Genomic DNA, 45,912 nt, shown 5'->3' with positions numbered 1-45,912 from the left:
GCCGGACAGAACAACTTGAGGACAGCCCAGCAGGGCGTCAGTCAGTGGCTGAGCCACGACCACCGGAACCTGAGTATCAGCATCAATGTCAGTGGTGTGTGCAAGGGTCGGTCCAGGTCGGCGGGGAGCCCGTCGGCCGTCGGCCGGGGATCGACGAGGGGATGGTGCCATGGGGAGCAGGGCGAGCGGGTCGTTCGAGCTGACGGCGTTCGAACCGGTGGAGACGGAGCAGCACGAGGGCGCGTCCTTCGGGCGGCTCCGGATCGCCAAGACCTTCACGGGCGGGCTGACGGGGCACGGCGAGGTGCGGATGCTGTCGGTCGGCGACGCCTCCGGCGGCCCGGCCTCGTACGTCGCGGTGGAGCACGTGACGGGTGAACTGGACGGGCGCAAGGGCTCGTTCGTGCTCCAGCACGCGGCCTGGGACTCGACCGGGGTGGCGATACGCGTGGTGCCGGGCACCGGGGCGGGCGAGCTGGCCGGGATCACCGGGGAGTTCCAGCTGACCATCGACGAGTCCGGCACCCACACCTACGTGCTGGAGTACCGCTTGGGCTGACCGGGCCACGGAACGGGCTGAGGGCCAGGACGACCCCGGCGTCATGGATCGCGCACCCTGGCATCAGGCGTCAGAGGGCGGGCCGGGCGGCCTCCAGCCGCTGGATCCCGGTCCGGACTGCGGTCGTGCAGCTCCAGAACAGCGGCAGGGTGCTGGCCGCCCGCTCGGCGCGGGTGTTCCGGCCCGGGGCGAACATCGCGGACCGCAGCTCGGCGGTCAGTTCCAGTTGGGCGCCCACCCCGAGCAGGCCGCGGTTGCCGATGTTCTCCGGGGAGGTGCCCGCGATCTCCTCCTCGCCGGAGGCCGCCACGGCCCGGATGCCCGCGGCCGCCAGTTCCTCCATCAGGTACTGGCGGAAGGCCTGGTCGAGGCCGCCGACCAGCACGGCCTGGGCACCGGCTTCCAGGCCCGCCTGGGCGGTGGTGCAGCCGTGCAGCGCCAGCACGTTGGTGCTGCCGCCGCACATCGCCCGGGCCACGCCGTCGTCGCAGTGGGTCGAGGTGACGTGCAGCTCGCCGTTGTTGACGGGGCGCAGGCCCTCGAACATCCAGAAGTCGTGCACCGGGCCGGTGGCAGGGGTCGGGGCGAGGTCGGCCGGGTGGTAGCCCGCGACGGCCAGGCACAGTTCGGAGGTGCCGCCCTCGATGCCGCCGCCGTGCGGGGCGATGACGGTGGTCCGGGCGAACGGCACGCGGGCCCGGGGGCTCTGGTGGTCGATCAGGTGCCGGCGGTAGCGGAGGCCGTAGTCCACGCCCTCCACCAGCGCCGGGTCGGCGTAGAGGGCGGTGTTGGAGGGGTACCGGTCGGCGGCGGCGCTCGCGGTGGTGCTCCCCACCGCGGCACCGAGGGTGCCGAGGGCCGGGGCCGAAGCGAGGGCGGCGATCAGGGTGCGGCGGTTGATCATGACCACAGATCATGACAGCAGGTGATGAATCGGACAATAGGATCAAAATACTCCGAGCGAGGATGCCAGCGCCCCGGCTTCGCTCCCGGCCGGGATCAGCCTGATCGTGTGACACCGGCTCGGCGGACGTGCACCGCGCACGCCGGATACCGGTCCGCGCTGCCACGATGATGCGATCAATGCGCGATCGGCATCGGAGGGCGGCACATGCCCGGCACGGCGGTGGATCGTACGAAGGCGGCGAGCGCACGGGCGGCGGGCGCGGACCCGGCGCTCGCGAAGGCGGCGACGCTCACGGACCTGGCACACGCGAAGGCGGCGGGCGCGGACCTGGCGCTCGCGAAAGCGGCGGGCACGAGGGCGGCCACGGTCGGCCAAGTGGTGGGCCGGCTACGGGAGATCGGGGCGCTGCTGCCCCCGGCGGACGGGGTGGCGGTCTTCAACCGGCTCTACCTCACCGTGACGGCGGCGGTCCGCGACCGGCTGCGCGGCGGGTACTTCGGCGATCCGCCCGCGGTGGCCGAACTGGACGTGGTGTTCGCCGGGCGGTACCTGCGGGCCGTGGCCGCCGACGCGGCCGGGCACCGGCCGCCCGCGTGCTGGCGGCCGCTGTTCGCGCTGCGCGCCCACCCGGGCGTGCACCCGCTCCAGTTCGCGCTGGCCGGGATGAACGCCCACATCCAGCACGACCTGCCGCTCGCCGTCGTGGACACCTGCCGCCGTCGGTGCTGCGAGCCGGCCGACCTCCGGGCGGACTACCACCGGATCAACGGGGTGCTCTCCCGGGTGGAGGCGGCCGCCCGGGAGCAACTGCTGCCCGGGGCCGACCTGCTGGAGCTCGCCGAGCCGCTCACCCATCTCCTCGGCGCCTGGTCGGTCGAGGCCGCCCGCGAGGGCGCCTGGGACGCCGTCGAGGCCCTGTGGGAGCTGCGGCACCTGCCGCGCGCCGCCCGGACCTTCGCCACCGCGCTGGACGGCTCGGTCGCACTGCTCGGCCGGGCCCTGCTGATCCCGCTCGGGCCCTACGGCGAGCCGCCCGCCCCCGCCCAGACCACGGCCGCCCAGACCACGGCCGTCCGGCTCCCCGAGGCGAGGAGCCGGACGGCCGGCACGCCCGACCCGACCGGCACGGCAACCACGACCGGCACGGCAACCGCGACCGCCCCGACAGCCTCGGCCGACCCGGCAACCGCGCCCGACGCCGCAGCCTCGGCCGACACCGACGCCGCAGCCGCGACCGACGCAGCGGCCGGGAGCGCCGCCGCAGCCCCCGGCGATCAGGCCCAGCTGGAGTGCAGCGGCTTCCCCTCCGCGTAGCCGGCCGCGCTCTGGACGCCCACGATCGCCTTCTCGTGGAACTCCTCCAGGGTGCTGGCACCCGCGTACGTGCAGGAGCTGCGCACCCCGGCGATGATCGAGTCGATCAGGTCCTCGACGCCCGGGCGCGCCGGGTCCAGGAACATCCGGGAGTGCGAGATGCCCTCCTCGAACAGCGCCTTGCGGGCCCGGTCGTACGAGGAGTCCTGGGCGGTGCGGTTGCTCACCGCGCGGGCCGAGGCCATGCCGAAGCTCTCCTTGTACTGGCGGCCGTCGGCGTCGGTCTGGAGGTCGCCCGGGGACTCGTACGTCCCCGCGAACCAGGAGCCGATCATCACGTTGGAGGCACCGGCGGCCAGCGCCATCGCGACGTCGCGCGGGTGGCGCACCCCGCCGTCCGCCCAGACGTGCTTGCCGAGCCGGCGCGCCTCGGCGGCGCACTCCAGCACGGCGGAGAACTGCGGGCGGCCGACGCCGGTCATCATCCGGGTGGTGCACATCGCGCCCGGTCCGACGCCGACCTTGAGGATGTCGGCGCCGGCCTCGACGAGGTCGCGGACACCGGCGGCGGAGACCACGTTGCCGGCCACGACCGGGATCTTCGGGTCCAGGCCGCGCACCGCGCGCAGCGCGCTGATCATGGACTCCTGGTGGCCGTGCGCGGTGTCCACCACGAGGACGTCGGCACCGGCCTCGATCAGCGCCGCGGCCTTGCCCGCGACGTCGCCGTTGATGCCGACGGTGGCGGCGATCCGCAGCTTGCCGTCCGCGTCCACGGCCGGGGTGTACAGGGTGGCGCGCAGCGCGCCCTTGCGGGTGAGCAGGCCGACCAGCCGGCCCTCGCCGTCCACCACCGGGGCGAGCTTGAAGTGCGCCTCGGTGAGCTTGTCGAAGGCGGCCCGCGGGTCGATGTCCTCGTCGAGCACGAGCAGTTCACGGGACATGATGTCGGCGAGGCTGGTGAAGCGGTCCACGCCGTGGCAGTCGGACTCGGTGACCACGCCGACCGGCTTGCCGTCCTCGACCACCACGAGGGCGCCGTGCGCGCGCTTGGGCAGCAGCGACAGCGCCTCGGCCACGGTGGCGCCCGGGGCGAGGGTGATCGGGGTGTCGAACACCAGGTGGCGCTGCTTGACCCAGGAGACGACCTCGGCGATGACCTCGGTGGGGATGTCCTGCGGGATGGCGACCAGGCCGCCGCGGCGGGCCACGGTCTCGGCCATCCGGCGCCCGGCGATGGCGGTCATGTTGGCCACGACCAGCGGGATGGTGGTGCCGGTGCCGTCCTGCGAGGAGAGGTCGACGCCCTGCCGGGAGCCCACGGCGGAACGGCTGGGGACCATGAAGACGTCGTCGTACGTCAGGTCGTACGAGGGCTTGAGGTCGTTCAGGAAACGCATGAAGGGGCTCTCTGGCTGGGAGGAAGTACACCTCGGGTGCGGTTGCGGCGAGGCCGTCGGAGCGCACTCGGGCGCCCGGCACCCAGCGTTCGATTCTCCGCGAGGGCAGGGGCAAAAGCCAGTTCGAAGAGCATTGCTGGGGCTGTCCACAAACCGTGATCAATGCTCCACGCGTAGACCTGGACGATCCTCCAAAGACCCCCTCCGACGTCCGGTTTTCGCCCTGGTCGGGACCGCTCCCGTAGCATTCACGCGGTAACGGGCACGGCTTCACGCGGTAACGGGCGTGGCGGACGGGAAAGCGACAGCAAGCGTGGGCATCGGGCAGACGGACATCCAGCACGGCCAGGACGAGGGCACCGAGGAGGAGGTCGACTACGGTCCCGGCCTCGACCCCGAGCGGCTGCGGCTCTGCCTGGAGGTGCTCGCCGAACTGGACGGGCTGCACGTGGACCACCCGGACGCGATCACCGTCCGCAAGGCCGTCGGCGGCATATTCCGGACCCTCAAGCAGCGCCGCCGCCAGGAGACCCGGGCCCGCAAGACCGCCAACGACCGCGAGGTCACCGCCCGCACGGCGACCGGCGCGCCCACCCGGATCGACGACGAGACGGCCGGCGCCTTCGGCCTGACCACCGTCACCACCACCGAGATCGCCGGCATCCTGGAGCGCCCCCGCTCCTGCTACACGTGCAAGAAGCGGTACGTCGAGGTCGACGCCTTCTACCACAACCTCTGCCAGGACTGCGCCGTCAAGAACCGCGCCCGCCGGGACGCCCGCACCGACCTCACCGGCAAGCGCGCGCTGCTCACCGGCGGCCGGGCCAAGATCGGGATGTACATCGCGCTGATGCTGCTGCGCGACGGCGCCCACACCACCATCACCACCCGCTTCCCCAACGACGCGATCCGCCGCTTCAAGGCGATGCCGGACAGCGCCGAGTGGATCCACCGCCTCAAGATCGTCGGCATCGACCTGCGCGACCCGGCCCAGGTGATGGCACTGGCCGACGAGGTCGCCGCCGACGGCCCGCTGGACATCCTGATCAACAACGCCGCGCAGACCGTGCGCCGCCCGCCGGAGTCCTACCGCGAGCTGGTCGCCGCCGAGTCCGCGCCGCTGCCGGCCGGCGAACTGCCGCAGGCCACCACGATCGGCCGCTTCGGCAGCGGCAGCGTCGACCTGCCCGCCCTCCCCCACCAGGCGGGCGGCGAGGCGCGGCGGATCGCCGCCGAGGACGTCACCTCGCTCGCGCTGGTCACCGGCTCCGCCACCCCGGCCCGGATCGCGGCCGGCACCGCGATCGACGCCGGCGGCCTGGTGCCCGACCTCGCCGACACCAACAGCTGGGTGCAGACCGTCTCCGAGGTCGGCCCGATGGAGCTGCTGGAGGTCCAGCTCTGCAACTCCACCGCGCCGTTCATCCTGATCAGCCGGCTGCGCCCGGCGATGGCCGCCTCCGCGTCCCGCCGCAAGTACGTCGTCAACGTCTCCGCGATGGAGGGCGTCTTCTCCCGCGGCTACAAGGGCGCCGGCCACCCGCACACCAACATGGCCAAGGCCGCGCTCAACATGCTCACCCGCACCAGCGCGCAGGAGATGTTCCAGACCGACGGCATCCTGATGACCGCCGTCGACACCGGCTGGATCACCGACGAGCGCCCGCACCCCGACAAGATGCGCCTCGCCGACGAGGGCTTCCACGCCCCGCTCGACCTGGTCGATGGCGCGGCCAGGGTGTACGACCCGATCGTGCGCGGCGAGGCCGGCGAGGACCTGTACGGCTGCTTCCTCAAGGACTACGAGCGCGCCAACTGGTGACCCCCAGGGAGAGGCGAGTTGGGCCCGACTGAAGGAGACGGCGAGTTGACCGCGACATCCACCGCAGCAGCCACCCCGGCACCGGCCGCACCCCTGCTCGGCGCGGGGGTCATCGTGCCCACCGGGGACGGCCGGGTGCTGGTCGGCCGCCGCATCACGGCGGGCGAGCCGCCCACCTGGAGCCTGCCCGGCGGCAAGGTCGACCTCGGCGAGTCCTTCGAGCGGACGGCCGCCCGCGAACTCGCCGAGGAGACCGGGATCGTGCTGCCCGCCGAGCGGATGCGGGTGCTCGCCGTCCACCTCGACCACGAGCTCGGCCGGCCGCGGCTGACCGCCGCCGTGCTGGCGCCGCCGAGCCTCGCCGAGGCGCTCGTCACCGAGCCGCATGCCTGCGCCGGCTGGGAGCGCTTCCCGGTGGACGCGCTGCCGGAGCCGATGTTCTACCCGTCCGCGCTGGTGCTCGGCAGCTGGCTGCCGGAGCTGGACGTACGGCGGGCGGCCGGGACGCACGGCTACCCCGTCGCCCGCTGAGGCGGACGGCGGGGCGGCGGCGGGCGCTCAGCCGTTGCGGGCCGCCTCCGGCCCGGTGATCCGCCGCAGCAGCGGCAGGGTCGAGGCGATGATCCCGAGCGAGGCGGCCAGCCCGAAGCCGACCAGCCCGTAGTACGTCAGGTCGGGCGAGACCAGGTCGTACCCCAGCTGCGCCCTGAGGAACATCGCCGCTGCGGCGAAGCCCGTCCCGATCGCGAGCGCCGACACCACCAGCAGCGGCAGCGCGCTCTCCAGCCCGACCACCCGCTGGAGCAGCCGCAGCGGCGCCCCGGTCAGCCGCAGCATCGCGAACGGCCGCCGGCGGTCGGAGAGCCCGGCCACCACGCTGACCGCGAGGCTGCACCCGGCGACCGGCAGGGTGGTCAGCAGCACCGCGTTCGCCAGCTGCCGCCAGCCCTGGAGCTTCTTCTGCGCGGCGGAGGACCAGTCCTCGGCCAACCGGGCCTCGTAGTGCGGGAACTCCCGGGTGAACAGGGTTCGCAGCCGCTCCTTGGCCGTCGTGGAGCCGTCGGTGGTCGCGTAGATCATCCGCACCGGGAGCCCGGCCACCTCCGCCGCCGGCACCGGTGCGGCCGGCCACTCCTGGTCGGCGGCGTCCACCAGCGAGACCAGGTGGATCGGGTCGACCACCGCGACCTCGGCGCCGGGCGCGCAGTGGCCGATCACCGGGGTCTGCGCGAGTTCCGCGCAGCTCACCAGCGCGGGCACCAGCCCGGGCTTGCCGAGCTCCGGCACGCCGATGCCGGCCGGGTTGTCGTGCACCAGGGCGATCCCCCTGAACCCGGGAACGGCCCGGGCCCGCGCCAGCACGCCGTCGGGCACCGACGGCAGCACCTCCTCGTGCGGCCCGCTCCCGAACGAGGTGTCCACGACCGCCTTGCGCACCTCGGGGGCGCCGTTCAGCATGCCCTGGTTGGCGTTGATGGTGCTCATGATGGCCAGCGTCCCGGTGGTCACGAACAGCGCCAGCACCAGGCCCGCGACCGAACGGAAGCCCGCTCGCGGGTCGTCCGCCAGCCGGCGCATCGCGATCAGCGAGGCCGGCCTGCTGGTCCGCCGGGCCACCGCCCGGGCACTCGCCATGGTGAGCCACGGACCGCCGACCACCAGGCCGAGCATCACCAGCACGAAGCCGGTCAGGTACACCAGGGCCTGCGCGTTGACGGACGCCGGGCGCCGGCCGATGACGTAGCCGAGTTCGGCGAGGCCGACCACCAGCGGCGCCAGCCGCCAGGCGCTCGGCGGCTTCGGGGTGACCCGGCGGGCGACCCCGAGCGGCGAGACGGTGACCCGGCGCAGCGCGAACCGGGCGGCGAGGGCGGCCGCCACCGGCACGCCCAGCACCACCCCGGCCACCTGCGTCAGGTGCAGGCCCAGGTCGGCGGCGAAGAAGCGGTCGCCGGTGAACGGCACGTCGGCCACCACCGGCTTCAGCGCGACGTACAGGCCGAAGCCGACGGCCGTGCCCACCACCGCGGCCAGGGTGGACTCCACCGCCGAGATCACCGACACCTGGCCGGGTGTCGCGCCCACCAGGCGCATCGCGGCGTAGCGCTGCTCCCGGGTGGCGGCGGACAGGCGGGTCGCGGTGCCGATGAAGACGAGCACCGGGAAGATCAGCGCGGCGGCCACCACGGTGAGCACCAGCACCATCCGGTCCCCGTGCACGCCCACGCCGTAGCAGTCCTCGTCGCACGTGCGGGGCAGCGCGTCGGCGACGCGGGTGACGGCGACGGCCCTCGGCAGCGCCTTGACCTCGTCCGCGGTGCGGCCGACGACCACCGCGAGGGTGTCCGGCGAGGGCAGCCCGGCGTCGGCGAGGGTGCCGGCTAACCGGCCGGGGAAACGGTCGCCGAGCTCGGCGGCCGGGGCCTCGGCCAGCAGCTTCGCCAGGGCGGGCGAGGCGTAGTACTCGCCGGGGGCGGGCGGCCGGCTCAGGCCGGGCGGCAGCGGGGAGGTGGGCCCGGTCGGGGCGAGGTCGGCCCGGAAGACGGTCCTGCCCCGGTAGTAGTCCATCCGGGCGCCCCACCAGAGCGGGTCCACCGGGGCCGTCGCGGTCGCGCCCCGGACGCCGGTGTTCATCCAGAGCTGCCGCTCGTTGGCGCGGTCCAGGGCGTTCAGGGTGGCGAAGGTGGACAGCAGCAGCCCCACCCCGACCGCGACCGCCGCCGCGATCATCAGCAGCCGGGCCACCGCCTCCCGACCGCCGCTGACGGCCAGCCGGAGCGAGAAGGGGATCACGAGGCCACCGCTCCGGCGGACAGGGCGCGGGCCCGGCCGTCGCGGACGACCGCCTCGCGGTCCGCGTAGGCCGCGACCCGGGCCTCGTGGGTCACCAGCACGACGGTGGTGCCCTGTTCCTTGGCCGAGGCGACCATCAGCTCCATCACCTGTTCGCCGGTCAGCGAGTCCAGCGCGCCGGTCGGCTCGTCGGCGAACAGCACCTTCGGACGGGCCACCAGTCCTCGGGCCAGCGCGACCCGCTGGGCCTGACCGCCCGACAGCTCGCCGGAGCGGCGCTTCTCCAGGCCGTCCAGGCCGAGCCGGGCGAACCAGGGCCGGGCCTCGGCCAGCGCGGCGGCGCGGCGCACGCCGTTCAGCAGCAGCGGCAGGGCGACGTTCTCCTCCGCCGTCAGCTCCGGCACCAGCTGGCCGAACTGGAACACGAAGCCGAAGCGGTCCCGGCGCAGGGCGCTGCGCCGGGCCTCCGGCAGGGTGTCCAGGCGCTGCCCCTCGAACAGCACCTGCCCGGCGTCGGGCACCAGGATGCCGGCCAGGCAGTGCAGCAACGTCGACTTGCCCGAGCCGCTGGGGCCCATGACGGCGAGCACCTCGCCGGCCTGGACGGACAGGCTCGCCCCGCGCAGGGCCGGGGTCTCGCCGAAGGCGAGGGCGACGTCGCGGGCCTCGATCACCGCTGTCATGCCGTCACCTCCGCGGCGAGGGCGTCCAGCCGGGCGGCGGTCAGGACGGAGATCGGGAGGACCGGTGCGGGGCAGGCAGGGGGTGGCCCCCACGACCACCCCCTGCCCCGCACCTCGGCCCGGCGCCCCCACGGTCGAACCGGACCACGGCGACGCCCAGGCACGGGGGCGCCGCCGGTCCCCAGCCTGCCGCAGCGGAGCGCGGCTGCCGAGGGCCGAACGTCCCGGCTCCGGGCCCGAGCGGCCCTGGCGGTGCCAGGGCCCGCCCCACCCGGCCGGAGCCGCCGACACGAAGGACCCTACGAGCGCGCACGACTCTTGTGCGCGGGGGGCCGACGGGTGGACATTGGGGGCGGAACCGCAGTGTGTCCCCCCGCCCCTGAGGAGTCCTCACCGTGTCCAGCACCCCCCGTCCGGCCAGGCCCGCGTCGCTCCCGCGCCGCGCCGGCCGTCAGCTGCGGCGGACCTTCGGCGCCCGGCACGAACCGCTCGCCCGCCCCGTCGACCGCTCCCGGGCCCGGGCCTGGCTCGCCGCCGTGCTCGGCACGGTGCTCGCCGTCGCGCTGTCCGCGGGCGGCGCCCTGCTGCTCTACCGCTCCACCGCGCCCCGGGCCGACGCCGACCGCGGACGGCTGGCCCAGGTCGACGCCGTGGTCCGCAGCACCCCGGAGCACCTGGCCGTCACCGGCAGCCGCTTCTCCGGCGGCTACAACAGCCGGATCGACGTCGACGCCGTCTGGACCACCCCCGACGGCACCGAGCACCTCGGCACCGTCCCGGCTCCCCGGTCCGCCGTCACCGGCAGTCACATCCCGCTCTGGATCGACCAGGACGGCGAGGTCTCCGCTCCCCCGGCCGGCCGGACGGCCCTCGCCGTCTCCGCCGCCTGCACCGGCGCCGGCGCCCTGCTGACCCTGCTGGCCCTCCTCGCCCTGGGCGTCCGGTTGCGCCTCCACACCCTCGACCGCCGCGCCGAGGCCGCCTGGACCGAGGACTGGGCCCGCCTCGAACCCCTCTGGAGCGGGCGCGCCGGCCACCGCCAGGAGGACTGATCCGGGACGGCCGCCCCGTCAGCCGCCGGTGACACCCCCGGGGAATGGACGCCTTCGGGGGCGCCGTGGGCGACCGTGCGCCCCGTGGGCGACCGTGCGGCGTCCAGGCCCGGCCGGAGATCCCCGCCCGGTGGACGACCGCCGACCGCCGGCACGACGGCGCGGGGCCCTGGCACGCGGTCAGAGCGGCCTGGTCCAGGCCGGAGCCGGGACGGCCCTGGCCGCGCGGTGGGTGAGGGCGGCGACGGCGACGAGCAGGGCGAGGGCCAGCGCGAGCGCCACCGGAACACCGGCGTGGAGGACCAGGAGGGCGCCGAGGAGCGCGCCGGCGAACATCCAGACGGCGGAGGCCAGGCGGCGGGAGCCGGTGCGGTCGGCGGCGAGGGCGGTGATCGTCATGGTGAGCACGGTGGTGGTGAGGTCGGGCACCTTCAGCGCGCGGACCACCGCGTTCTGGCCGCCCATCGCGAAGCCGAGCAGCCCGATCAGGGTGTAGCGGGCCGGGTCGGAGGTGTGGCCGACCGCCGCCGCCAGGGCCGTGGCCACCGCGACCAGCACTGACTGGGCGGCGACGGCGGCGGTCAGCAGGCGCCCTCGGTGGCCCGGCAGCCGGCGGGCGAGGTGGCCGCCGACCAGGGCGCCGAGCACGAAGGCGGCGAGGGCGGCCAGTGAGGCGGTGGCCGAGAGGTTGGCCGCGCCGGCCAGCGCGAAGCCGAGGAACACCACGTTCCCGGTCATGTTGGCGACGAAGACGTGGCCGAGTTCGAGGTAGCTGACGGCGTCCACCACTCCGGTGACCACGGTCAGCACCAGCAGCATCGGCACCAGCGGCCCGTGCTTCGGGTCGGGGGTCGGCATCGCTCCTCCAGACGGTTCGGGTGACGGGCCTTCCGTTCTACTCCTTCAGGCGAGCGCCCGATTGCCCGGGTCCTCCGGTTCGTCCTCCAGGTGCCAGTGCAGGTCCCGCACGCCGGGCTCCAACGACAGCCGGGTGACGACCTGTTCGAGCGCGGGGGCGACCTGCCCGGTGATCGCGACGGTGGCCCGCAGGCTGGCGGCGTCACCGTCGTCGGCGCGGCGGGCGCGCAGCCCGGTCGGGGCGAGCCCGGAGGCGGCGAGCGCCTGGAGCAGCAGGGCCCGGATGTGGGTCTCGGACTTGCGGTCGCACACCAGGTGGACGGTGGCGCGGCTGGTGGAGTCCGGGTCGCTGCCGGACTGCGGGGCACGATCGAGCAGTCGCCCGGCCGGGCGCAGCACCAGGTGGACGGCGAGCACGGCGATCGTCCCGAGGACGGCGAACTCCAGCTTGCCGGAGGCGGCCAGCACCCCGACGGCGGCCGAACACCACAGCGTGGCCGCCGTGTTGAGGCCGCGTACGCCGGCGCCGTCGCGCAGGATGACGCCGCCGCCGAGGAAGCCGATGCCGGAGACGACGTACGAGGCGACCCGGGTGGGGCTGCCGGTGTCGACGACGGCCTCGCTGTACAGGACGAACAGGGTGGCCCCGGCGGCGACCAGGGCGTTGGTGCGCAGGCCGGCCATCCGGGCCCGCCACTGGCGTTCGACGCCGATCAGCGCGCCGCAGGCGACGCCGGTGGCGAGCCGGACCAGGAAGTCGACGGTGCTCAGGGTGTGCACGACGGCACCTCCTTCACGGGAGGAGGGGGGACGGGCGGGGACGGGCGGTGACGCGCGGTCGGCGGTCCGGTCGAGCTCGATGATGACCAGCGCCGTCGCGCCCGCCGGGTAGGCGCGCAGGACGACGGTTCCCGGTCGCCGTACCGCGCCGGGCTCCGGCCGGATCCTGGCCACCGTTCGTGAACCGAGGTGGCCGATAGCGCGTCTTCCGGTATATACAGTTCACCGACATATGCAGTCGAGCAACTCACGAGGGGGAAGTGTGTCCCACACCGATCCGGCCCGCCCCGCGCCCGTCCTGCGGCTGGCCAACGTCACCCGGGTGCACGGGCGGGGCGCCGCCGAGGTGCACGCCCTGCGCGGCATCGACCTGGCTGTCCACCCGGGCGAGTTCGTCGCCGTCATGGGCCCGTCCGGCTCCGGGAAGTCCACCCTGCTGACCCTGGCCGGCGGGCTGGACCAGCCCAGTGACGGCGAGGTCCTGGTGGAGGGGGTCGCGCTCGGCGGCCTCGGCCGCGGCAAGCTCGCCGACCTGCGGCGGCGCTCGATCGGGTACGTCTTCCAGGACTACAACCTGATCCCGGCGCTCACCGCCGCCGAGAACATCGCCCTGCCGCGCGAGCTCGACGGCGTCCCGGGGCGCCGGGCCCGCCGGGAGGCGCTGGCCGCGCTGGAGGAGCTGGGCATCGGCGAACTCGCCGACCGCTTCCCGGACGACATGTCCGGCGGTCAGCAGCAGCGCGTGGCGATCGCCCGCGCCCTGATCGGCGAGCGCCGGCTGGTGCTCGCCGACGAGCCCACCGGCGCCCTCGACTCGGCCACCGGCGAGGCGGTGCTCGCCGTGCTGCGCGCCCGCTGCGACGCCGGAGCCGCCGCGATGATGGTCACCCACGAGGCAGCGCACGCCAGTTGGGCGGACCGGGTGGTCCACCTGCGGGACGGCGCGGTCTCCTCGGAGGCCCCCGGCCGCCGCTCCTCCGCCCGCCTCGCCGAGGTGCGCACGTTCGGCGAGGTGGCGCGTTGAGGCTCGGAGCCTGGCGGGTCGCCCTGCGGATCGCCCGCCGTGACGCCCTGCGGGCCAAGGGCCGCAGCGCGCTGATCGTCGCCATGATCGCGCTGCCCGTGCTCGGCGTCACCGGCGCCGACGTGGTCCACCGCAGCGGGCAGCTGACCCCGGCCGAGCGGGTGGAGCGGGTGGTGGGCGGCGCGGACGCGCTGGTCACCTCGCTCGACCCGGGCCGCACGGTCGAGCAGGCCCCGATCGCCGAGGACGGCGCCTTCTCCGTCCCGCCCCGCCCGGACCAGCCGCCGACGGAGGAGCAGCGCAAGGGCGCGGGCACCGACCCGGTCGCCCTGATCGGCTCGTTGCTGCCGCCCGGCAGCGCGCTCACCCCGGCCCGGCCCGGTCCGGAGGCCGGCGCGACCTCCCCCGAGGGCCTGGTCCGCGCCCTCACCACCGAGGCCGACCTCGGCGATCCGATCTGGCGCGGCCGGCTGGACCTGGTCGAGGGCCGCGCCCCGAGCGCCCCGCACGAAGTGGCCGCCACCCGGGCCTTCCTGGACCGCTCGGGCCTCGGCCTCGGCGCCACCACCACTCTCCAGGGCCTGGAGCGCACCAGCTACACCATCACCGGTGTGGTGGAGCACCCGAGCGAGCTGGGACGGGTCGAACTCGTCGCCCGGCCCGGCGAGTTGATCGACCCGCTGAACGCCGCCCCGGCCGCCGGCGGCCCCACCGCGGAGAAGCCCCCGGCGACCCGCTCCGGATGGCTGGTCCGGCTGCCGTCCGGCGCCGTCCTCGACTGGGCCAAGGTCCAGCAGTTCAACGCCCACGGCTACACCCTGACCGCGCGCTCGGTGGCCCTCGATCCGCCGCCCGAGCGGGCCGTCCCCTACTACCGCGACTCGTACCGCTACAGCGACCCGACGCCCGAGCGGAACACCAGGATTGTCGTCGCCACCGTGAGCGGCCTGGCGCTGCTGGAGGTCGCCCTGCTCGCCGGGCCCGCCTTCGCGGTGGGCGCCAGCCGCTCGCGCCGCCAGCTCGCCCTGCTCGGCGCGGCCGGCGGCAGCCGTGCCCACGTCGGCGCGGTGGTGCTCGGCGGCGGGGCGGTCCTGGGCAGCGTCGGCGCCGTGCTCGGTGTGGTGCTCGGGACGGCGGTGGTGTCGGTGCTGCGGCCGGTGATCGAGCAGGTCGGCGGCGTGCGCTTCGGGCACCTCGCGGTGCGCCCGCTGGACCTGGTCGCGATCGCCGGTATCGGCCTGTTCACCGCGCTGCTCGCGGCCGCGCTGCCCGCGTTCCAGGCTGCCCGGCGCAGTGTCACCGCCGGGCTCACCGGCCGGGACACCGTCCGCGGGCCCAGCCGCTGGGTCACCGTCGCCGGTGTGGCGCTGGTCGTCCTCGGTGCCGGGCTCGCGCTGTACGGCGCGAGCGCCGTCAAGCGCGACCAGCCGGGCGCGGGCGGCTACGACACCCGGGTGCTGACCGTGCTCGGCGGTTCGGTGAGCGCCGAACTCGGCCTGCTGCTGTGCACCCCGATGCTGGTCGCGCTGGTCGGCCGGGCCGCCGGCCGGCTCCCGCTCGGCCCCCGGCTCGCGCTGCGCGACTCCGCCCGGCACCGCTCGCGCACCGCTCCGGCGGTGGCCGCCGTGATGGCCGCGGTGGCCGGCGCCGTCGCCATCGGCGTCTACACCACCAGCACCGACGCCGAGAACCGGCGCGACTACGAGCCGGAGGCCCCGTACGGCGCCGTCCAGCTGATCAGCCACCAGGACGGACCGCGGCTCGCCGAGGAGCGCGCCGAGCTGGAGAAGCAGCTGGCCGGGCTCGGCCCGCGCGGCGACCTCGGCGAGGTGGAGTACCGCTTCTGCGACAACTGCTCCAGCACCGTCCAGCTCAGGGGCCAGGAGGTGCGGCACGGCCTGGTCGCCCCGCCGCACCTGGCCGCCGGTGACGTGAACGTGCTGCACAACCTGTTCGGTGTCCACGATCCGGCCGCCGAACGGGCGCTGGCGGCGGGCAAGTTGCTCGTCTTCGACCGGAGCGCGGTGGACGCCGACGGCAAGGCCGTGCTGCTGCTGCGCGGCGGTGGCGTCCCGGTGCGGCCGGGTGAGGTGCCCAAGCCCGACCTGCGGGAGGTCCCGGTGGACGTGGTGCTGGTCGACGACCCGGCCGCCGCCAAGCTGGCCCAGGGCCTGGTGGCGCCCTCGGCGCTGCCCGCGCTCGGGCTCGACCTCGCCGCCCGCCCGACCGGCTCGGTCTGGCTGCCCGCCACCCCGCCCGACCGCAAGGCGCAGCAGCGCGCCGAGGCGGCCGCCGTCCAGCTGGACCGCCTCGCCAAGCTGCGGGTGGAGCGCGGGTACCAGCCGAAGAGCGACGCGCTGACCCTGGCGCTCACCGGCTTCGCCGGGCTGGTCGTGCTCGGCGCGGCCGGGATCGCCACCGGGCTGGCGGCCGCCGACTCCCGGCAGGACCAGGCCACCCTGGCCGCGGTCGGCGCTCCGCCGCGGATCCGGCGGACCATGGCGGGCCTCCAGTGCGCGCTGATCGCGCTGCTGGGCGCGCTGCTCGGGGCCGTCAACGGCTTCGTACCGGCGGTGGGGCTGCTGAAGTCCCGTGGCGGCGGTTTCGGCGCCGGTCCGACGCTGGTCACCGCGCCCTGGGCCGAGCTGCTGCTGATCGTGCTGGTGCTGCCGGTGGCCGCGGGGCTGGTCGCGGCGGCGTTCACCCGCTCCCGCATCCCGCTCGGGCGGCGGCTGTCCTGAGCCGAGGCCGTCGAGCCGGTCGGGCCGAGTGCGCCGAGCGGGGCCGTCGGGCCGGCTGAGCCGGCTCCCCCGGTCACCGGGGTCGGACACGGCTTCGACACGCACTGAGCACCGCCCGGCCACCACCCGGAGCCCGCCGGGCGCCCGTTCCCCTCACCGCGGGGCGGGCGCCCGGCCCTCGCCGTACCATGGGGCCGCGTTCCGGCGGGCTACGGCCCCCGGGCGCCGGGCGCCGGTGGTCGGTGGCCCGGCTCGGCGAGGGAGACTGAGGGCGGTGCTACGGGGCTTCGGCGATCTGGAGGCCGAGATCATGGACCGGCTCTGGTCCTGGCACCGGCCCGCCACGGTGCGCGAGGTGGTGGACGACCTCCAGCAGGGGCGGGCGGTCGCGTACACCACCGTCACCACGGTCGCGGACATCCTGCACACCAAGGGCTGGCTGCGCCGCGACAAGGTCGGCCGCGCCTGGCTGTACGAACCGACCTGCACCCGCGAGGAGTACACCGCCCGGCTGATGCACCAGGCGCTGGAGACCAGCCCCGACCGGGCGGGCGCGCTGCTCCACTTCGTCGACCGGATCAGCGGAGCCGAGGCCTCGGTCCTGCTCGACGCCCTCGAACGGGTGAGGTCGCGGGCGGCGGGCTGACACCCCGTACGGTTGCGCCCCGCGCGCCGCGCCCCGCCCCGGGCACACCCCCGCGGGCCCGTCGGCGGGCGGGGGCCGACGGGCCCGGGGTGGGGGTCCGTGAGATTTGCCGCTAGTTTGACCCGCGCGTGTGAACCTCCGGGCGGTCCGGCTCCACGCCTGAACCTCCGCGCGTTCCGGCTCCGGCTACCGGTGCCGCAGGTACGCCCCCGCGCTCTCGCGCAGGCGCTCGTGCACCCCGTCGTAGGCGCGGGCCCGGCCGAGCAGGCTCTTCGGCAGCTTGGCGACCATCGTGTAGTTGGTGTCGCAGACGTTCGCCGCCGGCGCCAGCCCGGCCTGGCTGACCAGCTGGTAGGCGTCGAGCTGGTCCAGGCCGAGCAGTTCGCCGGTCCAGCCGACCAGGTCGTGCTGGCTGATCCGGAACGCGTCCTCCAGCGGACGGGCGGAGCCGGTGCTGATCAGGAAGTCGTCGTTCTCCAGCCGGGGCCAGGCCGGGCCGCCGCCCTTGACCAGGTCGACGATCACGGTGGTGCGCATCGCCGCCTCCACCGCCGTGCCGCACACCTCGCCCTCGCCCTGGCGGGCGTGGCCGTCGCCGATCGCCAGCAGGCCGCCCTCGACGTTGACCCCGAAGTAGGCGGTCGTGCCGGCCCGCATCTCGGGGGTGTCCAGGTTGCCGCCGTGCGCGCCGGGGGTGATCGAGGCCAGCACCTCCCCGGCCGCCGGGGCGACGCCGACCGTGCCGTGCATCGGGTCGAGCGGCAGGTCCACCGTGAACTCGCTGTTGCGGGCCCGGAACCGGCAGAGCCCGGCCTTGACGTCCAGGTCGTAGATCCAGACCCGCTCCTCCAGCGCCGGGTGCAGCATCGCGGTGCTGTGGGTCGCGGTCAGCGCGCCGAAGTGCGGGAAGGTGCTGGAGATGCCGTGGTCCCGGGCCGGGGTGATCTCCACGAAGTGCACGGCGAGGACGTCCCCGGGCTCGGCGCCCGCCACCGCGACCGGGCCGGTGACCGGGTTGAGGTAGGGGAAGACGCACACCTGGCTGGGCAGGTCGCCGGTGCCGCGCACCTTGCCGCCGAAGCAGTCCTCGGTGGTCAGTTCGATGACGGAGCCGGGCTGGACGGTGACCAGCGGGGCGCGGCCGCCGAAGGTGTAGGAGTAGTCCTCCGGGGTCGGGGACAGCTTGACGATCTCGGGCAGGCTCACTGCTTCTCCTTGGCGCTGGCGGTGCCGTTCGTGGCGGCGGTGTTCACGGTAGTGGCGTCGGCTTCGGCGTCCGCATCGGCGTGGACGCCGACGGCGGTGTCGGCCTCGGTGACGGCCAGTCGGGGCTTGCGTCCGGTGGCCATCAGCCCGGCGAGCACGATCCCGCCGACCAGCAGCCAGACGAAGCCGAGCCGCTGGGCCGCGATGTTCGCGTTGACCACCACGTACGCGAGGATCGCGAAGCCGATCGCCGGGGCGATCAGGTGCCGCCAGTAGTCCTTGCTGCGCTTGCGAACCAGGTAGTGGACGACCACGGCGACGTGCAGCACCAGGAAGGTCGTCAGCGCACCGAAGTTGACCAGGGTGCTCAGCAGAGTGATGCCGTCCTCGCGCGAGGCCATGTAGAGGCCGAGCACCAGCGAGATCCCGGCGGTCAGCAGGGTCGCGTTGACCGGCACCCGGCGGGTGGGGTGGATCCTGGCGAGGAAGGAGGGCAGCTGGCGGTCGCGGGCCATCGCGAACAGCAGCCGCGAGGTGGCCGCCTGGGCGACCAGGGAGTTGGCGAAGCCCCAGGCCACGGCGGTGGAGGCGGCGGTGAGCGTGGCGAGCCAGCCGCCGGCGGCGGTGCGGGCCGCGTCGTAGAAGGCGGTGCCGTTCGGATCGCCGTCCCGGATCAGCGCGTCGGGATCGGCGACCAGCAGCGAGGCGACCCAGGTCTGGACGATGAACAGGGTGCCCGCGAGCAGCAGCGCGGCGACCATCGAGCGGCCGATGGCCTTGGCGGAGTCCCGGTTCTCCTCCGAGAGGGTGGAGATGCCGTCGAAGCCGAGGAAGCTCAGCACCGCGATCGAGACCGCGCCGAAGGCCAGGCTCCAGGAGAAGGTGTGCGAGTTGTACAGCGGGGTGAAGTCGAAGCCCCGGCCCTTGCCGTCGGCCAGGGCGATGACGCCGACCACCACGAACAGCGCCAGCACGACCAGTTCGCCGATCAGCATCGCCTTGTTGACCCTGTTGGTGGTCTCGATGCCGAGGTAGTTGACCACGGTGTTGAGCAGCACGAAGCCGATCAGCCAGAGCCAGACCGGGATCGACGGCACCAGCGAGTTCATCGCGACGCCGGCGATCAGGTAGAGCAGTCCGGGCACCAGCACGTAGTCGAGCAGGATCATCCAGCCGGACAGGAAGCCGACCGGGGCGGCGATGCCGCGGCCCGCGTAGGTGTAGACCGAGCCGGCCATCGGGAAGGCCCGGGACATCTGGGCGTACGACAGCGCGGTGAACATCATCGCCACCATGCCGAGCACGTAGGCCAGGGCGACCATGCCGCCGGCGCCCTGGAAGACGCCGCCGAAGATGCCGAACGGTGCGATCGGCACCATGAACACCAGCCCGTAGACGAGCAGGTCGGTGAAGCCGAGCGAGCGGCGCAGCTCTTGCTGGTAGCCGTAGCTCTCGATGCCCTGGGGAGCGGGTGTGTCGGCCATGGTGTTCTCTCTCCGTGACGACCCTGGGGGTGGTGGGGAGAGACTGTAGAGGCAGCTATTTCCAAATGGAAGGGTTTTGTTCCGACGTTTCACCTGGCGAGAAGGGAGCGCCTCCGAGGAGGCGGTGGGAGCCGGGGCCGCGCGAGGACGGCTACGCGCGGCGACTACGCGAGGACGGTGAAGCCGAGGCCCTCGGCCCGGGCGAGGTGGATCGGCGCCCGGCCCGCGCCCTCGCGGCGCAGCAGCCGGCCCGCGGCCGCCACCAGGCCGTCCGGGGCCAGCGCCCGCCGGGCCGCCAGGCCGGCGAGCAGGTGGAGGCCCTCGTACAGGCCCACCGCGTACGCGTCCAGGACGGGCGCCCACGGCCCGCACAGCGCCCGGTGCCGCTCGGCGAGGCTCTGCCGGCGCTCCTCGGCCAGCGTCGCGAAGGAGGGCATCGCCGCGTACAGCGTGCCGGTGTCGTCGCCGCCGAGGGCGAGCAGCCCGTTCTCCTCCAGGGCACCGGAGAGGCGCACCAGCCGGCGGTCCAGTCCGCTGCGCCGCAGCGCCCGGTTGAAGTGCACCAGGTCGCGCCCGATCAGGCTGAGCAGCAGGGCGTCCGCGCGGGCGGCGCGCAGCTCGTCCAGCAGCGGTTCGAGCAGCCCCTCCACGGCCCCGAAGGGGATCCGCCGCTCCAGCACCACCCGGGCGCCGGCCCGCCCGGCGAGCCGCTCGGCGGCCCGGTGGACGGAGCGCGGCCAGATGTAGTCGTTGCCGATCAGCGCCCATCGGGCGATCCGGTGACGTTCCGTCAGCTCCCTTACGGCCGGGCCGAGTTGGCGTGACGGATCGATGCCGGTGCAGAGCACTCCGGGCAGCCGGGAGCCGCCCTCGTGCGGCGGGGTGAAGACGTACGCGGTACGGCCGGCGGCGACCGTCTCGACGGCCCGGTGCACGTCGCTGGTGTGGCACCCGGCGAGCGCGTCCAGTGCCCCCGCGTCCAGCAGCCGCCGCACCTCGGCGGCGACCGGCTCCGGGGCGCCGCCGCCGTCCACCAGCACCAGCTCCAGCGGGCGCCCGAGGACGCCGCCGCCCGCGTTGACCTCGTGCGCGGCGAGCAGCGCGCCGTCCAGCGCGGACGGCCCGGTGAGCCCGAGCGGGCCGGACTGCGGCACGACGAGGCCCACCCGAAACGCCGCTTCCTCCCGTGCCGAGTGCAGCGCATCGAGCGGATCGATCATCCTCACCTCGACGCTCACAGTGCGAGTATCGTCGTACCGCTGATATCGGCAAAGGCCGGGAAGGGGAGGGGTTCGATGACCGCAGCTGGTGTCGCGCCGGAGATCGAGGGCCGCGGCCCCGACACCGCCGCGGGTTCGCCCGCCCCGGAGCCGCTGCTGGTCGAGCTGGTCACCCTGGCCCACCGCAGGCTCTCCGGCGGCCTCGCCGCCGCCCTGGCCGAGGAGGGCTGCACCGTCGACCAGTGGCGGCTGCTGCGCGCCCTCGCCGACGGCCGGGGGCACGCGATGGGCGAACTCGCCCAGTCCCTGCTGATCCCCCAGGCCAGCCTGAGCCGGCTGGTGGACTCGCTGGCCGACTCCGGGTGGGCCTACCGGCGCCAGGGCGACCAGGACCGCCGCCGGATCACCGCCCACCTCTCCCGCCAGGGCCGCGCCCGGCTGACCCGCCTCGACGCGCTCGCCGCCGCCCATGACGCCGCCGTCCGCCAGGCCTGCGGCCTGACCGACCCGGCCCACCTGCTGCGGCGCCTCGCCGCCCTCTGAGGGGCCGTCCGCGCTCCGACGACGGTGGCCCGCTCCCGCTGCGGCGGGAGCGGGCCACCGGACGCCGGGGCGTGCTGGGTCAGGCCGGACGCACGGCGCCCATGTAGGGCATCGCGGAGATCGGCAGCACCTCGATGTTCTTGCCCGTGCGCGGGGCGTGGATCATCTTGCCGTCGCCGATGTACAGGCCGACGTGGTGGATGTCGTTGTAGAAGAAGACCAGGTCACCGGGCTGGAGGTTGGCGCGGTCGACGTGCGGGCCGTCGTTCCACTGGTCCTGGGACATCCGGGAGATGGTGACGCCCGCCGCGCGGTAGGCCTGGCTGGTGAGGCCGGAGCAGTCGAAGCTGGCGGGGCCGCTCTTGCCCCAGCCGTAGGGCTTGCCGAGCTGGGCCTGGGCGAAGGCGATGATGGTGGCGGCCCGGCCGCTGGCGGCCGGCACCGGGGCGTTCATGTCCGGGCGGTCGGCGCCGCGCGAGGCGCGGGCCTTGGCGTCCGAGGCGGCGGCGGAGGCGGCCTGCTGGGCCTCGGCCTTGGCCTTCTCGGCGCTCTGCTGGGCGTTGATCTTGGCGCGGTCCTCGGCGCTGAGCTTGTTCAGCATCGCCTGGGCGTCGGCCAGCTTGGTCTGGATGTCCTTCTTCTGCTCCGCCAGCTGGGTGCCCACCGAGTCGAGCGCCGCCAGGGTGGCGGTGGCCTCGGCGCGGTCCTGGTCGAGCCTGCGCTGCTCGTCCTGGGCCTGCTTGAGCAGGCTCGCCTGGGAGTCGGACACCTGGTTCTGCACCGCGGCGCGCTCCAGGTAGGCGGACGGGTCGGAGTCGAGCATCAGCTGGACCGACGGGTCGATGCCGTTGGTGCGGTACTGGTCGGCGGCGACCGCGCCGAGCCGCGTGCGCAGCTCGTTCATCGCCTCCTGGCCGCGGGCGACCTTCTCCTGGATCTGGTTGGCCTCGCCCTGGAGCTTCTGCTGCTTCTCCTGGAAGCCGTTGTACTTCTCGATGGCCTGCTCGGCCTGCTCGTTGAGCTGGTCGACCTGTTCCTTGACGGAGGCGAGGCTCGGGGTCGGTTCGGCGTGGGCGGTACCGGACGCGAGGACCGCACCACCGGCCGCCATGGCCGTGGTGAGGACGGCCATGCGGGCCCTGCTCGGGGGGCTGGGCTTGCGGCGCTTTCCCATGGAGCTCGGCTCTCCTTCGGGGGAATCGGGGGACGACGAAGGCGGGCAGGACGAGCAACGGGGGGGTACTGCCCCGCCCACCTTCTTCGAAGTAACTTAATAGATGAGGACCCGGGTTCCGCAATCCCCCTGATCATGAAGCATCGGGAACATGACGGGACATCGATCGCTTTCCGTCCCATCGGCGTTGACGCCCGGACAGGACCGGACATGACCGGACACGCCCGGGCGTCCTCGGGCCCGTCCCGCCCCCCGTCGTGACACCCCTATCCACCCCTGGTGTCAGCCGCCCCGCGCACCCCTGGCACTCCCCACCTGGGAGAGTGCTCCGACCGGCCCGACCGAGGGAAAGGTCACACGGAATTCCCCTCCTGCGGCCCCGCGAACGGGCGCTAACCTGCGCACATGAAGGTCCCGCCCGAAGGGCTCCCCCTCGCAGCCGAGTTCCCGGCCGCGCACCGTGAGCAGTGGCAGCAGCTCGTCCAGGGCGTGCTGCGCAAGTCCGGTGCCCAGCCCGAGGACGGCCCCGCCGCCGAGCAGGCGCTCACCACCCGGCTCCAGGACGGGCTGAGCGCCCGCCCGCTCTACACCGCCGAGGACACCGCCGCGGACCCGGGCTACCCCGGTTTCCCGCCGTTCGTCCGCGGCGGCCGGCCGCAGGGCTCGGCGGTCGCCGGGTGGGACGTGCGCCAGCGCCACGCCGACCCCGACCGCCGGCGCGCCAACGAGGCCGTGCTGGCCGACCTGGAGCACGGCGTCGGCTCGCTCTGGCTGGAACTGGGCGGCGCCGGCCTGCCGGTGGACGCCCTGCCCGAGGCGCTGGCCGGGGTGTACCTGGACCTGGCCTCCGTGGCGCTCGACGCCGGACCCGAATTCACCGCCGCCGCCGAGCGGTTGTTCGCCCTGTACGAGGAGCGCGAGGTCTCCCCCGGCGCCGCCGCCGGCAACCTCGGCGCCGACCCGCTCGGCCTCCAGGCCCGGACCGGCTCCATGGACCGGACCGACGCCCTGCTCACCGAGGCCACCGCGCTGGCCGCCCGCTGCGCCGCCGGGTACCCGGGCCTGCGGGCGCTCACCGTCGACGCCCTGCCCTACCACGAGGCCGGCGCCTCCCCCGCCCAGGAGCTGGGCTGCTCGCTGGCCACCGGCGTCGCCTACCTGCGCGCGCTGACCGCCGCCGGGCTCTCCGTGGACGCCGCGCTCGGCCAGCTGGAGTTCCGCTACGCGGCGGACGCCGACCAGTTCCTGACCATCGCCAAGTTCCGTGCCGCGCGCCGCCTCTGGGCCCGCGTCGCCGAGGTGTCCGGCGCCTCCCCCGAGGCCTCGGCCCAGCGTCAGCACGCCGTCACCTCCCGGGTGATGATGACCGCCCGCGACCCGTGGGTGAACATGCTGCGCACCACCGTCGCCTGCCTGGCCGCCGGGGTCGGCGGCGCCGACGCCGTCACCGTGCTGCCCTTCGACAGCGCCCTCGGCCTCCCCGACGCCTTCGCCCGCAGGATCGCCCGCAACACCCAGGCGATCCTGCTGGAGGAGTCCCACCTGGCCCGGGTGATCGACCCGGCCGGCGGCTCCTGGTACGTCGAGCGGCTGAGCGAGGAGCTGGCCCGGGCCGCCTGGGCCTGGTTCCAGGAGATCGAGCGGGCCGGCGGCCTGCGGGCCGCGCTGGAGTCCGGCCTCGTCGAGGAGCGGATCGCCGCCACCTGGGCGGAGCGCTCCGTCCGCCTCGCCAGGCGGCGCGAACCGATCACCGGCGTCAGCGAGTTCCCGCACCTGGACGAGCAGCCGCTGGTCCGCGAGCCGGCCCCGGCCGGGCTCGGCGGCGGGCTGCCGCAGGTGCGCCGCGCCGAGGCCTACGAGGCGCTGCGGGACCGCTCGGACGCCCTGCTGGCCGCGAACGGCGCCCGCCCCGCCCTCTTCCTCGCCTCGATCGGCACCGCCTCCGCGCACACCGCGCGCACCACCTTCGCCGCCAACCTGTTCCGGGCCGGCGGCATCGCGACCGTCCCGTTCGAGTCCGTCGACCCGGCGGCCTTCGCCGAGGCGTTCCGGGCCTCCGGCGCCACCGTCGCCTGCCTCTGCTCCAGCGACGCCCTGTACGCCGAGCACGCCGCCGAGGTGGCCGAGGCCCTGAAGGCCGCCGGCGCCGCCCGGGTGCTGCTGGCCGGGCGGCTCGCCGAACCGCCCGCCGGAGTGGACGAGTTCATCCACGCGGGCGGGGACGCGGTCGCCGTCCTCACCTCCCTGCTGGACCAGATCGGAGCGGACCGATGATCCCCGACTTCACCGGAATCGGGCTGGACGGCGCCGCCGCCGACGGCTCCGACGCCCAGTGGCGCTCCGCCTGGCGGCAGTCCACCGGCAAGGACGTCGACGAGCTGCTCTGGGACACCCCCGAGGGAATCGGCGTCAAGCCGCTGTACACCGGCGCCGACCTGGCCGGGCTCGACTTCCTGGAGACCTACCCCGGCATCGCCCCGTACCTGCGCGGGCCGTACCCGACCATGTACGTCAACCAGCCGTGGACCGTCCGCCAGTACGCGGGCTTCTCCACCGCCGAGGAGTCCAACGCCTTCTACCGCCGCAACCTCGCGGCCGGCCAGAAGGGCCTGTCGGTCGCCTTCGACCTGCCGACCCACCGCGGCTACGACAGCGACCACCCGCGCGTCACCGGTGACGTCGGCATGGCGGGCGTGGCGATCGACTCGATCTACGACATGCGCCAGCTGTTCGACGGCATCCCGCTGGACAAGATGTCGGTGTCGATGACCATGAACGGCGCCGTGCTGCCGATCCTCGCGCTGTACATCGTCGCGGCCGAGGAGCAGGGCGTGCCGCCCGAGAAGCTGGCAGGGACCATCCAGAACGACATCCTCAAGGAGTTCATGGTCCGCAACACCTACATCTACCCGCCGCAGCCGTCGATGCGGATCATCTCGGACATCTTCGCGTACACCTCGCAGAAGATGCCCCGGTACAACTCGATCTCCATCTCCGGCTACCACATCCAGGAGGCGGGTGCGACGGCCGACCTGGAGCTGGCCTACACCCTGGCCGACGGGGTGGAGTACCTGCGCGCGGGCCTGGACGTGGGGCTGGACGTGGACGCCTTCGCGCCGCGGCTGTCGTTCTTCTGGGCGATCGGCATGAACTTCTTCATGGAGATCGCCAAGCTGCGCGCCGCCCGGCTGCTGTGGGCCAAGCTGGTCAAGCAGTTCGACCCGAAGAACCCCAAGTCCCTCTCGCTGCGCACCCATTCGCAGACCTCCGGCTGGTCGCTCACCGCCCAGGACGTGTTCAACAACGTGACGCGCACCTGCGTCGAGGCGATGGCCGCCACCCAGGGCCACACCCAGTCGCTGCACACCAACGCGCTGGACGAGGCGCTCGCGCTGCCCACCGACTTCTCCGCCCGCATCGCCCGCAACACCCAGCTGCTGCTCCAGCAGGAGTCGGGCACCTGCCGGGTGATCGACCCGTGGGGCGGCTCCGCGTACGTCGAGAAGCTGACGCACGACCTCGCCGCGCGGGCCTGGGAGCACATCCAGGAGGTCGAGGCGGCCGGCGGCATGGCCAAGGCCATCGACGCGGGCATCCCCAAGCTGCGCGTGGAGGAGGCCGCCGCCCGCACCCAGGCGCGGATCGACTCCGGCCGCCAGCCGGTGATCGGCGTCAACAAGTACCGGGTGGAGAGCGACGAGCAGATCGAGGTGCTCAAGGTCGACAACTCCTCGGTGCGCGCCCGCCAGATCGAGAAGCTGCGCCGACTGCGCGAGGAGCGCGACGAGGCCGCCTGCCAGGACGCCCTGCGCGCGCTGACCCGGGCCGCCGAGGCCGGTCCCCAGCGCGGCGGCTCGCTGGACGGCAACCTGCTGCACCTCGCCGTCGACGCGGCCCGGGCCAAGGCCACCGTCGGCGAGATCTCGGACGCCCTGGAGAAGGTGTACGGACGCCACTCCGGCCAGATCCGTACCATCTCGGGTGTGTACCGAGACGAAGCGGGCCCGTCGGCCCCCCTCCAGCGCACCCGCGACCTGGTCGAGCGGTTCGAGCGGGCCGAGGGGCGCCGCCCGCGCATCCTGGTCGCCAAGATGGGCCAGGACGGCCACGACCGGGGCCAGAAGGTGATCGCCACCGCCTTCGCCGACCTCGGTTTCACCGTCGACGTCGGCCCGCTGTTCCAGACCCCGGCCGAGGTCGCCCGCCAGGCCGTCGAGGCGGACGTCCACATCGTCGGCGTCTCCTCGCTCGCCGCCGGCCACCTGACGCTGGTGCCCGCGCTGCGCGCCGAACTCGCCGCGGCGGGGCGGGAGGACATCACCATCGTGGTCGGCGGGGTCATCCCGCCGCAGGACTTCGACGCCCTGTACGAGGCCGGCGCGGCGGCGGTCTTCCCGCCGGGGACGGTCATCCCCGAGGCGGCGTACGACCTGTTGAAGTCCCTGGCGGCCGACCTCGGCCACTCGCTGTGATGGTCTGATCGCATGCCTCCACGGACGATCGACCTCGACAGCTATGTGACGGGCGTCCTCGACGGCTCGCGCGCCTGGATCGCGCGCGCCGTCACCCTCGTCGAGTCCTCCCGGCCCGACCACCGCGCGCTCGCCCAGCAACTGCTCCAGCGGCTGCTGCCGCACGCGGGCGGCGCGGTGCGGGTCGGCATCACAGGTGTGCCCGGCGTCGGCAAGTCGACCTTCATCGACTCCTTCGGCACCATGCTGACCGGGGCGGGGCACCGGGTGGCGGTGCTGGCCGTCGACCCGACGTCCAGCCGGACCGGCGGCTCCATCCTGGGCGACAAGACCCGGATGGAGCGCCTCGCCGTCGACCCCGCCGCGTTCGTCCGGCCGTCCCCGACCTCGGGGACGCTGGGCGGGGTCGCCAAGGCGACCCGGGAGTCCATGGTGGTGATGGAGGCCGCCGGGTACGACGTGGTGCTCATCGAGACGGTGGGCGTCGGCCAGTCCGAGACGGCGGTGGCGGGGATGGTGGACACCTTCCTCCTCCTCAGCCTGGCCCGGACCGGGGACCAGCTCCAGGGCATCAAGAAGGGCGTCCTGGAGCTCGCGGACGTCATCGCCGTCAACAAGGCGGACGGGCCGCACGAGACCGACGCCCGCGCGGCGGCCCGCGAACTCGCGGGCGCACTACGGCTGTTGCAGGCGCCGGACGCGGCCTGGACGCCACCGGTGCTGACCTGTAGCGGGCGCGACGGCACGGGGCTGGACGCGCTCTGGGAGCGGTTGCAGCAGCACCGCAAGGTGCTGGACGCGACGGGCACCCTGGCGGCGAAGCGCCGCGAACAGCAGGTGGAGTGGACCTGGGCGATGGTCCACGACCAGCTGTACGCGCGGCTGCACGAGAACCCCGAAGTGCGGCGGCTGTCCGAGGAGTTGGAGGCCGGGGTCCGCGCCGGGACACTGCCGGCCGGGCTCGCGGCGCAGCGGATCCTGGACGCCTTCTTCGGCACTTCCTGATCGGAGCGGCACCACCGGCCTCGCTCCGGCGCCTCCCCGGGGCCCGGAGCGAGGCCGCCCTCGCCGGGAAGGGGACCCGGGAGCAGCGGACCGCCCGACCCGCAACCGGTCCGAAGCAATCAAGCGTATACGGAGTATCATCCGGCGCGCCCGCCCGTCCACTCCTCGCCGACCCGCCTAACGTGGCTTCCGCCCTGGCGATCCAGGGCCGATCCACAGGCGGGCGCCCCCTGTCGATGCAGCAACCTCCAGCCTTTCCTCGAAGGGAAACGCAACGACATGGCATTCAGAAGGACCCTGGGCACGATCGGCACCACGCTGATGCTCTCGATCGCCGCCGCCGGCGGGCTCTGCCCGGTCGCGAACGCGGCGGAGCCGGTGGTCACCGTCGCGGGCCAGCAGCTCTCGATCTCGCCGGCGATGGCCACGCCCGACAGCCCGAAGGCCACCGACTCGATCGTGGGGGTGTCCAACCCCTCGGGCCCCACCACCCAGCTGGCCCTCAACTGCTGGAACTACGCCTTCAACGGGCCCTGGTTCTACGAGACCTGTAGCGGCAGCAGCTACCGCGTCTTCGTCGACTGCTCGGACGGCTACCGGTACATCTCCAACGCGTACTTCAGTGGCCAGCACAACTTCGCCCTGGAGTGCCCGGCCGGCAACGCCGTCGGCGGCGGCGCGATCGGCAACTGAGTGACCGCCGTCGCGTGACACCGTGACAGCGCGCCCCGGCTCCCCGCCCTCCGGAGAGCCGGGGCATCGCCGCCCCCGCCGTTCCGAAATCGCACCGTTCAGGTCGACTTGCGGCACCTGGATCTCGACTCTCCGAGTGGATCTCCCAGGGCGCGGGCTTCCGTTCCCGCCCTCCGCCACCCGAAGCATCGACAGGCTCCTCGCCGTCCTGGGACGGTCTCCCGGCCCGTGGACAGGGCCGGACGGCTGCTGTCGTCGCACACGCACGCCGACCCGGCACGCCGGTCGACGTGCGCCGGCCATGCTTCCCACACCTCGAAGAATCGCGGCCGCGACCGGCCGGGCACGGGTCCCATCATGCCAAAGCCCTGACCTGGGCCTGCCGACCGGCCTTCGAGGGCGGTTCAGTCATCTGACTGCCCCGCGAGCGAGAGGTCAAATGACTGATGTGACTCCCGCGGCCGCGACGGCACAGTGGTGGCACCCGGCGAGCAGAGCAGACATGCCGGCACCACATCATGGGAGTTGTCACTTTGAACGTACTGTCCGGCAAGCTGGCGAAGACCGCGGGCGCGATGGGCCTCGCCGTGGCCGCGCTGACCACCGTGTCGGCCTCCCCCGCCGCGGCGAGCACCGCCGCCACGGCCGGCTGCACCAAGTACTACCGCTACGACAACATCCAGGTCCAGGTGGACAACTGCTCCAGCGGCTGGGTCTGGATCTACACCGACAAGGGCAACTTCGACAAGGGCATCGTCCACGTCTCGACGTCCTGGAACGGAGGCGAGGCGGGGACGCTGGAGGTGTCGCAGGGCCAGGCCACCGCCAAGAAGTTCCAGCCGCAGGTCTACAGCATCACGATCTGCGGCTTCAAGTGGCTCGGCTGGACCCCGCCGGCCAGCCCGTGGTGGACGTACTGCGGCAACACGATCACGATCTGACCACCCGACCGTGATCGCATGGAGGCGGTCCGGCGGGCCGCCTCCGTCCGAGCCCGCTCAGCGGCGCCCGACGGCCTGGCGGGTGCGGCGGACGGCGCGGTGGAGCCGCTGGAGGGCGACGAAGCGGTTCATCCGCCCGGCCGTCGTCAGGCGGTACTTGAGGCGCAGCTGGGGGCTGAGGCCCGCCTGGGCCTCGGGTCCGATGGCGCGCAGGAGGCGGCCGACGTGCTGCTGGTAGGCGGCGCGGTAGGCGTGGTCGCCGTCGGGGACGGACCAGAAGAACATCGGGATCTCCTCGACCAGGCAGTTGCGGTCGTAGGCGCGCAGGTGCTCCGCGAAGGCGGGCTCGGGGCGGGCGAGCAGCCACTCCCGTACGAGTTCCATCGAGCGGACCCGGTCGGCCAGGCCACGCGGGTCGGTCTTCTTCTGGGTGATGGAGAGGTCCCCGTCCTCGCGGACGCGCCAGTGGTAGATCGGGTCGGCGAGGACGTCGACGCGTTCGGCGAGGAAGTGGTGGGGCACGCTGACCGGGGCGTCCTCGTAGAGGATGCCCTCGGGGTAGAGCAGGCCGGCCCCGTCGAAGAAGGACCGCCGGTAGACCTTGTTCCAGGCGGTGCGGTCGGTGACCAGGGCGGGCAGTTCGCTGACGTGGGTGCCCAGCCGGGTCTCGCGGAACGGGCGGCGGTGGGCGTGCGAGGGAGTGAGGCCGCTGGTGCGCAGGCGCAGGGCGTTGCCGGCCGCGAAGTCGGAGCCGGTGTCGCCCAGGGTGCTGATCATCAGCTGGTAGGCGTGCGGCGGCACGACGTCGTCGCTGTCGACGAAGGCCAGGTACTCGGTGCCGGGGGTGAGGTGGCGCCAGCCGGTGTTGCGGGCGGCGCCCAGGCCCTGGTTCTCCTGGCGGACCAGCCGGAAGCGCCGGTCCCGCTCGGCGTGCTCCTCGGCGATGGCGGGGCCGCCGTCAGTCGAGCCGTCGTCGACCATGACGCACTCGAAGTCCTCGAAGGTCTGGGCCGCGATCGAGTCCAGGCACTCCCGCAGGTAGCGCTCGACGTTGTGGATCGGGACGACGAGGGAGAGACGCGGGGCCATCGGGCGCCCTTTCGCTCGGCAGCGGCAGCAGCGGCCACCTCGGCGGCAGCGACACGGCTGCACCAGCGGCGACCGCGGCAGCGGACGGGCCGGGAGGCCGTCGCCGGCCGGTCACCGGCAGTGTTCCGAGCGAGCGTAGGGAGACCACGCGACCGGCAGGCGAACGGCGGGTGGCGTCCAGCCTGCGGCGGGGTGCACCGGCTGTGTCCGGCGTCAACTCCCGTGGCGGGAGCGCACGATGGGGAGGGGCCCCGGACCGCCCGACCGGTCCGGGGCCGGCTGTCACCCGATCGGGGTCAGGCGCTCTTCACGGCCGCGAAGCGGGCCGAGACGTCCTGCCAGTTGACGACGTCCCACAGGCGGGTGACGTAGTCCGGGCGGACGTTGCGGTACTGGAGGTAGTACGCGTGCTCCCAGGCGTCGAAGGCCAGCAGCGGAGTGGTGTTCTGGCCGACGTTGCCGTGGTGGTCGTAGACCTGCTCGATGATCAGGCGCTGACCGAGCGGCTCCCAGGACAGGATGCCCCAGCCGGAGCCCTGCACGCCGGTGGTGGCGGTGGTGAGCTGCTTCTTGAAGGCCTCGAAGCTGCCGAAGTGCTCGGTGATGGCGTCGGCCAGCTCGCCGTCGGGGCGGTCGCCGCCCTCGGGCGAGAGGTTCTGCCAGAACAGCGAGTGCAGCACGTGGCCCGACAGGTTGAAGGCGAAGGTCTTCTGGAGGCCGACCAGGCCGCCGAACTGCTCCTTGTCGCGGGCCTCGGCCAGCTGCTCCAGGGTGTCGTTGGCGCCCTTGACGTACGCGGCGTGGTGCTTGGAGTGGTGCAGCTCCAGGATCTCGGCCGACATGGCCCGCTCCAGCGCGGAGTAGTCGTACGGCAGGTCGGGAAGCGAGTAGGTGCCCATCAGGACACGGCCCCTTTCGGTGGGTTGAACGATGGTGGACGGTGGTGATCGCGCCGGGACAACACTATTGCGTATCAGTTGCAGGAGCGCAGCATGGGCTCCTGCTTATTCCTCACGCCCCGTCGGGCACAATGGTCACCGGTTCCGTGTAATGAGTGACAAGGGTGAGTGACTGTGACAGGGTCGCCGGTGGTGCTGGGCATCGAATCCTCCTGCGACGAGACGGGTGCCGGCCTGGTGCGGGACGGCGTGCTGCTCGGGCAGGCGGTGGCCTCCTCGATGGACGAGCACGCCCGCTACGGCGGGGTGGTGCCCGAGATCGCCGCCCGGGCGCACGTCCACGCGATGGCGCCGGTGGTCCGGGAGGCGCTGGACCGGGCCGGGCTCACCCTCGCGGACGTCGGGGCGGTGGCGGTGACGGCCGGTCCGGGGCTGGCCGGGGCGCTCCAGGTCGGCGTGGCCGCCGCCAAGGGGTACGCCTTCTCGCTCGGCGTCCCGCTGTACGGCGTGCACCACCTCGCCGGGCACGTCGCGGCGGCCGCGCTGGACGGCGGGCCGCTGCCGGACCCGTGCGTGGTGCTGATCGTCTCCGGCGGCCACACCTCGCTGCTGCTGGTCCGCGACCTCGCCCGGGACCCGGTCGTCCACCTCGGCGACACCCTGGACGACGCGGCCGGCGAGTGCTTCGACAAGGTCGCCCGGATCCTGGGCCTGCCCTACCCGGGCGGCCCCGCCATCGACCGCGCGGCCCGCGACGGCGACCCGGCCGCCGTCCGGCTGCCGCGTCCGCTGACCGGGCCGAAGGACGACCCGTACGCGTTCTCCTTCTCCGGGCTGAAGACCGCCGCCGCCCGTTGGGTCGAGTCCCGGAGCGAGCCCCGGGTGCCGGACGCGGCGGCCGCGCTCCAGGAGGCCATCGCCGACGTGCTGACCCGCAAGGCGGTCCGGGCCTGCCTCGACCACGGGATCGGCTCCCTGGTGGTGGTCGGCGGGGTCGCGGCCAACTCCCGGGTGCGGGCGCTGGCCGAGGAGCGCTGCGCGGCGGCCGGGATCGCGCTGCGGGTGCCGCCGCTGCGGCTGTGCACGGACAACGGCGCGATGGTGGCGGCCGTCGGAGACCTGCTGGTCCGCTCGGGCGCGGCGCCGGCGCCGGCGGACCTGTCGGTGGACCCGTCGGCCCCGCTGGAGTTCGCGGCGCTCACCCCCCGGCCGTACGCGCGCGCCTGAGAGCGTTTCGGCCCACCGGGCGCTCCGGCCCGACCAGGCACTGCGACCCGACCAGGCGCTCCGGCCGGACCGGTCACGTGCCCCTCGCCGAACATTTCGGCTCCGCCGACCGGCAATCCGTTCCCGGGTCTTCCCTCCGCGTCCAGCTCTGTGCCATTTTACATGTCACACATCAGGCCGTGGTGCCCCCACGCCGCGCACGGCCACCCCCACCCTCAACGGCCCCGGAGGCCCCACAGATGCGTCCCTCCCGGATAGCGAAGGGCGGTGCGCGCGGGCTGCCCGCGCTCGGCACCGCCCTCCTCCTCGCCCTCGGCCTGTTCTCCCCGCAGGCGAACGCCGCCCCCGAGACCACCAGGGCCGCGCAGGCCTCGTCGGCGACGACGTCCCCGCCCACCGCGCCGCGCACGATCCCCGTCCCCAAGTCCCCCGACACCCCCGAGGACGCCCGCCCACTCGCCTCCGACCCCCGGGCCAGGGCCGCCGCCCCGACGGCGGGCAGCTCCGTCGGCACCTCCCCGGCCACCCGGCAGCTCGCCGCCTGCGACGTCTCCGCCTTCACCGGCACGTCCGGCGCCGCCCTCGTCCAGAAGGTCAAAGCCGCCGGGCTCGACTGCGTCGACTCGCTGTTCCAGCTCACCGGCAACGACGCCAAGGGCGCCTTCGGCGAGGCCCAGATGACCACCGTCGCCGACGCCCTGCGCGACACCTCCGCCGGTTACCCCGGTGACAACTCCACCTCCGCCGGGCAGCTGGTGCTCTTCCTGCGGGCCGGCTACTACGTGCAGTGGTACCACCCGGACGACGTGGGCCCGTACGGCGACGGCCTCAGGACCGCCGTCCGCGGCGCGCTGGACGCCTTCCACGCCGCCCCGCACAGCCGGGACGTCACCGAGGCCAACGGCGCCGTCCTCGCCGAGGCCGTCACCCTGATCGACAGCGCCCGGGAGAACGCCCGCTACACCGGCGTGGTCAAGCGGCTGCTGAACGACTACACCGGCGCCTGGACCGGCTCGATGGCCACCGCCGTCGCCAACACCGAGACCGTCATCGAGCGCGGCTTCGAGCTGCCGGAGTTCACCGCCGCCCTCCGGGCGGACCCGTCCTTCGCCACCACCGTCGCCTCCTTCGTCACCCGCAACAGCGGCCTGATCAACGGTGCCGACCCGGTCACCAGGATCGGCATCCAGCTCGGCAACCTGGTCGCCGACGACGCGCTGCGCGCCCAGGGCCGGCCGATCGTCAAGGACCTGATCAACCGCTACCCGCTGGTCGGCAACACCGGTCCGCTCACCATGAACCTGCTCTGGTTCACGGAGAAGAAGGACGCCGGCAACTGCTCGTACTACGGCACCTGCGACGTACCCGCCAAGCTCGTCCCGCTGGTGCTCACCGTCGACCACGCCTGCAACGCGAACCTGCGGATCCGCGCCCAGGACATGACCGCGCAACAGCTCGCCGACACCTGCACCAGCCTGGTCCGGCAGGACGCGTTCTTCCACGGGATCGTCAAGGACGACGGGCCGGTCGCCGACGACCGCAACACCTCCCTGGAGGTCGTGGTCTTCGACGACTACTACGACTACAGCCTGTACGCCTGGGAGATGTACAAGATCGACGTCGACAACGGCGGCATGTACGAGGAGGGCGACCCGTCCAAGGCCGGCAACCAGGCCCGCTTCATCGCCCACGAGGCCTCCTGGCTGCGCCCCGCGTTCCAGATCTGGAACCTCAACCACGAGTACACCCACTACCTCGACGGCCGCTACGACATGTACGGCGACTTCGAGGCCGGCATGACCACCCCGACCGTCTGGTGGGTCGAGGGCCTCGCGGAGTACGTCTCCTACAGCTACCGCGGCGCGCACTACGACGCCGCCGTCACCCAGGCGGGCAAGGGCACGTACGCGCTGAGCACCCTGTTCGACACCACCTACGACAACGCGGACTCCACCCGGGTCTACAACTGGGGCTACCTGGCCGTCCGTTACATGCTCCAGTCGCACCCGCAGGACGTCACCGCGCTGCTCGCCGAGTACCGCGCCGGGGACTGGAACGGCGCCCGCACCCTGCTGAAGACCACCATCGGCACCCGTTACGACGCCGACTTCGCCGGCTGGCTCAGGGCCTGCGCGGCCGACGACTGCGGCTCGCTGCCCGTCGACCGGGCCCCGCTGTGCACCTCCGCCGACACCCGGCAGTACGACAAGGACTGCCGCCGCGACGACGTGGCCGCCACCACCGGGAACTACGCCTACAGCTTCCTCCACCTGCCGGCCGGCGTGCGGCAGCTGACCATCACCACCAGCGGCGGCACCGGCAACGCCGACCTCTACTACAACGGCGGCGGCTGGGCCACCACCGGCTCCTACCAGGCCAGGTCCGCGGGCGCCGGCAACGCCGAGACCCTGACCATCGACGACCCGCCGTCCGGCTGGGTGTACTTCAGCCTCTACGGGCAGCAGGGCTTCGGCGGCGTCACCGTCACGACGACCTACCACTGACCCGTCCGGCTCCACCCGTGCAGGAGGGCCCCGCGGCGTCGCGGGGCCCTTCCGCGGCCGTACGGGTCAGCCCTCCTCCCCCGCGCCCGTCCGCTGGGCGGGCACCGCGCGGTCCCGCTGGAGGTCCAGCAGTTCGCGGAACAGGCCGTCGGGGCGGGCGGCCAGCTCCGCCCAGGTGCCGGACTGGACGATCCGGCCCCGGTCCATCACCAGCACCCGGTCCGCGACCGCCGCGTTGGCGATGTTGTGGGTGACCAGCAGGGTGATCCGGCCCGGCGCGAGGTCGCGCAGGGCGTGCAGGATGCGGTGCTCGGCGCGCGGGTCCAGGTCGGAGGTGGGCTCGTCCAGGATCAGCAGGCCCGGGCTGCGCACGGTGCGGTAGAGCGCCCGGGCCACCGCCGCGCGCTGCCAGCCGCCGCCGGACAACTCGGCGCCGCCCCACCAGCCCTGGGCCAGCAGGGTGTGCCAGCCGGAGCGCAGCCGGGCGACGATCTCGTCGAAGCCGGTCCGCGCCGCCGCCTCCTCGACGTCGGCCATCAGCCGGTCGGTGCGGTGGCCGAGGTGGACGTTCTCGGCGGCGCCCAGCGGCCAGCGGGCGAACTCCTGCGGTACCCGGGCCACCCGGGACCACATGCCGTCCGCGTCCAGTTCCTCCACCGGCACGCCGTCCCAGGTGATCCGGCCGGACTGCGGCAGGTAGAGGCCGGCGAGCAGCTTCAGCAGGGTCGACTTGCCGCTGCCGTTCTGCCCGATGACGGCGACCACCTCGCCGGCCCGCAGCGTCATGCTGACCCCGCGCAGCGCCGGCTCCTGCTGGTCGCCCGGGTAGGTGTGGACCAGGTCGGTCACCTCGACCGACCGCGGGGCGTCCGGCACCAGCGAGCCGCGCCGGATCCGGTGGCCGCCGGCCTCGTCCAGGAAGGTGAAGTAGTCGTCGAGGTAGAGGCCCATCCGGTACAGCCGGGCGCCGTGGCCGACCAGGCCGTGCAGGCCGGTGGCGGCGGTGCGCAGCGCGAAGGTGGCGGTGCCGGCGGCGGCCAGGTCGATCCGGCCGCTGGCCACCAGGTAGAGCAGGGTGCCCCAGATCAGCGCGCTGCCCGCCCCGGTGCCGAGCGCGGCCAGCAGCGACACCTTGGCGGCCTGCCTGGTCGCCCGGTCCGCGGAGGCGATGATCTTCTCCTCGGCGCGGCGGTACTTGGCCATCAGGAACGGCGTGACCTGGTCCGAACGGACCTGGTCGGCGCGGGTCTTGTCGATCAGGAACCACCGGTAGACGCGCAGCGCCCCGCGCTCCTCGTCGGTGGCCACCGCCGCCAGGTAGTGGATCCGGGCGGAGCGGACGGCGCCCACCCCGGTCGGCACCGAGCCGAGCAGCAGCAGCGGCACCAGCCAGGGGTGCAGGGTGGCCAGGACGCCCGCGGCGGCGGCCAGCGAGACGGTGGAGGCGATCACGTCCTGGGCGTTGGAGAGCAGGTCGGGCGTGGTGGAGGAGCCCCGGTCGGCGGCCTCCCACTGCTCGTTGTAGGCGGGTTCGTCGTACGCCTTCAGCTCGGCGGCGCACCCGGCCGCGATCAGCGCCAGCTCCGCCTCCCGGGTGATCCGCGGCGCGACCCGCCCGGACAGGCCCACCACGGTGATGCCCAGAACGGCGCGCAGCGCGGCCGAGACGGTGAGCAGCAGCAGCGAGGGGGCGGCGGTGCGCAGGTGGTCGGTGACCGGGCCGGGCACCAGCAGCGCGCCCAGGGTGCCCGTGGTGGCGAACAGCGCGAGCGCCCCGAACACTCCGGCCAGCGCCTGGCAGACCAGCAGCAGCACGGTGGCCGTCCGGTCCGCCGCCCAGGCCAGCGTCATCGCGCGGCGCACCAGGTGCGGCAGGCGGCGCAGCATGGCGCTCGCGGACATCGAGGCGGCGGCCTGGGCGCGGCGGTCGCCGGGGTAGCGCAGGCGCAGTTCCTCGCCGTGCTCGGTCTCGCTCCCGTCCTCGGTGGCCCTGGGTTCCTCGGGTTTCACGACCTGCTGGGACACGGTGTTCCTCCCTGCTACGGCGGCCGGTGGCCGCGGTGGATCCGCACGCGGGCAGCCCTCACCGCCGGGTGGGCGTGGTGGGTCGGCAGCGGTGCCGGTGGGCACTCTGCGGGGCGGTCTGCCGGGTGCGGACCCCGATCCTGGCAGCGGTCCGCGGGGCCGTCCGGCGTGTCCCGGGCGGTCTCACTCGATCCGGGTAAATCCGTGTCGGCGACGGCGAGTTGGTGGCGGTCGACCACCGGGGCGGTCCTTGATGTTCGATTCCGGGCGGACCGTCCGGCGGGTGCCCGGACGACCGGACGGGCGTACCGCTCGGCGGCGGCCCCACCGGGCGCGGCCCCGAGCGGCCCGGGGCGGCTCCTGTGGCCGGGGCGGGCGCCGGAGGTGAGGATGGAGACCCGAGTGCCCCCGTCCCGATCGGAGTGCGATGAGCGACCAGCACAACGTCGTCCTGTTGACCTTCCCCGACGCCGACGGCTGGCGCCCGGCCTTCGACGAGGCGCAGCACCTGCCCGGACTGCGGTTCGCCGCGGCCCTGGAGCGCAGCGCCGACGGCCTGCTGGAGGCGAAGGACACCTTCGGCCGGGGCGCGGGCGTGGCCACCGTCGGCTCGGGGCTGCTGGGCGCCCTGGTGGGGATGCTCGGCGGGCCGGTGGGCGCGTTCCTCGGCTTCGCGGCGGGCGCGGCGCTGGGCAACGCGGCCGAGGAGCGCTACGCGAGCGAGGCGGGCGCGGCGCTGATCGTGCTCTCGCCGCGGGTGCCGGACGGCGGGGCGCTGCTCGCCCTGGAGGTCCGGGAGGCCTCGCCCGATCCGGCGGACGGGCTGGCCGCCCGGCACGGGGCCTCGGTCGAGCGGATCGACGAGCACAGCTTCATCGAGGAGGTCCGGGCGGCCGAGAAGAAGGCGGAGGCGGACCGGGGCGCCTGACCGCACGCGGAGCGGGCGGGGCGGGGTGCACGCACCCGGCCCCGCCCGCCGTCACCCGGGTCCGCGCCGGGGTCATGCCGAGCGCCTCGGTGACACCCGTGTTCCGGGGCGCTCGCGGTGTACGGACCGGGCCGGGCCGGCCCCGTCCCGACAGGGACCCGGCCGGGTCCCTGTCGGGACGGACGGCGGGAGCCCGGGTGGTGGAGCGACCACCCGGGCTCCCGCCGTCCGGACTCGATCAGACGAGGTCGAAGCGGTCCGCGTTCATGACCTTGACCCAGGCCGCGACGAAGTCCTCGACGAACTTCTCCTTGGCGTCGTCCGCCGCGTACACCTCGGCGACGGCCCGCAGTTCGGCGTTCGAGCCGAACACCAGGTCCGCGCGGGTGCCGGTCCACTTCACCCGGCCCGAGGCGTCCCGGCCCTCGAAGGTGTGCGCGTCCTCCGAGGTGGCCTTCCAACTGGTGTCCAGGTCCAGCAGGTTGACGAAGTAGTCGTTCGTCAGCACGCCGGGGGCCTCGGTGAACACACCGTGCGCGGACCCGCCGTGGTTGGCGCCCAGCACGCGCAGGCCGCCGACCAGCACGGTCAGTTCGGGCGCGCTGACGCCCAGCAGGTTGGCCTTGTCGAGCAGCAGGTACTCGGCCGGCAGCCGGTTTCCCTTGCCGACCCAGTTGCGGAAGCCGTCCGCCTTGGGCTCCAGCGCCGCGAAGGACTCGGTGTCGGTCAGCTCCTGGGGCGCGTCCACCCGGCCGGGCGCGAACGGCACCTCGACGGCGAGACCGGCCGCCTTGGCCGCCTGCTCGATGCCGACGCCGCCCGCCAGCACCACCAGGTCCGCGATCGAGACCCGCTTGTCGCCGGACTGGGCGTTGAACTCCTGCTGCACGCCCTCCAGGGCCCGCAGCACGGTGGCGAGCTTGTCGGGCTCGTTGACCTCCCAGCCGATCTGCGGCTGGAGCCGGATGCGGCCGCCGTTGGCGCCGCCGCGCTTGTCGCTGGAGCGGAAGGAGGAGGCGGCCGCCCAGGCGGTGGAGACCAGCTCGGAGACGGACAGGCCGGTGGCGGCGATCCGCCGCTTGAGGTCGGCGACGTCGGCCGCGCCGATCTGCTGGTAGTCCGCCTGCGGCAGCGGGTCCTGCCAGAGCAGGTGCTCGCTCGGGACCTCCGGGCCGAGGTAGCGGACCACCGGGCCCATGTCACGGTGGGTCAGCTTGAACCAGGCGCGGGCGAAGGCGTCGGCGAACTCCTCCGGGTTCTCCAGGAAGCGCCGGGAGATCGGCCCGTAGACCGGGTCCAGGCGCAGCGACAGGTCGGTGGTGAGCATGATCGGCACGTGCCGCTTGTTCGGGTCGTGCGCGTCCGGGACGGTGCCCTCGCCGCCGCCGTCCTTGGGCTTCCACTGGTACGCGCCGGCCGGGCTCTTGGTGAGCTCCCACTCGTAGCCGAACAGCGTCTCGAAGAAGCTGTTGTCCCAGGTGGTCGGGGTGGGCGTCCAGGTGCCCTCCAGGCCGCTGGTGATCGCGTCGCCGCCGACCCCCGTCCCGAAGGCGCTCTTCCAGCCGAGGCCCTGCTGCTCCATCGGCGCGTCCTCGGGGGCCGGGCCGACGTTGTCGGCCGGGCCGGCGCCGTGGGTCTTGCCGAAGGTGTGGCCGCCGGCGATCAGCGCGACGGTCTCCTCGTCGTTCATCGCCATCCGGTAGAAGGTCTCGCGGATGTCGCGGGCGGCGGCGATCGGGTCCGGATTGCCGTTGGGGCCCTCGGGGTTGACGTAGATCAGGCCCATCTGGACGGCGGCCAGCGGGCTCTCCAGCTCGCGGTCGCCCGTGTAGCGCTCGTCGCCGAGCCAGGTGTTCTCCGGGCCCCAGTAGACGTCCTCGTCCGGCTCCCACTCGTCGACCCGGCCGCCGCCGAAGCCGAAGGTCCGCAGGCCCATGCTCTCCAGGGCCACGTTGCCGGACAGGACGATCAGGTCGGCCCAGGACAGGGAGCGCCCGTACTTCTTCTTCACCGGCCAGAGCAGACGGCGGGCCTTGTCCAGGCTGGCGTTGTCGGGCCAGCTGTTCAGCGGGGCGAAGCGCTGCTGGCCGCCGCCGGCGCCGCCGCGTCCGTCGCTGATCCGGTAGGTGCCGGCGCTGTGCCAGGCCATCCGGATGATGAACGGGCCGTAGTAGCCGAAGTCGGCGGGCCACCAGTCGCGCGAGGTCGACAGGGCCTCCTGGATGTCCCGCTTCACGGCGGGCAGGTCGAGGGCCTTGAACGCCTCGGCGTAGTCGAAGTCCGCACCGAGCGGGTTGGCCACGGCGGGGTTCTTCGCGAGGATCTTCAGGTTGAGCCGTTCCGGCCACCACTGGCGGTTCCCGCCGCCCTGGGTGGGGTGCGGCGCCCGCCCGTGGATCACCGGGCAGCCCTCCGCGTTCGCCTCTGCGCCGGTTGCATCGTGGATGTCAGACATGGGAATCCTTCCCTCACAAGGCGGATCACGGTGTCTTCTCTGCTACCTGGGGTACCTGCTGTTCCTGCTGTTTCTCTCCAGGCTAGCGCCGGAGCCGATCCTACGATGGACGGAATCCAAGTCAAGAAAGACACCAAACCCATATCCGATCGGGAACCGGAAGACACCGGAAGTGAATTGGTAAACTCCGGTCTTCCCCCTTGACCTGAATAGGTGAACCGATATGAGTGACCTGCTGGAGCGGCTGCGTGGGCGCGGCTGGCGCCTCACCTCCCAGCGGCGTGTCGTGGCCGAGGTCCTGGACGGCGAGCACGTGCACCTGACCGCCGACGAGGTGCACGCCCGGGCCGCCGAGCGCCTGCCGGAGATCTCCCGGGCGACCGTCTACAACACGCTCGGCGAACTGGTCACCCTGGGCGAGGTCATCGAGGTGTCCACCGACGGGCGCGCCAAGCGGTACGACCCCAACGCGCACCGGCCGCACCAGCACCTGATCTGCACCGGCTGCGGAGCCATCCGCGACGTCCACCCGCTCGGCGACCCGCTGACCGACCTGCCGGCCGAGCAGCGCTTCGGCTTCGCGGTCTCCCAGGCGGAGGTCACCTACCGGGGGCTGTGCCCCGGCTGCGTGGGCTGCGCGGGCTGACCGGTCCGCGCGGCGCCCGGTCCACCCGGACCGGCCGGTCCGACGGCTCGCCGCCCAGGCCTTTCGCGGTGGAACCAGGATGTGTAGTGTCCTGGTTATGCGGATGGGCGAGGGAGTCGAGTGGGGCCTGCACTGCTGCCTCACGCTGGCCTGGCTGGATGACGGGCAGCCGGTGCCGACCGCGCGGCTGGCCGCCTGGTTCGACCTGCCGCCCGCCTACCTGACCAAGCGCCTGCAGGCGCTCGTCCGGGCCGGCGTCCTGAGCTCGACCCCCGGCGCCCGGGGCGGCTTCCGGCTCGGGCGACCGCCCGAGCGGATCACCCTGATGGACGTGGTCGCGGCCATCGAGGGCCCCGACGACCTCTTCCGCTGCACCGAGATCCGGCAGCGCACCGAGGGGGCCGCCACCGCCGGCGACGACTTCCGGCGCCCGTGCGGGGTGGCCACCGCGATGCGCAGGGCCGAGCTCGCCTGGCGGCGCGAGCTGGCCGGGCAGACGGTGGCCGACCTGATGGCCGCCGCGCCCGCCGGGGCCGCCGAGCGCACCCGGCGGCACTACGCCCGGCTGACCGGCTGACCCTTTCCTCCCACGCCCCGGGGGCGTCGCTTCCTTGACGACCCCTCGGGCTCTTGTCGACTCCCGAGGTGAACCTGGATGTCCGATGTCCTGATTCCTCCCGCACCGCCGCCCCGGACCGCCGACGGGCTGTCCGCCACCCTCGTCCTGGCGTTGGGCACCTTCGCCGTCGGCACGGACGCCTTCGTGGTGGCCGGCTTCCTGCCCTCGATGGCCGGGGACCTGCGCGTCTCCCCGGCCGCAGCCGGCCAGTCGATCGCCGTCTTCGCCGCCGCGTACGCCCTGCTCTCGCCCGTGCTCGCCACCCTGCTGGCCCGCCTGCCGCGCCGGACCCTGCTGGTCGCCGCGCTCACCACCCTCGGCCTGGCCAACCTCGGCTCGGCGCTCGCCCCGGACCTTGGCGCCCTGCTGGCCTCACGCGTCCTCGCGGCGGCCGGCGCGGCCGCGTACACCCCCAGCGCGGGGGCGGTCGGCGCCGCACTCGTCCGCCCCGAACTGCGGGCCCGCGCCCTGGCGGTGGTGGTGGGCGGACTGACCGTCGCGACGGCGCTCGGCGTGCCGCTGGGGAACGCCGCGAGCCACTGGCTGGGCTGGCGCGCCGCGCTGGGCCTGGTCGCCGGGCTCTGCCTGCTGGTCGCCGCCGTGCTGCGCGCGATCATGCCGCAGGTGGCGGGGAACGTCCGGGTCCCGCTGCGCACCCGGCTCGCCGTGCTGCGGCGCCCGGCGGTGCTCACCGTGCTGCCGCTGACCCTCCTCGGCATGGGGGCGAGCTACACCGCCTACGCGTACAGCGTGCCGCTGCTGGGCGCCGTCGGGGTCCGCGAGGGCTCGGTGCTGCCGATGCTCTTCCTGTACGGCCTCGGCGCCGTGATCGGCAACCTCGCCGCCGGATGGGCCACCGACCGCTGGGGCTCGGCCGCCGCCCTGACCGTCGGGTACGCCGCGATGGCGGTGGCGCTCGGCGCCCTGGCCTGGCTGGCGGGCGCCCATGCGGGCGCCGCTCCACTCGTCGGACCGCTGGTGCTGCTGTGGGGCGCGAGCAGCTGGTGCCAGACGCCGCCGCAGCAGCACCGGCTGATCGCGGCCGCGCCCCAGGAGGCGCCACTGGTCGTCTCGCTCAACTCCTCGGCCATCTACGCCGGGATCGGGCTCGGGACGGTGCTCGGCGGCGCCACCCTGGGCTCCGGCGCCGCCGTGGTGTACGGGCTCGGTGCGGCGATCGCGGCGGCGGCACTGCTGTTCCTGCGCTGGAGCGTCCACCGCGAAGAGGTGGTCGGCGAAGGCCGGCCGCCGCGTCTCCGCCGCCGGTCCCACGACCCGGTGTGAACCGGAGGGACCGGAGGGGTCGGACGCCACCGGGCGTGCGGCACCGGCACAGTGCTGGGCGCTGACGGTCAAGACCGCCGCCCGGATCGCCCCTAGGGTTCCCGGGGCGGGGGCGAGGGCTCCCCCGGGACAGCCCGACGACGCGACCGCCCCCGAACCGTCGCGCCGTCGGGCTTTCCCGTCGGCAGCGTGCGATGAGGCGAGCGGGTGGTGCGTCGATGACCGGAACCGACGACGGACGGAGCGACGGCGGACGGCAGGACGACGGACGCGGCGACGGCGCGACCGGTTCGGCCTGGTCACCGCTGCGCCGGCGCACCTTCCGGAACCTCTGGCTGGCCCAGTTCACCTCGAACGTCGGCAGCTGGATGCAGACCGTCGGAGCGCAGTGGCTGCTGGTCGGACACGGCGCCGCCCAGGTCTCCCTGGTCCAGCTCGCGGCAGGCCTGCCGGTGCTCTTCCTCGCCCTGCCGGCCGGGGTCCTCGCGGACCTCGTCGACCGCCGCCGCCTGCTGCTGGTGATGCAGGCCGCGATGGCGGCGGTGGCCGCGACCCTGGCCGTCCTGGCCTTCGCGGGACTGCTCGGCTCCTGGACGCTGCTGGCCCTCACCTTCCTGCTGGGCTGCGGGAACGCGCTCAACGGCCCGGCCTGGCAGGCGGTGCAGCCCTCGCTGGTCCCCCGTGAGGAGTTGCGCCAGGCCGCGGCGCTGGGGGCGGTGAACCTCAACATGGCGCGCGCCGTCGGGCCCGCCCTCGGCGGGGCCCTGGTCGCGGCCTTCGGGGTCGGCTGGACCTTCGCAGTCAACGCCGCGTCCTTCCTCGCGATCCTGGTCGTCCTGGCCGGCTGGCGCCCGTCCGGACAGGCCCGGGCGCCGCGACCGGGGCAGGAGCGCGAGCACCTGGTCGCAGCCCTGCGGGCCGGGGGCCGGTACGTGCGCAGCGCACCCCGGATCCGCCGGATCCTGCTGCGCAGCGCCCTGTTCGTGCCCGGCGCCTCCGCCCTGTGGGCGCTGCTGCCGGTGTCCGCCCACGACTCCCTCGGTCTCGGCGCGGCCGGATACGGCCTCCTGCTGGGCGCCGTGGGGCTGGGAGCGGTCGCCGGGGCGGCGGTGCTGCCGGTGGTGTCGCGGCGGATCGGCGGCAACGGCGCGCTGGCGCTCGCCGGGGCCGTCTTCGCGGGCGCGCTGGTGACCCTGGCCGTCAGCGCCAGTGTGCCGCTCGCCTTCCTGGCGCTGGTGCTGACCGGAGCGGCCTGGATCACGGCGCTCTCCACGCTGAACGCGAGCCTTCAGGTCGCCCTGCCTGCCTGGGTGCGGGCCCGCGGCTCGGCCTTCTACCTGCTCGTCTTCCAGGGCGGCAACGCCGTCGGTTCGCTGGCCTGGGGGCAGGTGGCACAGCACGCCGGGGTGCCCGTGACGATGGCCCTGGCGGCGCTGTTCCTCCTCGGTGGGGCGCTGTCCCTGCGCCGGCTGCCGCTGCTCGACGGGGCGGCCGATCCGACCCTCTCCGAGGCGTGGCCCGAACCCCGGCTGGCCGTCGAGCCGGCGCCGCAGGACGGGCCGGTCCTGGTGAGCGTGACCTACCTGGTCCGGGCGGGGCGGGCGCCGGCCTTCGTCGCGGCGATGCGGAGGGTGGAGTCCTCCAGGCGCCGGACGGGCGCGGTCACCTGGGGCCTGTACCGGGACACCGCCCGGCCGGAGCGGTTCGTCGAGACGTTCACCGTGACGTCCTGGTCGGAGCACTGCGCCCAGCACCACGGGCGTTACACCGGCACCGACCACGTCTTCGAGACCGAGGCCCGTGCGCTGCTCACCCGGGCCCCGGCGGTCGCCCACGCGGTGGCGGTGCGCCACGGCGACGGGTGACGAGAGCGCGTTCGCGCGGTCGGCGGCGGGCGCCCGGCGCCGCGCGCTCGGCCGCGGGCACCGGCACGACAACGGCCGTACGCACCGGGACAACTCCTCTCCGCCCCCGTTCATAGCCTCGGGGGGCGGTTCCGGCCGCCGCCCTTCCGGCGGCCGGGCCGAGAACGCCAACCACCGAGAACAAGGAGCGAGACGATGACGGCAGTGGCAAGGGAAGAGCGGCTCGTGCGCGAGCCGGACCCGACGGCGGCCGGCAGCGGAGCCGAGCCGTACCTGCACGCCATGACCAGGGTCAACCTGCGGCCCATCGCCTCACCGATGCCCCTGGGCTTCTTCACGGTGGCCATCTCCTCCGCCGTGGCCAGCAGCCTCCAGCTCGGCCTGATCGACGGTGCGCACCGGCAGGCGGTGGCGTTCACCCTCTTCTCCGCCTTCGTGCTCCAACTGCTCGTCAGCATCCTCGCGTTCGGCGCCCGTGACGTCATCGCGGCCACGCTGATGGGCGGGTTCGCCGGCGCCTGGCTGGCCAACGGCCTGGTCACGGCGTCGGGTTCGCAGGGCGGGGCGCAGGTGCTGGGCGTGATGAACCTGGTGTTCACCGTCTTCGCCGCCCTGATGGCCTCGGTGGCGCGGCCGAAGAAGGTGCTGTGGCTGCTCCTGATGATCGCCGTGCCGCGCTACTTCGTCGCCGGTCTGCACGGCGTCTCGGGCGCGACCTGGCTGGGGTACGCCGCCGGGGCGCTCGGCATGCTCCTCGCGGTGGTCGCGATGTACGCCGCCTACGCGCTGATGCTGGAGGAGCTGCGGGGCAAGGAGGTGCTGTGGATCGGGCGCAGCGGCCCGGTGCTGGACGCCATGCACTCGGGCCTGGCCGGCGAACTGCACCGGCTGGAGCAGCAGGCGGGCGTGCGCCGGACCCTGTAGCCGCCGTGACGGGGCGTGGGGGGGGGGGGGGGGGGGGGGGGGGGGGGGGGGGGGGGGGGGGGGGGGGGGGGGGGGGGAGGAGGGGGGGAGGGGGGAGGGAAGGACACAAGGGGCAAAGACGAGAGGAGAA

General features: G+C 74.1%; 36 protein-coding genes. 22 read left to right on the top strand and 14 right to left on the bottom strand.

All coding sequences use genetic code 11. From position 1 onward, the window contains the following. Positions 1 to 169: 169 nt before the first annotated feature. Positions 170 to 559 (top strand): DUF3224 domain-containing protein, encoded by a 390-nt coding sequence (locus ACZ55U_RS29940; RefSeq protein WP_465530982.1) that lies wholly within the window; start codon positions 170 to 172, stop codon positions 557 to 559. A gap of 70 nt (positions 560 to 629) precedes the next feature. Here the strand turns inward: ACZ55U_RS29940 and ACZ55U_RS29935 are convergent, their stop codons facing one another. Then, a complete protein-coding gene (locus ACZ55U_RS29935) occupies positions 630 to 1,463 on the bottom strand; it encodes a poly-gamma-glutamate hydrolase family protein (RefSeq protein WP_465530980.1) in 834 nt (277 codons plus the stop codon). A gap of 207 nt (positions 1,464 to 1,670) precedes the next feature. Between ACZ55U_RS29935 and ACZ55U_RS29930 the strand changes: the two genes are divergently transcribed. After that, complete coding sequence (locus ACZ55U_RS29930) at positions 1,671 to 2,780, top strand: DUF5995 family protein (RefSeq protein WP_465530978.1); 1,110 nt, start codon at positions 1,671 to 1,673, stop codon at positions 2,778 to 2,780. Here ACZ55U_RS29930 and ACZ55U_RS29925 read toward each other — a convergent pair. Further along, positions 2,741 to 4,180 (bottom strand): GuaB1 family IMP dehydrogenase-related protein, encoded by a 1,440-nt coding sequence (locus tag ACZ55U_RS29925; protein ID WP_465530976.1) that lies wholly within the window; start codon positions 4,178 to 4,180, stop codon positions 2,741 to 2,743. The genes ACZ55U_RS29930 and ACZ55U_RS29925 overlap by 40 nt on opposite strands. A gap of 319 nt (positions 4,181 to 4,499) precedes the next feature. Here ACZ55U_RS29925 and ACZ55U_RS29920 point away from each other — a divergent pair, with 319 nt between their 5' ends. Both ACZ55U_RS29920 and ACZ55U_RS29915 read left to right on the top strand, forming a co-directional pair. Beyond that, positions 4,500 to 6,002: an SDR family NAD(P)-dependent oxidoreductase gene (locus ACZ55U_RS29920; protein ID WP_465530986.1), complete on the top strand. Its 1,503-nt coding sequence runs from the start codon at positions 4,500 to 4,502 to the stop codon at positions 6,000 to 6,002. Positions 6,003 to 6,047: 45 nt separating this feature from the next. Next, positions 6,048 to 6,533 carry a nucleotide triphosphate diphosphatase NUDT15 gene (locus tag ACZ55U_RS29915; protein WP_465530974.1) on the top strand — a complete coding sequence of 162 codons (486 nt, stop codon included), beginning with the start codon at positions 6,048 to 6,050 and terminating at the stop codon, positions 6,531 to 6,533. Between the two features lie 27 nt (positions 6,534 to 6,560). Here the strand turns inward: ACZ55U_RS29915 and ACZ55U_RS29910 are convergent, their stop codons facing one another. Beyond that, positions 6,561 to 8,795 carry an ABC transporter permease gene (locus ACZ55U_RS29910; RefSeq protein WP_465530972.1) on the bottom strand — a complete coding sequence of 745 codons (2,235 nt, stop codon included), beginning with the start codon at positions 8,793 to 8,795 and terminating at the stop codon, positions 6,561 to 6,563. Next, positions 8,792 to 9,478, bottom strand: coding sequence for an ABC transporter ATP-binding protein (locus ACZ55U_RS29905; protein ID WP_465530970.1), 687 nt, complete (start codon positions 9,476 to 9,478; stop codon positions 8,792 to 8,794). The genes ACZ55U_RS29910 and ACZ55U_RS29905 overlap by 4 nt, the downstream gene beginning before the upstream one ends. A gap of 395 nt (positions 9,479 to 9,873) precedes the next feature. On the opposite strand from ACZ55U_RS29905, the gene ACZ55U_RS29900 reads away from it, so the two are divergent. Continuing rightward, positions 9,874 to 10,530, top strand: a complete 657-nt coding sequence (locus tag ACZ55U_RS29900; RefSeq protein WP_465530968.1) for an Rv1733c family protein — start codon at positions 9,874 to 9,876, stop codon at positions 10,528 to 10,530. Between the two features lie 180 nt (positions 10,531 to 10,710). Here ACZ55U_RS29900 and ACZ55U_RS29895 read toward each other — a convergent pair whose 3' ends face one another. Continuing rightward, positions 10,711 to 11,388, bottom strand: a complete 678-nt coding sequence (locus ACZ55U_RS29895) for a YoaK family protein (RefSeq protein ID WP_465530966.1) — start codon at positions 11,386 to 11,388, stop codon at positions 10,711 to 10,713. A 45-nt stretch (positions 11,389 to 11,433) separates the two neighbouring features. Next, on the bottom strand, positions 11,434 to 12,168 hold the full coding sequence (locus ACZ55U_RS29890) for an MgtC/SapB family protein (protein ID WP_465530964.1): 735 nt from the start codon (positions 12,166 to 12,168) through the stop codon (positions 11,434 to 11,436). 232 nt (positions 12,169 to 12,400) lie between these two features. Between ACZ55U_RS29890 and ACZ55U_RS29885 the strand changes: the two genes are divergently transcribed. The 3 genes from ACZ55U_RS29885 to ACZ55U_RS29875 all read left to right on the top strand — a co-directional run bounded on the left by ACZ55U_RS29885 (position 12,401) and on the right by ACZ55U_RS29875 (position 16,579). Beyond that, complete coding sequence (locus tag ACZ55U_RS29885; protein WP_465530962.1) at positions 12,401 to 13,192, top strand: ABC transporter ATP-binding protein; 792 nt, start codon at positions 12,401 to 12,403, stop codon at positions 13,190 to 13,192. Further along, entirely contained in the window at positions 13,189 to 15,933 is a 2,745-nt protein-coding gene (locus tag ACZ55U_RS29880; protein ID WP_465530960.1) for an FtsX-like permease family protein, read from the top strand. The genes ACZ55U_RS29885 and ACZ55U_RS29880 overlap by 4 nt, the downstream gene beginning before the upstream one ends. A 274-nt stretch (positions 15,934 to 16,207) precedes the next feature. Continuing rightward, entirely contained in the window at positions 16,208 to 16,579 is a 372-nt protein-coding gene (locus ACZ55U_RS29875; RefSeq protein ID WP_465530958.1) for a BlaI/MecI/CopY family transcriptional regulator, read from the top strand. A 186-nt stretch (positions 16,580 to 16,765) separates the two neighbouring features. On the opposite strand, the gene ACZ55U_RS29870 is transcribed toward ACZ55U_RS29875, so the two are convergent. The 3 genes from ACZ55U_RS29870 to ACZ55U_RS29860 all read right to left on the bottom strand — a co-directional run bounded on the left by ACZ55U_RS29870 (position 16,766) and on the right by ACZ55U_RS29860 (position 20,507). Further along, positions 16,766 to 17,785, bottom strand: coding sequence for an acetamidase/formamidase family protein (locus tag ACZ55U_RS29870; RefSeq protein WP_465530956.1), 1,020 nt, complete (start codon positions 17,783 to 17,785; stop codon positions 16,766 to 16,768). Further along, the gene (locus ACZ55U_RS29865; RefSeq protein ID WP_465530954.1) at positions 17,782 to 19,269 is read right to left on the bottom strand and encodes an APC family permease; all 1,488 of its coding nucleotides are present in this window, start codon (positions 19,267 to 19,269) and stop codon (positions 17,782 to 17,784) included. The genes ACZ55U_RS29870 and ACZ55U_RS29865 overlap by 4 nt, the downstream gene beginning before the upstream one ends. A 164-nt stretch (positions 19,270 to 19,433) precedes the next feature. Continuing rightward, on the bottom strand, positions 19,434 to 20,507 hold the full coding sequence (locus ACZ55U_RS29860) for a substrate-binding domain-containing protein (protein WP_465530952.1): 1,074 nt from the start codon (positions 20,505 to 20,507) through the stop codon (positions 19,434 to 19,436). A gap of 57 nt (positions 20,508 to 20,564) precedes the next feature. On the opposite strand from ACZ55U_RS29860, the gene ACZ55U_RS29855 reads away from it, so the two are divergent. Further along, the gene (locus tag ACZ55U_RS29855) at positions 20,565 to 21,032 is read left to right on the top strand and encodes a MarR family winged helix-turn-helix transcriptional regulator (protein ID WP_465530950.1); all 468 of its coding nucleotides are present in this window, start codon (positions 20,565 to 20,567) and stop codon (positions 21,030 to 21,032) included. A 79-nt stretch (positions 21,033 to 21,111) separates the two neighbouring features. On the opposite strand, the gene ACZ55U_RS29850 is transcribed toward ACZ55U_RS29855, so the two are convergent. Next, the gene (locus ACZ55U_RS29850; protein ID WP_465530948.1) at positions 21,112 to 22,206 is read right to left on the bottom strand and encodes a C40 family peptidase; all 1,095 of its coding nucleotides are present in this window, start codon (positions 22,204 to 22,206) and stop codon (positions 21,112 to 21,114) included. 405 nt (positions 22,207 to 22,611) lie between these two features. On the opposite strand from ACZ55U_RS29850, the gene mutA reads away from it, so the two are divergent. The 5 genes from mutA (at position 22,612) to ACZ55U_RS29825 (ending at position 29,317) form a co-directional block, all read left to right on the top strand. After that, on the top strand, positions 22,612 to 24,480 hold the full coding sequence (mutA, locus tag ACZ55U_RS29845; protein ID WP_465530946.1) for a methylmalonyl-CoA mutase small subunit: 1,869 nt from the start codon (positions 22,612 to 22,614) through the stop codon (positions 24,478 to 24,480). Continuing rightward, positions 24,477 to 26,678, top strand: coding sequence for a methylmalonyl-CoA mutase (gene scpA, locus ACZ55U_RS29840; RefSeq protein WP_465530944.1), 2,202 nt, complete (start codon positions 24,477 to 24,479; stop codon positions 26,676 to 26,678). Before mutA ends, scpA begins: the two co-directional genes overlap by 4 nt. A 12-nt stretch (positions 26,679 to 26,690) precedes the next feature. Next, complete coding sequence (gene meaB / locus ACZ55U_RS29835) at positions 26,691 to 27,683, top strand: methylmalonyl Co-A mutase-associated GTPase MeaB (protein WP_465530942.1); 993 nt, start codon at positions 26,691 to 26,693, stop codon at positions 27,681 to 27,683. A gap of 279 nt (positions 27,684 to 27,962) precedes the next feature. Beyond that, positions 27,963 to 28,376, top strand: coding sequence for a hypothetical protein (locus ACZ55U_RS29830; protein ID WP_465530939.1), 414 nt, complete (start codon positions 27,963 to 27,965; stop codon positions 28,374 to 28,376). A 533-nt stretch (positions 28,377 to 28,909) separates the two neighbouring features. Beyond that, positions 28,910 to 29,317, top strand: a complete 408-nt coding sequence (locus tag ACZ55U_RS29825; RefSeq protein WP_465530937.1) for a hypothetical protein — start codon at positions 28,910 to 28,912, stop codon at positions 29,315 to 29,317. A gap of 57 nt (positions 29,318 to 29,374) precedes the next feature. Here the strand turns inward: ACZ55U_RS29825 and ACZ55U_RS29820 are convergent, their stop codons facing one another. Both ACZ55U_RS29820 and ACZ55U_RS29815 read right to left on the bottom strand, forming a co-directional pair. Continuing rightward, positions 29,375 to 30,406 (bottom strand): glycosyltransferase family 2 protein, encoded by a 1,032-nt coding sequence (locus ACZ55U_RS29820; RefSeq protein WP_465530935.1) that lies wholly within the window; start codon positions 30,404 to 30,406, stop codon positions 29,375 to 29,377. Between the two features lie 296 nt (positions 30,407 to 30,702). Continuing rightward, positions 30,703 to 31,305 (bottom strand): superoxide dismutase, encoded by a 603-nt coding sequence (locus tag ACZ55U_RS29815; protein ID WP_465530933.1) that lies wholly within the window; start codon positions 31,303 to 31,305, stop codon positions 30,703 to 30,705. Between the two features lie 174 nt (positions 31,306 to 31,479). Between ACZ55U_RS29815 and tsaD the strand changes: the two genes are divergently transcribed. Together tsaD and ACZ55U_RS29805 are read left to right on the top strand one after the other, a co-directional pair. After that, on the top strand, positions 31,480 to 32,532 hold the full coding sequence (gene tsaD / locus ACZ55U_RS29810) for a tRNA (adenosine(37)-N6)-threonylcarbamoyltransferase complex transferase subunit TsaD (protein ID WP_465530931.1): 1,053 nt from the start codon (positions 31,480 to 31,482) through the stop codon (positions 32,530 to 32,532). A 239-nt stretch (positions 32,533 to 32,771) separates the two neighbouring features. Further along, complete coding sequence (locus ACZ55U_RS29805; RefSeq protein ID WP_465530929.1) at positions 32,772 to 35,036, top strand: M9 family metallopeptidase; 2,265 nt, start codon at positions 32,772 to 32,774, stop codon at positions 35,034 to 35,036. Between the two features lie 66 nt (positions 35,037 to 35,102). On the opposite strand, the gene ACZ55U_RS29800 is transcribed toward ACZ55U_RS29805, so the two are convergent. Beyond that, positions 35,103 to 37,061 carry an ATP-binding cassette domain-containing protein gene (locus tag ACZ55U_RS29800; protein ID WP_465530927.1) on the bottom strand — a complete coding sequence of 653 codons (1,959 nt, stop codon included), beginning with the start codon at positions 37,059 to 37,061 and terminating at the stop codon, positions 35,103 to 35,105. Positions 37,062 to 37,488: 427 nt separating this feature from the next. On the opposite strand from ACZ55U_RS29800, the gene ACZ55U_RS29795 reads away from it, so the two are divergent. Beyond that, the gene (locus ACZ55U_RS29795) at positions 37,489 to 37,989 is read left to right on the top strand and encodes a histidine kinase (RefSeq protein ID WP_465530925.1); all 501 of its coding nucleotides are present in this window, start codon (positions 37,489 to 37,491) and stop codon (positions 37,987 to 37,989) included. A 238-nt stretch (positions 37,990 to 38,227) separates the two neighbouring features. On the opposite strand, the gene katG is transcribed toward ACZ55U_RS29795, so the two are convergent. Then, entirely contained in the window at positions 38,228 to 40,444 is a 2,217-nt protein-coding gene (gene katG / locus ACZ55U_RS29790) for a catalase/peroxidase HPI (RefSeq protein ID WP_465530922.1), read from the bottom strand. Positions 40,445 to 40,667: 223 nt separating this feature from the next. Between katG and ACZ55U_RS29785 the strand changes: the two genes are divergently transcribed. The 5 genes from ACZ55U_RS29785 (at position 40,668) to ACZ55U_RS29765 (ending at position 45,782) form a co-directional block, all read left to right on the top strand. Then, the gene (locus ACZ55U_RS29785; RefSeq protein WP_465530920.1) at positions 40,668 to 41,090 is read left to right on the top strand and encodes a Fur family transcriptional regulator; all 423 of its coding nucleotides are present in this window, start codon (positions 40,668 to 40,670) and stop codon (positions 41,088 to 41,090) included. A gap of 97 nt (positions 41,091 to 41,187) precedes the next feature. Further along, positions 41,188 to 41,667 (top strand): RrF2 family transcriptional regulator, encoded by a 480-nt coding sequence (locus ACZ55U_RS29780; protein WP_465530918.1) that lies wholly within the window; start codon positions 41,188 to 41,190, stop codon positions 41,665 to 41,667. A 78-nt stretch (positions 41,668 to 41,745) separates the two neighbouring features. After that, the gene (locus ACZ55U_RS29775) at positions 41,746 to 42,993 is read left to right on the top strand and encodes an MFS transporter (RefSeq protein WP_465530916.1); all 1,248 of its coding nucleotides are present in this window, start codon (positions 41,746 to 41,748) and stop codon (positions 42,991 to 42,993) included. A gap of 218 nt (positions 42,994 to 43,211) precedes the next feature. After that, the gene (locus tag ACZ55U_RS29770; RefSeq protein ID WP_465530914.1) at positions 43,212 to 44,858 is read left to right on the top strand and encodes an MFS transporter; all 1,647 of its coding nucleotides are present in this window, start codon (positions 43,212 to 43,214) and stop codon (positions 44,856 to 44,858) included. Between the two features lie 195 nt (positions 44,859 to 45,053). Continuing rightward, the gene (locus ACZ55U_RS29765; RefSeq protein WP_465530912.1) at positions 45,054 to 45,782 is read left to right on the top strand and encodes a GPR1/FUN34/YaaH family transporter; all 729 of its coding nucleotides are present in this window, start codon (positions 45,054 to 45,056) and stop codon (positions 45,780 to 45,782) included. Positions 45,783 to 45,912: the final 130 nt, after the last annotated feature.

Source organism: Kitasatospora sp. NPDC034533, from assembly GCF_055575155.1.
The sequence above is the reverse complement of the archived record's forward strand: the minus strand, read 5'-3'. Positions and strand labels throughout refer to the sequence as shown.

Excerpts from the sequence above, each read along its gene's own strand:
- ACZ55U_RS29895 (WP_465530966.1), bottom strand. The coding sequence starts at position 11,388 with ATGCCGACCCCCGACCCGAAGCACGGGCCGCTGGTGCCGATGCTGCTG.
- ACZ55U_RS29815 (WP_465530933.1), bottom strand. The coding sequence starts at position 31,305 with ATGGGCACCTACTCGCTTCCCGACCTGCCGTACGACTACTCCGCGCTG.
- ACZ55U_RS29765 (WP_465530912.1), top strand. The coding sequence starts at position 45,054 with ATGACGGCAGTGGCAAGGGAAGAGCGGCTCGTGCGCGAGCCGGACCCG.
- ACZ55U_RS29830 (WP_465530939.1), top strand. The coding sequence starts at position 27,963 with ATGGCATTCAGAAGGACCCTGGGCACGATCGGCACCACGCTGATGCTC.
- ACZ55U_RS29885 (WP_465530962.1), top strand. The coding sequence starts at position 12,401 with ATGCAGTCGAGCAACTCACGAGGGGGAAGTGTGTCCCACACCGATCCG.
- ACZ55U_RS29940 (WP_465530982.1), top strand. The coding sequence starts at position 170 with ATGGGGAGCAGGGCGAGCGGGTCGTTCGAGCTGACGGCGTTCGAACCG.
- ACZ55U_RS29805 (WP_465530929.1), top strand. The coding sequence starts at position 32,772 with ATGCGTCCCTCCCGGATAGCGAAGGGCGGTGCGCGCGGGCTGCCCGCG.
- ACZ55U_RS29850 (WP_465530948.1), bottom strand. The coding sequence starts at position 22,206 with ATGGGAAAGCGCCGCAAGCCCAGCCCCCCGAGCAGGGCCCGCATGGCC.
- ACZ55U_RS29785 (WP_465530920.1), top strand. The coding sequence starts at position 40,668 with ATGAGTGACCTGCTGGAGCGGCTGCGTGGGCGCGGCTGGCGCCTCACC.
- ACZ55U_RS29795 (WP_465530925.1), top strand. The coding sequence starts at position 37,489 with ATGAGCGACCAGCACAACGTCGTCCTGTTGACCTTCCCCGACGCCGAC.
- ACZ55U_RS29930 (WP_465530978.1), top strand. The coding sequence starts at position 1,671 with ATGCCCGGCACGGCGGTGGATCGTACGAAGGCGGCGAGCGCACGGGCG.
- ACZ55U_RS29925 (WP_465530976.1), bottom strand. The coding sequence starts at position 4,180 with ATGCGTTTCCTGAACGACCTCAAGCCCTCGTACGACCTGACGTACGAC.
- mutA (WP_465530946.1), top strand. The coding sequence starts at position 22,612 with ATGAAGGTCCCGCCCGAAGGGCTCCCCCTCGCAGCCGAGTTCCCGGCC.
- meaB (WP_465530942.1), top strand. The coding sequence starts at position 26,691 with ATGCCTCCACGGACGATCGACCTCGACAGCTATGTGACGGGCGTCCTC.
- ACZ55U_RS29905 (WP_465530970.1), bottom strand. The coding sequence starts at position 9,478 with ATGACAGCGGTGATCGAGGCCCGCGACGTCGCCCTCGCCTTCGGCGAG.
- ACZ55U_RS29865 (WP_465530954.1), bottom strand. The coding sequence starts at position 19,269 with ATGGCCGACACACCCGCTCCCCAGGGCATCGAGAGCTACGGCTACCAG.
- ACZ55U_RS29855 (WP_465530950.1), top strand. The coding sequence starts at position 20,565 with ATGACCGCAGCTGGTGTCGCGCCGGAGATCGAGGGCCGCGGCCCCGAC.
- ACZ55U_RS29820 (WP_465530935.1), bottom strand. The coding sequence starts at position 30,406 with ATGGCCCCGCGTCTCTCCCTCGTCGTCCCGATCCACAACGTCGAGCGC.
- ACZ55U_RS29770 (WP_465530914.1), top strand. The coding sequence starts at position 43,212 with ATGACCGGAACCGACGACGGACGGAGCGACGGCGGACGGCAGGACGAC.
- ACZ55U_RS29775 (WP_465530916.1), top strand. The coding sequence starts at position 41,746 with ATGTCCGATGTCCTGATTCCTCCCGCACCGCCGCCCCGGACCGCCGAC.
- katG (WP_465530922.1), bottom strand. The coding sequence starts at position 40,444 with ATGTCTGACATCCACGATGCAACCGGCGCAGAGGCGAACGCGGAGGGC.
- ACZ55U_RS29935 (WP_465530980.1), bottom strand. The coding sequence starts at position 1,463 with ATGATCAACCGCCGCACCCTGATCGCCGCCCTCGCTTCGGCCCCGGCC.
- scpA (WP_465530944.1), top strand. The coding sequence starts at position 24,477 with ATGATCCCCGACTTCACCGGAATCGGGCTGGACGGCGCCGCCGCCGAC.
- ACZ55U_RS29780 (WP_465530918.1), top strand. The coding sequence starts at position 41,188 with ATGCGGATGGGCGAGGGAGTCGAGTGGGGCCTGCACTGCTGCCTCACG.